Genomic DNA, 56,958 nt, shown 5'->3' on the forward strand with positions numbered 1-56,958 from the left:
ACTCCGGCTCCGGCCCCCAGTAGCTCACATCGCCGATGCCGGTCTTCTTGAGATACGCTTCGGCTTTCTTGGCGATATAGCGGGGATCGCGAGAGTAGGGTTCGTGGGTCAGCGGGTCGTAGATGTCGCAGACGATGCTGAGGGTGGGAGTCTCGCAGACCGGATCCAGCACCGCCGTCGACGGGTCGGGAAACAGGTTCATGTCCGACTCTTGAATCTTCTGGAACCCGCGGATCGAGGAGCCGTCAAAGCCGATGCCATCAACCCAAATGCCTTCCTTCGCGCTCTGGGCCACTTCCTCGACGGGGATGGAGAAGTGCTGCCACAAGCCGGGCAGGTCGTTGAACTTCAGGTCAACCACAGTGATTTTGTTCTGGCGGATGATCTGCCAGACTTTCTTGACTGCGTCTTCCGTAATCGGCGCGGTGAGCTTGGCATTATGATTCGCGCCGACCGTGGCGGCCGCGGCACTTCGGGTGACCCGAACCGCTCGGCGCGCTGCTGCAACTGTTCCTCGTGGCATGAGTCTAGCCTCCTTGTAAGATATGACGTGTGTCCTCTGGCCTCGTACGCGTCCCGGGAAGGACGATGGGTTCAGTCTACCAGGGCGTCTTCCTAAGTCAATCCAATTTATTGTGACCTTAGATGGCGGCCTCGCCGCGCTCCCCGGTGCGGATGCGAATGATGTCCCGAACATCGGTGACGAAGATTTTCCCATCACCCACGCCGCCGGTTCGGGCGGCTTTGATGATGGCTTGGACGGTCGGCTCGACATCCGCGTCCCCCACCACAATCTCCAGCTTCACCTTCGGCAGAAACTCCAGCCGATACGTTTCGCCGCGCCACTGCTGCGTAATCCCCTTCTGCTTGCCGTGGCCTTCGGCTTCGGTGATGGTAATCCCCGGATAGCCGACGGCTTCAATCGCCTTGCGGACGTCGTCCAACTTTTCCGGACGAATGATCGCTTCAATTTTCTTCATGGTGGCACTCCGCGTTTTTCCTTGAGGCGTCGTCTGTGCTGCGACGGTTTCTAACATGGGGGTCAGCTCCTTGCAGGTTCGGCCACTGAGGCAGCCGCGCTGACGGTGACAGGCAAGGTCTTGCGCACGACGAAGTCCGGATAGCACGAGTTGCCGTGCTCGCCGATATCCAGCCCCATGATCTCCTCCTGAACGGAGACGCGCAAGCCCATGATGGCCTTGATCAGCCACCAGGCCGCCAGCGACATGACAAAGACCGTCGCGGCCACGGCCACAACACCTTGCAGCTGGATCCACAGCTGCGTGAATCCGCCGCCGAAGAACAGCCCGTTCGCCTTATTCGGCATCCATTGGGACTCCGCAAACAGGCCCACGCAGAGTGTGCCGAAGACGCCGTTGACCAAGTGCACCGATGTCGCACCGACCGGATCATCGATGTGCGCCTTATCAAACATGATCACGGCCACGACCACCAACACGCCGGCGATGGCGCCGATGATAGCTGAGCTGAGCACGCTGACGAACGCGCAGGGTGCCGTGATGGCGACAAGCCCGGCCAAACACCCGTTGATGGTCATGCCCAGATCCGGCTTGCCTAAGAGCACCGTTGCGGCAATCGTCGAGGTGAGCATGGCAAACGCCGCCGCCGTATTCGTCGTAATGCAGATGCGCGAAATCGCCTCAACATCCGCGGCCATGGTGGATCCCGGGTTAAACCCGAACCAGCCCAGCCAGAGCACGAAACAGCCGATCAGCCCCAAGGCCAGATTGTGGCCTGGAATGGCGTTCGCCGTGCCATCCTTATTATACTTGCCGACCCGCGGACCCAGCACCAGGATGCCGGCGAGCGCGGCCCAGCCGCCGATGGAGTGCACCTGGGTGGAGCCGGCAAAATCGAGGAATCCCTTGGCGGCCAACCAGCCGCCGCCCCAAATCCAGTGGCCGATGACCGGGTAAATCACGGCCGTAATGACCAAACTAAACACGATGAACGAGAAGTACTTGATCCGCTCCGCCACGGCTCCGGAGACGATGGTCGCGGCCGTTCCGGCGAAGACGAGCTGGAAGAAGAACTTCGCCAGCAGCGGCACGCCAGTCCAGTTCAGCGCCGCATAGGCCCCCTGGTACGCTTCCCCGGTGGCCGGGCTGTTGTCAGCGCCGCCTAAGATCCACAACCCGTCCCAGCCCACCAACGGATTGCCGTTGCCGAACATCAGGCCGAATCCTAAGATCCAAAACCCGATCGTCGAACAGGCGAAGACGATGAAGTTCTTGGACAGGATGTTCACCGCATTCTTCGAGCGGCAGAACCCGGTCTCCACACACGCAAAGCCCAGGTTCATGAAAAACACGAGCATTGCGGTCATCAACACCCACAGCGTATCAGCCACCACTTTCGGATCCATGCTTCCTCCTTGTTCTCAGAATGGCGCGATGAACTCAACCGCCAGGGTGTTCTGCGCGTTGTCCAACCCCTGGTGATGGCGGAAGACCTGCTCGTTGGCTTGGTCCACCCGATACTCCAGCCGGGCAATCAGATGCGCGTTGAGTTTATATTCCGTCGTGAACGTCCATTCCATGAGTCGAAGATCGGTGATGGGATCTCCGGTCGGGCTGCTCGCAGCAGAGTTCACGGCCGTCCGCACGCCATCCTGGTCATTGAACACTTCCCATCGGCCGGCCATGGACCATTTGTCCGTGATGTCATATTTCGCGTACAGGGCGACCCCATTCCAAGTCGCATCGCCGCCCCCGGCCTCATCCACGGCGTCTTGCTCAGCGCCATAGTCGAAATTCAGCTTCAACGTCAGCTTATCGATCGGCTGATAGCTAGCGACGAGATCGATGAGGTGGCGCTGATCTCGGCTGTCGCTCGTCTGCTCGGCCCCCAGCATGTAGGTGCTGATGAGCGAAAAACGCTCAAACGGGGTCAGCGTCGCGCTGAACTCCAAGGTCTTGGCCTTGTTGTTGTCATCCACCACATCCCAGCCATTGTTGACGCCGAAGCAGGTGGTCAGCCACTCGGTCCACGGGTAGCTCGCGCGAAGCCCCGTATGGGTAAAGGGAATCGCAAATCCGAAGAGGTAGGAACGCGAAAAGTTCCAGTTATCCTTGGCTTCGATGACTTCCGCGCCATGCAGCGTCACGAACTTGCCGAATTTCAGATCCAGCCCATTGCCGATGGGGGCCAGGTATTCCACATACCCCTGTTGAAGATCAAGCTCATCCGTTTGGGAACCGAGCCCGGTGGTCACCGACCCAACGACTTCGGCGTCCGCCCCGAAATTGAGATCGGTCCGGAATCCAATGGGCGCTTCAGCGGAGACCGGCTTCTCGATGACTAACTCGGCGTTATTGATCATAAAATCCCCTGATCGCGTATCAAAGACGCGAAAGGAATTGGTTCGAGCGGTGGGTTCATTAAAATTATAGGTATAGGAGGTATCGACGAAGCCGCTCATCTGCACGCCGTGGAAGCCGCTGGGCAATTGGACCACGGCGCTGCCAGGCTCAGCGCCCGCTTGCTGCGCGGTCAGCTCGTTTTCCAATTTTGAGAGGCGCTCCTTCAACACTTCAATTTCAGCGCTCAACCCTGCGGTGGCCGGATCAGCGGCGAGCACCACAGCGGAAGCGCTGAAGACCATACTCACCGCGATGATCCCCCCCACGACCAACCGCCAATACCTTGTATTCCCTCGCATCACTTTCCCTCCTTGTTAGGTATCGTTTGCGCAATCTGTGTTACCGTGTTTGCCGAAGTTTGCTTCTTGGCTTGCCGCTTCTTGCGGAAGGGTGGATGGCACTGGTGTGGGGAGAGTTCTGTTGCCCATACGGTCAATGGAGCAGATAGCCCATAGCAGATAGCACATAGAAAAAGCCAGCCGCGAAGATCACGAATCCAGCGTCGATACATGCCCTCCCTCCATTGGTCAGGTGCGCTCATCATGCTGTGTAAGTATGGCTCAGCCACGTGACGCGCAGATTTCCGCCATGTTAAGTTTGTGTTACAAACCGATAGCCCTGATCCCCCACCACGTCAATGCAGTCCCGGCCTTCTCGCTGCAAGACACCCTTCAGGTGGCGCAAATGCTCATCCACCATGCGCAAGCCGCCGGGGTCATGCCGGCCGAGGCCTTCTTCGAGGAGCCGGCGCTTGCTCACCACCTGCCCGGCACGCCCGGCCAAGTACGCCAGCAACGCGTACTCCCGATAGGAGAGGGGCAGCGGCCGGCCTCGCACCAGCACCTGATAGCTGTCGAGGTCGATGACCAGATCGCCGAATGAGAGCGTTTGAGGTATGACCATCTTCAAGCCAGAGCGATATCAGATATCGAATTCGATATCTGATATCGCCGTTGTAGTTGAAGGATGTTACCGGCAGATGACGGCTGGGTTAAATCGAGGTAACTTAGAGGCGCTGCAGCAGGGCGTTTAATTCATTCTGGAGATCAAGGATGGCTTGCTTGCGTTTGAGCCAGAACGGATCTTCAAGAGGAAATTGATCGAGGTAGGTAAGAAACTCCTGTTCCAGGGCCCGCTGCTCTTTGCCGAGGGCCTCCATCAGCCAGGGGAGCGTGTCCTCCCCGTCGTTCGGCGGCTGCCGGGCGAGACGATCGAGATACGTCATGAAGCCGCTGCGATAGCGGACCATGAGAAAATGGGAGAAGGCCCAGCTTTGCGCATACGCATACAGCGCGCTCTGGTTGGCCATGCCCGCAAAGCTGCCCATCCGGAAGGCATGGAGAAATTCGAGGGGAAGGATCTGCCCCGCGCCGCGGGCTTTCTGGGCATCCGGCAGACGCAACACATTGGTGCCGCCAACAGGGCTTGGTTCCATGTACCCGGCCAGCCCTTCGCTGAACCAGGAATTGGCCGCCTGAAGATCGGTGATCTGGTCTTCGTTCTCGGTGGCAAACATGGCTTCAAGCAGCTTCCGTTTCTCCTCCACGGTCCCCGCCTTCAGAAACTCGCGCTTCTGTTGCGCCTTGGCCTGATCCGCCTCCGACATCTTTGACAAGACGATATGCTGGAGCTGCCAATCGTGAAACATGGCGTGGGTCATTTCATGCCGGAGGATTTCATTGCCGAGCTGGCCGTAGGCCTGGCGCACCATGGCGTGGCCGGACTCCAGCTTGCGCAAAAATTCCGACCACAGCCCCTCCAGCGTGTCTTCGTACTGCGAGCCTTTGTACGCCGCCGTGCTGCGATCGCGCGCGCGCCGGAAGCGGCCGAGATAAATCTCGGACAGCAGCTCGGAAAATTGCTCGCCGACCATGTTGTAGCAATACAAGACTTCATCCTCCGGCTGAAAATATCCCACCGCGAACCACCCGGGGACCCCATCCGTCAGCGCGTACTCGATATACGCATCCTGGTTTTCAAAGATCACGATGTACGCTTGGACGGTGGGAGCGCGATCCTTCACTAGGGGAAAGAACGTGAGGTACCAGTCGGTCGCGACCTCCCGGATCACCTGGCGGTACTTCTTGATATCCGGCGGGGCGGAATCGCTGACAATCGTGAAAAGCCCTTCATCGTCCCATGACATCTGGGGAAAAATGGTTTGGAGATTCTTCTTGATCGCCGTTGAGCGCTCATTCTGCGCCGGCCGAAAGAGCAGCGCCTCCACATCCTTCCGGGCGATGGTCTGCTCCATCTGCCCGCCGCCGGGCAGCTCCTGGGCGAGCACGATGTCCGTGTCGGTGACCTGGGTGATCTTGGCGTCGATCACGGTGCCCTTCATCAATTTCACGACCACCTCGTGCTGGTAATCCCAGGGAATGTTCTCGTGTTCGTGCTCCCAGGGCATGAGAATGCCATCGCCGCTCAGACTCGCCGCACCTTTTTCCACGCGCTCAATTTCATCGCGTCTGAAGCCGACATCGCCGTAGTCAAACCGCAGAATCACCTCCTCTGACGTTTCCTTCAGCAGCTCGCCGGTCATGGCCCCGCCATTGGTCAAATACAGCGTCACCTGATTGGTAGTCACGGGCGGGACGAGCGTACTCGATGAGGATGCTGGAGTGGATGCTGGAGGCTGGAAGCTGGACGCTGGAGGCTGCGATGGCGTTGCCAGCTCCGGCGTTGTGGAAAACCGCTGTTGGGTTCTCTGAAGCAAAGCTCGCACCTGATCCGGCAGTTGCACGTGCTGCTGCAACGCATCCAGGGGCGAGTGTTCCGGGTGTGCGCGCAGATACCAGCTAGCACCTCCGGCCGCCAGCATGACCACGGCAAGGAGCAGCAGAAACGTGCGCATAACCAGTAGTATGCCGAATCACGCCGGAGATTGCAAAGGGCGTTACGAGCAGCCGGAGGGAGGGCAATCTTGCAGCGAGGTGAGCGCTGGACGCTGGATCGACATCGGCAGCACGACACTTTGCCCGGTGTTGCCGCCGCCCATCAGACGGATGTCATGATTCAAGGTCAGCCTGCCGTTGACGATCATGCCGTCATCCCGCCCGACGAATGACCCGTTGACCATCAAGTTCGTCGGCACCAGCCCGGTGATCGCATGGTTGGTGTAGAGCACGCCGTCGATCTGCATGGTGCCGGAGGCGGGCACAGCCAGCTTCGATCGGAAGGTGTCATCCGAGAGGGTCGACTCATAGAACTTGCGGTCAGAGCCGTCGAGCTTCGTGCCTTCCGCCAGGCCGTCGTTGTCCCGCTGGTCGTAGTTGCCGTCGAACATCGGGCGGCCCTGCGCATCCGTCATCTGGCCGCCAGCGCCGGTGTGGTAGCCCAAGTCGGCGTCGGTCGGGTCGATGACATAGGGCTGGGTCTTGGATCCGTCTTCGGCTTTGATCAGCGGAAGCGCGTTTTCCTCATACGCCTCGCTGGTGTAGTCGCCGATGACGATGTTGCCCTTTGCCGCAAAGCCGACCAGATCAGTCATCGTGGGATCAGGGATCGCCAGCTTGCCGGCTGCGTCCTTCACCTGCGGAAAACTGTAGTCGGCATCGCCTGGCACCGTGAAGCCATAGCGGTTCCAGGCGCAGGGGACGGCGGGGATCGTGCAGGCATTGCCGCAGATCTTCCCGCGGCCGGGGGTGGGCTGGCCGCAAACGGCCGGCTGAATCGCCAGGCACGTGTTGCCGCTGAGTGTTTTGGTGCACGCGAAGTTGCACGGCGTGGTGGTCCCGTTCGTTGTCAGCGCATCGCAGCTTGGCGCGGGAGCGTTGCAGGTGAGGATGAGCTTCTTGTAACATATGCTGCCGCAGTTATTCGTTCCCGTCGTGTACGTATACGAGGTGCCGGATCTCGGGCTCGCGCACGTCGGCTCCGGCGCGTCGCATTCGGTCGGCGTGCAGGTGCCAGCGCCAAAGGCCGCCGCCTGCCACCAGAGCGCTCCCACAACCACCAAGACACGGCACAGCATCGCGACCGCGCGGTTCATCGCTCAGCATCCCTCCGGCGCCGCCCCGTTCGGCGCCACATAAGTTCCGTCATTGCAGACCTTGCCAAGATTCGACATGATCCCGCTCGTGGTATTGTATTGGCGCACGACATCGGTGGCTTCGTACCGCTCTAGCGACGCCCACCCCGACGGATTCTTGTACACGATGGACCCCACGACATGAAGATTGCGGCCGGTGTAGATCGTCCCGCGGCCGCTCACGTAGCCCCGGATGATCACATCGCCGGGAATCACCACCGGGCCGTCGATCTTGATGGGGTTCGTGGACGTGCCGATGAGCACGATTGGCTGCTTCTCATCCCCTGTCTCGGCGGCGCCATCAGGCCCCTGATACGTCGCCGTGATCGTCTTCCATTGGCTGTTCTCGTAATATTTCAGGGTGGAGCCTGCCCCGTCGTTGTGCGACGCGGCCAGGCTTTTGTAGAGGCTCAGGTTTCCCAGATACGGCATGTCCTGCACCGGCTGCTGGCTGAATCTGACCTGCTCCGGCGCGCTCGCATGCCAGCCATAGCCGGCCCCCAGGGCGGCGGTGGCCCCGCTGATCGCCGGCTGGCCGGCGGCCGTAATCTGCTGGGCCGGGCGGGCTCGCTGGTCCGACCGCTTATAGTCCCAGTAGGCGTTCCACGACGCGGTTTGCGTGGGGTTGCCGGTAATGGTCCCGACGGCCGCAAGGCCGGTCTCCGGATTGATGAGCTCGTCGTTTTCCGACGCATACAGATCGCCGTTGACGTAGATTTTCGTCAGCTGGCCGCCGGAAACCACGTCGCTCGTAAAATCGAGATCGCCGTTGGCGCGCACTTCGCCGTTGACGACCACGGACGCTCCACCGCGGATGTCAAACCACCCGTAGTTGTTGACGAAATAGGCGTAGCGGAAAATATCCGACACCCCCAGGGCGATGTCATACGTCGCCTGCAGCTGCTTCGTGATCCCCCCGACCGTCGCCTGGCCGATCACCGTGATGCGGCGCGGGGAGAGCGTGTCGTCGGGATTCGTGGTCTCAACCGAGCTGATCCAAGCCTCGCCGGTCCCGCTGCTGAAGGCCACGCTTCGCGGCGAGGCTTGCGTGCCAAGGCCGGCCACGTGGTAGGTGTCATCCGCCTCCAGCGCAAACGGCGGGTCGAGGTCTTGCGGCGGCTGCTCATCGAAGGCATCCAGCCACTGCAGGGCAGCCAGCGCATTGCCCTGATAGCGCAGTTGGTAGACATCCGCCGCCAGGAACTGATAGAAATCTTCGCGCAGCTGCTGCAGCGACGCCTGGGCCAGATCGCGGGCTTGCAGCGCATCGCGCAGATGCTCAACGCTCAGCCGCTGGGCCGCCGCCCGCTGGCTCAGCGCACCGCTATAGACGAGGAAGACCGTCAGCACCATGAAGCTGCTGATCAGCACAAACCCCCGCTTTCTCTTTTCCTTAATCACCGTAATCATCTTTACGGATTCTGCACCCACACTTGCGATTCCAGCGTTTGGGCCAGCTCTGACCGCATCCCATTGCCTCGCACGACGAGCTGCACCTTCACGACGTTATCCGCCTGGCAGGTGGGAGTGAAGGCGGTCAGCCCTCCGGCTACCGTCGTCGCCGGGTCGTTGTTGACCTGCTTGGTCAGCAGCGCTCCGGCGCGCGCGTAGGTGATTTGGTCAGCGCCCACCCTCATCTGCAGCGAATCCGCAGCGCAGGCCAACCCTGCGGTCGCGGAAGCTCGCCGCAGATCCTCGACGATGCGGTCCATGGCGATCTGGGCCCCGGTCGTGTTGGCGAGCGAGTCATCCGTGTGCTGCCAGATCCGATTGCCGGTCTGGGTCATGACGAGCAGCGAGCCGCTCATCAGGCTAAAGACCGTCGCCACCACCATGACCTCGACAAAGGTAAACTCCCCTCGGCGATTCCATCGTCTGCGTCTCATCACGAGTCTCTCCGTCCCATGCGGGTGGACACCATCACCGGCGATTGCAGCCATCCGTCCGCGTCTACCTGCTCGCCAACATCGAACTGGCCGTTGCAATTGCGATCGCCGCCGATTTGCCGCCCCCGCTCCCGCCAGCACGCCGCCACATGCAAATCCAGCAGCGACGGATTGCCGGGATTGTGCAGATCTCCGCTTTTAATTTGGATCGTCAAAACACCTTGAGCACCCGCCGGCAGCCCGGTCAGGGGCGCGCTTTGCCCGTTGCCACGAGCGCCTGCATATGCAGGCCCGGTCCAGAGGGTGTCCAGCGGGGTGGCGGAGAGCTGATCTAGCTGGCCCTGCGCGGCGTTGAGCGCGGCCTGCGCATGGCTGAAGTAATCGACCTGGAAGAGCAGCGAGGGCATGCCCATCAGCAAGCCGCCGATGCCGACGACGAGCAAGGCCACACCGACGACCAGCTCAAGCAAGGTCATCCCGGACGCAAAACATCCGACCCGCAGACGCGATGGACCTCGGATCGGATTGTGCATGACAACCCCCTTTGGCAACCCAGCCATCCAGAGCGATATCAGATATCGAATTCGATATCTGATATCGTCTTAGGACCTGTGGCTTTGCGACCCACGCTTACGCGTGGTGTGCCTTTATCAGTAGGGTTTACCTACTTTTTCCTAATTTAAGTATACCTAATGCGCCGAGACACTGACAAACCTACGGGCGCTGCTCTGCCCAGGCCACGAAGTCATAACGGCCGGTGTTCGGAAACGAGGGTGGGGCCAGGCGCAGCAGCCGCGCATCATAGACGTAGTCCTTGTCGAACCCGTCTCCGGCGCCGGTTTTCGCATCGATATTCCATCCCACCAGCCCTCGTTCATCCTGGATAAGCCCCCCAAAAAGATGCAGCCGCCCCTTGTAGCCAATCCTCGCTCGTTCATCGCTGTCGTCCTTCTTATAGGCGCCTTTGACCGTGAACGTCCGCAGCGCCATCACCGAGCCTTGGATCATAATCCCAATAGGCGGTCGCGCAGGGTCCGGCAGGTGGACGCGATCAGGGAATTTGGTTTCATCGGAGGTATCCACGATGATATCTTTCCGTGAGACCAAGCCAAGCAGGTCACGGCTTTCTCCGTTGTCACAGGCAGGGTTGTTCTGCCGATCCTCGTCTGTGACCGGAGTGCCATCGGCGTTGACGCTATCCGGGTTGCAGGCATAGATGATGTGCCCTTGGATCGTCATGTCCTCCTGGCTGGCCAGCGTCACCTGGCCGTGGAGTATGCTATCCTCCACCGTCAACTCCTCCTTCCCAAGTATGACGAGCTTGCCGGCAATCGTGTATCGAACTTCCAGGATGCTAGGATCCGCCGCGTTCGGGGTAGGGGCAAGTTTGTTGCCCTTCAATTTCACCTCGTCCACCCCCTTGCCTGTCACCACGAGTTCGTACCTCTGTGGGCCATCTGGTTGCAGTAGATCAATGGGATGCTGCTCGAATCGGACCACGGCGTCATCGCCAATCACGATGCCGGAAGCCTTGGCCGCCGGCACGAGGTCCTCGTCGAAGCGTTTCTTCGCCTCGGGCATAGGAATCGGCTTCTCGAGTTTTTGAGGCAGCTCCGCATACGTCGGGTTGCACGGAGCGCTCGTGCACACAATCGCCCCGGTGTAGGACACCGGCCCGAGAAACGTCGGGCTCCCCATGATGTACAAATTGTCATTAACGTGCACCGGCCCTCTGAGCACTTCAGCGCCTGTCATGTTGATCGCTTGCCCTTTTTTATACTTATTCCAAAACATCAGATACTTCGAAAAACTCTCTCGTTTGATCGTCATGGCCGCCGTTCGCGTGACGGCAATGCCTGTCGTCGTGCCGCTGGCCGTAATCGTAAAAGCCGCCTGGGCAGGCTCAGCCTCATTCAGGTCATCCGGATCAACCGTCACCGTGAACGACCCTGAGCCAGGGAAGGTTTGAATGATCCCGCCCAGCTCCGGGGTAAAGGCGCTGGTCAGGGACGCGCATTGTTGCCCTTCAACAGCAAACTCGTCGGAGCAGACCGGCCGTTCGTCTTCCGCCAGCAGCCATTGCACCCCCGCATCAAGCCCGGCTTCGGCCAAGGCTAAGGCGCGCTGCTGGGTGGCGGCACGTCGGGCGATGGCGGTATCGTTCATCGTCCGCAGCAGACCCACGGAGAGGAGTGTTGAGATCCCAGCGCTGGTCACCAAGGCCAACAGTAACAGCGAGCCTTGCCGCGGTCGTCTCATGAGCCTCCCCCCTTTCCTCATCATCGCGTCATCCGATCGTGTTGCGCAGCTTCACCTGGGTCACCAATGGCGCGTCTTGAGGGCTCGCCCCCATCTGCCCCCCAGGCAGCTGAGCCGAAAGCTGCTGAACCGCGAGCCGTATGACCACAATGTGCGTTTGCGTGTTGTAGGTAAAGTCGAGAAGCCTCGCGTAGTGCGCCAGCACCCGGCCGCTGCCGTCTTTCAGATTGCCGCCCTCATCCAGAATATCTCGCACGAGCTGAATCGAACCATTCAACCGATAGCGCAGAAACCAGCCCGCCTTATGCGCCCCTTGCTGGTCAGGCGCTCCCCACATCATGTTCCCGGTCCCCGAATCGTACTGGCCCACCTGAAACGTGACCGACTCGCTTTGGTCCGGGACGATTTGGGCGATGATGAGATTCGCTGCGCCCGGCCGCGCTTGCCGCAGCTCGTTGGTCATGTTCGCGAGCGCCTGGCGCGCTTGCTGCTGGACAACCACGTACATCTCCGAAGAGATCGAGGCGCGCTGCGCGGTCATCATGGCGGTCCCCACCGCCCCCACGACCACCGCCATCACCACCGCGACAAAGAGAGTTTCCACCAGCGTCGCCCCGCAAGCGCTTCCCAGACGCGCACGATCATGGTGGATTGTTGTGTCATTCATCGACGGCAACTCACGAGTGTTTGCAGTTGCGCCGGAGAGGTGATGATCCCATCGTTATTGCCGATCGGCGGCGCATCTTCCGGCACCAATTGCGCGCCGTCCCACCGGCATTCCCCGGTCACGCGGCCGCCCTGCCGCCAGCAGACCGCGATCGTCGCCCTCAGCGGATTAAAATCCGTATCCCCCGCCTGGACGTTCCATTCGCCTGCCCCAACTTGAGTCGCCGTCCCGCAGGGCGTGGCGATGTTCCTGCTGTCGCGGCACGTCACAATGATCCGCTCGTTGATGTCCGGCATCGGTTGGATGCTCTTGCCCCCGCCTGCCACCGCCATTCACTCATTCCAACTGGCTCCCCCCGGCGGTTGGACGGTGGGCGTAAGGCATGTATCCGAGGTATTTTGCTGTCGGAGCTGCTCGAAGACGCGGCCGGCGTCGTTCATGGCCCAGGTGAGGTTGCGCGAGGACTCATTCATCGCCGCCTGCTGCACTAGCCACGCCAGCAACCCGGCAATCCCCATCATGAAGATCAGGCTCGCGACGGCCAGCTCGATCATCGTCAACCCGCTGCTGGCTGAGCAGGCAACAAAAAATCCGATCCTGGAACGTCGCGGACGTCGGATCGGATGGAACATCGCAACCCCCTTTGGCAACCCAGCCATCCAGAGCGATATCAGATATCGCATTCGATATCTGATATCGTCTTAGGACCTGTAGCTTTCCGACCCTGGATTACTCCAGGTGTGGCTTTCTCAGTAGGGCCCGCCTACTGCTTCCCGTATCTGCCTAACCTGATAAGTATACCTGGTCTGTTGTAACTCCTTCAAATGGCGATGCGTTATGTTACTGTTGCTCTTCAACTTGCCAACTCGTCATCCGCGGCCGCTTCATAACAATGGGGATGACGGGCTCCGATGCAAACCGCGCTAGCGCGTATCGTCCCAATAGAGGAACTCGTAGCGGCCCGTGGTCGGGAACGACGGCGGGGTCATGCGCAGCAACCGGATGTCATACACGTAGTCCTTGTCGAATCCGTCTGCGCCTGGCTGGTTGATATTCCACCCCACATAACCACGCCTGTCTTGAATGAGCCCTCCAAATAGATGTAACAGGCCTTTATACCCAAGGTTGTCATTTCGCACATCCCCTGGCACGCTGCCGCCTCCCTTGACATAGAAGGTCTTGAGGGCCATCACCGAGCCATGAATGGTTAGACCAATGTCCGCTCCCGGACCCCCTGCGACGGGCACGCCTACATTAGGCAGTGCTGCTGTATCGACAGCGATGTTGTTTCTCGACACCAAGCCCAGGAGATCGAGGCTCTCCCCTTCGTCGCAGTCGGGGTCGTTCTGACGATCTTCGTCTGTGACCGGGGTGCCGTCTGGGTTGACGCTATCAGGGTTGCACGCATAGACGATATTCCCCTTGATGGTCATGTCGTCATGGCTCGCTAACGTAACCTTTCCATGGAGCTCTCCGCCATTGATGATCACCTCATGGTCTCCGACGATAAGCAGGGGTTCGGTTAGATCCACCACGAGGGCGTCTTGGCCCGCCGGCCTTGACACGGTGATCCCCTTGACCTGGATCTGCCCACCATCGGGAACATCGTCAAGCTCGACCCTAGTCCCTTTGACCGCGATCTCGACGTCGTCATCGTCGGCTGCAAATTTCATCTTGTCCCCCAGCATCGTCACGGTGGTGTCATGCTTCAGACGAAGCCCGTCATCACTGGCTCGCTGGACCAGGTTGGGGAAATCTGACAGCCGGTCTGGCAGGGGGACCTCCTCGACCCTTTTCGGCGGGCTATCTTCATAGCGCGGGGCGCAGGCATCACACTGAATAGCCCCGACATACTCGACCGTGGACTTGAATGTTGGGGTCCCCTTCAGATACAGATTGCCCCCTGTGTAAACGGGTCCATCCATGGTTTCATTCGTGGAAAAGTAGATTACCGCATTGTTCGCATATCGTTTGTAATACATGAGAAACTTTGAAAAGCTCTCCCGCTTCAGGGCAACGGTCACCGTCCGCTGAGAAGGAAATGCGCCGACCGTTGTTCCTGTCGCGCGAATGGTAAAGGTGGCGCTGGAGGGATCGGTGCCATTTTCGTCACCCGGATCCACCGTGACCGTGAAATCGCCAACTCCTGGGAGGCTCAGCGGCGTGGCCACGTCGGGAGTAAAATCATCGGTTGTCCCGCCTTGACACTCTTGAGCCACTTGGTTGCCTGGAAGCGTAGGTTGGCTGCACTCAGGCAGCCGGTTCTGGCTCTTCTCGATCACCCACTGGATGCCTGCATCAAGCCCGGCTTCGGCCAGGGCAAAGGCTTGCTGATTGGCGGCTGAACGCTGGGCAATGCTGCTTTCGTTCATCGCCCGGATCTGGCCAATTGACAGCAGTGTGGCTACTAGCGCGGTGAGCATCAGCGCACTCAGCAGTATCGCCCCTCGTCGTGCCTGTCTCATGACGGTCCTCCTTGCGTTGTTCAGAGTCATCCTCCACTGGTATTGCGGAGTTTCACCTGGGTTGTCACGATACCCGGACTGACCGCGGCCGGACCGCCGGCCATTTGACCGGCCGCCTGCCTGATCTGCAAGCGCACCGTGGCCATCCGACTGTCCTGATCGTACGCAAAGTCCAACAGTTGTGCGTCATTGGCAAGCACGCGTCGACCGCCAGGGACGAGGATGCCACCGGGATTCAAGATCTCTCGGACGAGCTGGGTGCCATTCAATCGGTACTGAAGAAACCAGTTCTCTCGGTGATCCCCACTCAGATCCGGCGCCCCCCAAACCATCTCTGTTACCTCGAACCTGCCCACCTGAAATCTGAGTACGTCGTGGGTGTCCGGGTTAATCCCCCCAGTGGTATCCGTAATCTGCATATGGACATTCGGGGGCCTATTCGGCCTGGCCAGCCGCAGTTCCTCCGCCATGGCATCGAGCGCCTGGCGTGCTTGCTGCTGCGCGTGCACGTAGGCGGCTGAGGTCACCGACGAGCGTTGGGATGATAACATGATCGTGGTCACCGAACCTATCACGAGCGTAAAGAGTAATGCAACCACCAGGATTTCGACGAGCGTGGCACCTTTCACTCGTCTCTTCATCGTCGACAACTCATGACGGTTTGCAACTGCGCAGGCGAGTTCACCACGTTGGGGTCTCCACTGGCCCCAGGGTTGTTCTCGATGAGCAAATTGCCATTCCAGGTACAGTCGCCAATGGTCCGGCTGCGATGGCGCCAGCAGACGGCAATGGTAAGATGGATCGGATCATCGCCAGCTCCGCAAAAGCCCGAGTTATCAGCTTTTTGGCAAGTTACCGCAATAAGCTCATTAGAATCAGGCCGGATGCTTTTCCCGCCACCCCCATTGAGATCCGCAAGCCAAGCATCCCAACTCAGATACGCTACAGGGAGTTGCGGGGGTAGCGCGCTTGGTGTTACACACGCATCGGATGTATTTTGCTGCCGGATGCGCTCCAGCACGCGCCTGGAATCGTTCATGGCCAGCGTGAAGTTGCGGGAGTGCTCATTGAGCACCGTTTGCGAGACGATGGCTCTAAAGAATCCGGCGAGACCTATCACGAGGATGAAGACGCCGATCAGCACCTCCATCGCCGTCATGCCTCCCGTGGTTCGATCTGGCATGGGACACCACTCCCTAAAAACAATTTCGCCGGGTTTCCGATTTGGTGCGCTTACGCGCACGCTCTTTCGGCAACCCGGCGATCCTTGTTCTCTTCGGCAGCCTGGCTATCCGTCGAGCAGGACCCGTGGCTTTCCGACCCTGGATTACTCCAGGTGTGGCTTTATCGTGAGGTACTCGCGTACATATTAACTATATCCCACAACGCTGCGAGTGTCAACACAAATCTTAATAAAAGTTATTGCGAGACTACTCCCACAGTCCCCACGTCGTAGGTCTGCCCGGCACTCAGATCAGGCACGTCCACCACACGAGCCCGAAATGTCGTCGCCGACGCACCACTGGGCGCCCCAAATCCGTCAGGATCCTCAAGGATGCGTGTCTCCGGAGGCTCCACCCGAAACTGGTAGCGTCCTGGAGGAATGCCCGGCAGCTCAAAGCGCCCAGCGGCATCCGAGCGGCGCTGGCGATCCACCAACCCGCTAAATCCGGTGAGGACCGTCTTGTTGGTCGCTCGATCGATCACGCGCAGGCTCGCCCCGATCAGCGGTGCATCGCCACGCACCACGCGCCCGGTGAGTGTCGCGGTGGCGCGTTCCAATGGAGCCTCGGCGTTGGGATACAAGACCGCCAGGCCGACGAGGTCATCGTTGCTGAGCACTGGCAAGTGGCTGACCATCGTCATGACACTCGGGGCCACCGAATGGCCCAGCCCAAGACAATGGCCGATCTCGTGCATGATGATGCTCTTGACCTCAGGCAGCGTAAAGGGCGCCCGGGGCTGCACCAGGATATCGCAGTCCGCGGCAAAGACAAATGCGCGGCCGACGACCAACACCCCCTGACGCGCAGCACCTGGGGCCGGCCAAAAAATCACGTTCTGGCCGTCGGGCTGTGCTGAGGTTTTTTCGGGATCGTTGATGATGTCACCGACGCGAAACGACAGCCCGACCGACTCCATCTGCCTCCACACCTTCAGCGCATCCTGCACCATCTGCCGCATCTGCGCCTCGGAGTAGGCGGCCGGCGCATTGGCCATGTTGATGGTGAAGGCGACCGGCTCCCCCTTCGGCCAGCGGGTGCGCTGTGCCCGCAACCCGAAGGCCTCGCCTCGATGCGGTGGCAGCACGAAGAAGACGACTAAGACGGTGGTGACCAAGTGGCTGGGTGGCCGGGTGGCCGGGAAAACTCTTTGGCCACTTGGCCACCTGGCCACTTGGCCACTGCTTAGCGTTTTCGGAGTGCTACTCATGCGGCGCCAGAAACTTATAGCCGACATTGCGGACGGTGTCGATGTAGGCCGCTCCGCGCAGCTCGATTTTGGCGCGCAGCCGGCGGATGTGCACATCGACGGTGCGCGTGCCCCCGTAGTAATCATAGCCCCACACCTTATCGAGGAGGACTTCGCGGGTAAAGACCTTGCCCGGGTGGGTCACGAGAAATTTCAACAGCTCAAACTCTTTGTAGGTCAAATCGGCCGGCTCGCCGTGCACATGCACTTCGTACCGCTCGAAATCGATCACCAGGCCTTGATGGGAGAACCCGTTTTTCACTTCGATGCGGTCCGATTTCCAGAGCAAAAATTTCAGGCGCTGCATGAGGCGAGCCGCGCTCACCGGCAGGGTGAGGTAGTCGTCCATGCCCCACCCCACATCGAGCCGCCCGAGCTGCGCTTCGGTGACCAGTAACATCAGCGGCAGCTCCTTCAGCGGCCGCTCGCGTTTCAGCGCGCGGCAAAGCTTTGACGGTTCGGTGGCACAGCGCTCCAGATCCACGACCACGACATCCAGCGACGACGGCGGAATCCAGCGCTCCTGCAGGAACTCCGAGGAGGCCACCGGGTCGAGGGTAAAGCCCTGCTGGAGCAGCTCGGATTTGAGCGGCTTTTTCGTCTTCCAGTCGTCCGTGATCAAAAGGACACGATACATCGTTAGTGGCCGGGTGGCCGGGTGGCCGGGTGGCCGGAAAAACTCTTTGGCCACTTGGCCACCTGGCCACTTGGCCACTCTTCTTGGTAGCGGTTCGTAATGGGCATGCGCCGATCTTTTCCGAAGGCGCGCGGCGTAATCTTCACCCCGGGCGGCGCTTGGCGCCGCTTGTATTCGGAGCGGTCGACCATCGCCACCACGCGCCGCACCACAGCGGCGGGGGTGTGGGTGCGGCGAACCGTGGCCTCAAGGCTTCGATCCTCCTCGACGTAGGCTTTCAGAATCCGATCGAGCGCAGGATAGGGCGGCAGCGTATCCTGATCAGTCTGATGCGGGGCGAGCTCCGCCGTCGGCGGACGGGTAAAGATGCGCCGCGGGATCGGAGCACCTTGGCGGCGGTTGCGGAACTCCGCCAGCCGGTACACGAGCATCTTCGGCACATCTTTGATCACGGCAAAACCGCCGGCCATGTCGCCGTAAAGCGTGCAGTAGCCCGTGGCCATCTCGCTTTTATTGCCCGTCGTCAGCACGAGCCAACCGAACTTGTTGGAGAGCGCCATCAGCAGATTCCCGCGGATGCGGGCTTGGATATTCTGCTCCGTGACATCAGGGGCGTGCGCGCCAAACACGGGCCGCAACATCTGCAAGTATGCCCGAAACACCGGCTCAATTGACAGATCCATCTGCCGAATGCGCAGGGCCTTCGCCAGAGCCCGCGCGTCGGCTTGGGTGCCGCGCGAGGAAAACCGCGAGGGCATCACGACCCCGACGACGCGATCCGCCCCCAGCGCGTCGACGGCGATGCAAGCGGTGAGGGCGGAGTCAATGCCGCCGGAGAGTCCCAGCGCCAGTGTTGCAAACCGGTTCTTACGCGCATAATCGCGCAGGCCGAGGGTCAGGGCCTCGTAGACCTCCTCGACCGCTCCGAGCGGATGCGGACGCGGCGCCTGCCGCAGGGGACGCTCGCGCCAGCGGTGCGGCAAGCGCACCGCGCTGGCACCTCCCCGCAGAGATCCGACCGCTGCGCTCGGCAGCGGCAGGTCCGCCACGAGAAGCTTCTCCCGGAACTGCGCGCCCCGTGCTAGCAGACGGCCGCGCGCATCGAAGATGAGGCTGCCGCCGTCAAAGACCAATTCGTCCTGGCCGCCGATCAGGTTGCAGTAGGCGACCGCCAGATGATGGCCGGCCGCGCGCTTCGCAAACAGCCACTCGCGCAGCGCTAATTTGTCGGCGTGATAGGGGCTGGCGGAAATATTGATGACCAGCCGGGCCCCGCGATCCGCCAGCACGGCGCACGGCTGCGGCTCCCATAGGTCCTCGCAAATCGTCAGGCCGATCCGCACCCCGCCCAATTCCAGCAGGCCCGGGTCGCTGCCTGGCGTAAAGTAGCGTTTCTCATCAAACACCCCGTAGTTCGGCAGATGCCGCTTGCGATACGTCGCCGCGTGCCGGCCGGAGGCCAGGACGGCCATCGCATTGTACAACCGTCCCTGGCGATCGCGATCCACGAAACCGACCAAGGCGGCCAGCGACGACGGGACGCGGCGGGCCAGCGCGGCCAAGACCCGCTGATTGGCCGTAATGAACTGGGGCTTGAGCAGCAGATCCTCCGGCGGGTAGCCGGTCACGGCCAACTCCGGCACCGCCACGATATCGGCTTGCCAGGCCGCCGCCTGGCGGATGGCATCATCGATCCGGCGCTGGTTGCCCTCAAGGTCGCCGACGGTCAAGTTGAGTTGGGCTAAGGCTAGCCGCAGCGTGGGCATGTTAGGGGACAAACAATCATTATAGCAAATCAAGGCCATATCAGATATGAAATGGCCATTTCATATCTGATATCGCTCGTGATGGGGCCATATCAGATATCAAATGGCCATTTGATATCTGATATCGTAGTTAGGTGGGGAGGGGGAATTCCGCGGATTGGCCGTTATGGAAGGGAGACAGGCCTGATCACTTGCCTGCGCCGATGAGAAGGAAATCCGTGCCCATCGCGACGAAGAATCCGATCAGCAGCCCAATGCCCACCACGGCTTCCTCTTTCAGCTGGCGCCCAAGGTGCAGCAGCTCGCCGATGATATAGAGGATCGTTCCAGACGCGAGGGCAAGGCAGAAGGCTTCAAGAGACTCATTAACCCACCAGCCCCCGATGATCGTCCCGAGGAATGTCGGCCCGCCGGCGATGAGCGCAGTCAGCGACAGAAACCCCCAGCTGACCTGATGGCCGGAGAGCGGGGCGGCAATGCCGAAGCCTTCGGTGGCGTTATGCAGCGCAAAGCCGATCGCCAGCAGCCAAGCCAACTGCATGGCTCCGCCGGCATAGCCTTGGCCGATCGCCAGCCCTTCAGAGAAGTTATGCAGCCCTAAACCGATCGCGATCATCATCGCGATTTGTTTCGCGCGTGTCTTGGAAGCCGCGCCGTTTTTCGCCGCACCCAAAAACCGCCATTCGAAGTAGACCAGCCCCAGCAATCCCAGCGAAAAGCCGACCACGAAGAGTCCGCCGTATTGGACAGCACCCGTCAACGCCGTCCCGTGCTCCACCGCCGCCTCGATCAATTCTTCGATCTCTTCGAGGAGATGCCCGGTGATCTCCACGAGCAAGAAGATGAGCACGCCGGTGGCGATGGCGTTGAGGAACCCTTTGGTCTTCGCTGAGACGTGTCGCAGACGGGCAATCGGCAGCCCCAGCACAATCGTTCCCCCAGCCAACAGACCCAGCAACAGCTGTGTGACGTCCATTACGATCCTCCCGAAATTAGCTGAAAGGTGATCGGAATCTCCACCCAGACGGCCACTGAGCTCATGCCCCGCTTCGCTGGCTTAAACTGCCACTGCCGCACCGCCTTCAGGGCGGCGGCATCGAGGAGGGACGAGCCTGAAGAGGAGAGCACGTCCAGCTGACCGCAACGGCCCGTGGACAGCACCTCCGTCCTCAAGATGACGGTGCCTTCGTCGCCTCGTTGACGCGCCAGCCAGGGATAGACCGGTGCCGGGTTGCGCAGATAGCCTGGCAAGATCTCGCTGAGCGCTCCGTGCGATTCCGGTGTCACAAGACTCTGCGGCGCTGGCTCAGGCGGCGGCATGGCATCCAGCGGCAACTCCGATGGCGGTTCCGTCGCTTGGGGGACGACCACCACCTGAGGAGTGCTCGGTGCCGGCCGTGGCGCCAGTAGGCGAATCTCAAGACTCGTCGGCGCTCGCTCCACATCGAAGGCCACCGGGCTGGTGGTCGGCCATCCGAACAACGCGCCCGCATGGAGCCCCACCGAGAGGCCCAACGCCGTCCTCAGCACGCCGTTCATGATTCATCCTGCGCGATTTGGAACGACACCCGCTGCAAGCCGGCGGTGCGTACGGCATCCAAGACGGCCATCACCGTGCCGTGCGCCACCTGGCGGTCCGCATTGATGGTCACGAGAGGATCAGCCATCTGCTGCGGCCGCTGCCGCAGCGCATCAGGAAGACTCGGCACCGTAACCGGCTCCTGATTCAGAAACACCGCGCCCTCGGCGGTCACGGTGATGGTCAGCGGCTCATCGTTGGGCGCGCTCACCGCCGTCTCCGCCGTGGGCAGAGCCACCAGCAACCCTTGCTGCATCGTCATCGAGAAGACCCCGAAGATGAAAAAGACCAGCAGCAGGAAAAACATGTCGATCAGCGGGATCATCTCGACCCGCGGACGTTTAGACACGAATGGCTTCACCAGCATGTTTCGATCTGCCCTTCTGGTAGAGGATCTGGAAATTCGTCACGTGCGTGGAAATCTGGCTGGCCGCATCTTCCACCTTGGCGCAAAAATAGTTGTATGCAACAACCGTGGGAATCGCGATGGCGAGCCCTACCACGGTCGTGATGACCGCCTGCGCGATGCCTGAGGCGACGATTTTTGGATCCGGGATCCGGCCCTCCAGCGCTCCAAAGGCCACAAGGATGCCGGTGACTGTCCCAAAAATCCCTAACAGCGGGGCCACGGTGATGATCGTATCCAGGACACCTAGATAGCGTTTCATCCGCTTCAGCTCCGCCTGCACCGCCACCTCCAAAGCTCCCTCCAAGGAGAAGTGATGATGGCTCAGTCCGTTGACGAGGATTCGCGCGACCGCATCCTGAGACCCTTGGGCTGCTGCGCTCGCCTCATCAAAAAGTCCCCCTTCGGCGAAATGCAGCAGCTTGTGAATGAGCGCCGTATCTTGCGCTTGGCGCTCCATGACCCAGAAGACCATGCGCTCGATGACCACGCCAAGCGCAATGATGGAACACAAGAGGAGGGGCCACATGACCGGCCCGCCCTTCACGAACCAATGCCACATCGCCTTCTCCTGTTAGAACGCAAAGCCGACCCGCACGCCGCCGTAGATGTTCCGCTCGTAGGCCGGATCAATCCCCCCGCTGGTCACGCGAGCGTAGTACCGCTCATCAAAAAGGTTGTTGATCCCGCCAACAAGGCTCACATATTCTTTGTAGAGCCGGATCTCGCCGGTGAGATCCCACACCTTGTACGAGGGAATGGTTTGGTTGGCGGTGTTGCCGTCATCGCCGAAGTGATCGTCCACAAACGCGCTGCCCAGGCGCGCCTTCACGCGATCCTTGAAGGCGTACTCCACGCCGAAGCGCATCGTGTACTGGGGCGCATACTGCGGCGTCTTCCCCTGTTGCGGCCCCTTGGTGAACTTGGCATCCAGCAGCATGAGGTTGAAGAAGGGGCGCAGCGTGCCATACCAGCCGATGAGATCGGCGTCGACGGCCAACTCCACGCCTTGATGGAGGGCATTCCCGACATTCGCCACCGTGTTGCCGGAGGTGCCAATCTGATCATTGAATCGCAACAGAAAATAGCTCATATCCCAGGTGAGGGCTTGCGCATACCGGCCCCGCATCCCGACATCGAAAGTCCAACTCTTCCCCTCCGCCAGGTCGCCGCTCACCACTTGGGTCGCTCCGGTCGGGACCGCCTGAGTAAAGAGCTTCGGCCGATACCCTTGGGAGAAATTGCTATACAGCCGCGTTTCAGGTGTGAGATCGTAGCCCGCCCCAACGCCAAACAGCGGCACGAAATCAAACTCATCCGCATCGCCCAGCGCCACATGTGTCTTGCTCGTATTCGCCTGCTCTTTCACATGCTGCCAGATATGCTCCAGCCGCACCCCCGGGGTGACCGACAGCGATCCTAGACGGAAGAGGTGCTCGGCAAAGAGCGACAGGTACTGCATCTGCCGATCGCTTTTGTTGGTCAACGCGCCGGTTTCTGCCGCCGGGGTCGCGCCAGTTTGATCTTCGCGTGGCGAGTCAGAAAAATACGACAGCAGCCCCACGGTGAAGGCGTGTCCCAGCTGCCCAAAGGCGTCGTAGCTGTGCCGGAATCGCGGCTCCATGCCAAACGTGTAGAAATCTTGCTCTTGGATGGCGTTGGTGGTCCCTGTCGGCGCCGTGCCAAACCCGCCGCCGTTCTGGCGTTTGCTCCAGCGTCGATAATGCCCGCCGAAGATCCGAAGATCCAGCTCGGTGCGCTCTCCCATCGATCGCTCATAGCGCAAGGTGCCATAGGCGCGTTCAAGACGAAATCGGTCATTGAATCGCGTGGTCCGGTCGCGCCCTTCGCTATCCGCCACGGTTTTCGTCAGCCCCCCCGGCTCGCCATGCTCTTCGCGATACTCGTCAAAAGAGAGGGCGAGCCTGGAGTCCGTCGTCTGTCCGTAGGTCGCCGTCACACCGCCGCCCAAGACCTCCACGTCGCTGTTCGTTTCGCGAAAGCCGTTCGTTTCTCGTTCATGGACATAGCCGCGGAAGCCTAGCGGCTTGACCATGCCGGTCAGCGTGGTGTAGTGCGAAAACAACTCATCGGTCCCAAAGCTGTTTTCGCTGTAGATAGCCAACGGGGTATCGGCCGCCGGCGGCTTGGTGATAAAATTCAGCGCTCCGCCTGGTTGCGGCCCGTACAGCAATGAGGCCCCCCCCTGGATGAACTCGATCCGGTCGATACTCTGAAAAGGCGGGGTGTAATACACTTCAGGGTAGCCGAAGATTTCCGCCTGAATCGGCATCCCGTCTTTGAGTACTTGCATAAACTGCACCCGATCCGGGGCCAGGCCGCGATAGCCGATGCTCAGCAGCGGGGTGGTTTCTTCACTCAGCAGCAATCCAGGCGTTTTCTCCAAGGCCTGCCGGTAGTTGTTGTTGATGATCGTCGGCTGAGCCTTCAAGTCGATCACCGCGGTTTTCTTTCCAGCGTAGAGGGAAGTGCCGGCGACGTCGGGCAAGAAGGGTTGGCTGCTCTGAAGTTCCTCGGCTTGGACTCTCACCTCTTCCAGGCGAGGCGTCTTTTCCGCAGCGGATTCCGACGCCCACCACCAGGGCAATACCAGCGCCAACCAAACAACTCTTCGACATTCCATGGGATTCCTCTCGGCGCTCAGCGGCCGAATGCTGGTCCATGGCTTCCGGTCGTCCGGTCAGCCTGCGACGATGTCTCATGAGAGCCTCCTGCGGGCAGGTCGGCGTGCGGCGAGACGAGTCGAATCTTCTCTGCCTTTTCAATTTGCACCACATGAGAATCGTGAATGGTAATTTGGACACAGCCATACTGAATGCTGCTGATGGCCCGCGCAATCTGTGCTAAGACATCGGGCGAGAGCGCGCGAGGCGAGGCGGTCATTACGCCACCACCTCTTCCACATGCAAGTGCGGCGGATGGAGTCTTGCCAACGAGGCCGGAGCGATCCGCTGGCAGCGTTGGCACAGCCCGTAGAGCTTATGCGTATGGGACAAGAGCTGATACTTGAACCGCTTGACCACCGCGTCTTGCAGATCTTCGATCCGCGGCTCCTGGAATTCGATGATTTCCCCGCACCGCACGCACATCAGATGATCATGGTGCGCTTTGCCGAAGGTGACTTCGTAGTTTGGCGGGCCGTAGCGGAAATCGTGCTTCTCCACCGCCCCCGCCTGATGCAGCAGGGCCAGGGTGCGATAGACCGTCCCTCGCGCCACGGATGCATCGATGCGGCGCACATCGTTGACCAGGCCTTCAGCCGTAAAATGAAGAAATTTGACCGCCCGGCGAGTGATCAGTCGGCGCTCCGCGGTCAACCGTATCCCATGGCCCTTCAGCAGCTGTTCAACCTTCTCGAGTCGTTGGCTCATATTTGAGACTTAGTCTCAACTAGAATACTCAAACATGACACTTGTGTCAACTTTTATTTTAAAAAAATCGCCTGGGGTATTCCCCAGGCGCTGCGTGCCTCAATCACCCAATCACTGAATCACTCAATCACTGATCAATCGCTTCCACCCCCGTAATTTCCGGCACCTCAGCGCGGATCGCGCGCTCGATGCCCATCTTCAAGGTCATCGTCGACGACGGGCAGCCGACGCAGGCCCCGATGAGGCGGACCTTGACCACGCCGTCCACCACGTCGACGAGCTGGATGTCGCCGCCATCCATCTGGACGGCCGGACGAATGCGATTGATCACCTGTTCTACACGGTCTTTCATCCTGGTCTCCTTGATGAACTTCCCGTCGCTGGTTTTAAGCTTAGCACATCTTTGACCGCTTGGCCAATGGCGGCGGGGCTTTCCACGATGGTCACACCGGCGGCGCGCAGCGTGGCCATCTTCTCCACCGCGGTGCCATGAGCTCCAGCGATGATCGCCCCGGCATGGCCCATCCGCTTTTCTTTCGGTGCCATCCGCCCCGCGACAAATGCAAAGACCGGTTTCGTCACGTGGGCTTTGATATAGGCGGCGGCCTCCTCTTCTTCCGTGCCACCGATTTCGCCGATCATGACGATAGCCTCGGTCTGCGGATCCTGTTGCAGCAGCGGCAGCAGATGAACGAAGCTCGTACCTAGCACCGGATCGCCGCCGATCCCAATGCAGGTGGATTGGCCCAAACCGGCTTGTGTGAGTTGATAGACCGCATCGTACGTCAGCGTCCCGCTGCGCGAGAGGACGGCGACTGATCCCGGCCGGTGGATATAGCCTGGCATGATGCCGACCTTGCACGCCCCCGGCGTGATCAACCCTGGGCAATTCGGGCCGATGATGCGAATGGATGTTCCCGCTATTCGGCGACGGATCTTGAGCATGTCGATGGTCGGAATGCCCTCGGTAATAATGACGATGAGTCGAAGCCCGGCTTCGATCGCCTCGACCATGGCGTCATAGGCAAATTTCGCCGGCACAAAAATGACCGAGGTGTTCGCACCGGTAGCTTGCACGGCTTCCTTGACCGTGTTGAACACTGGGACATTGTGGATTTTCTCGCCGCCCTTCTTTGGCGTGACCCCGGCCACGACGGAGCCTGGCGCGTATTCCACCATTTTCTCGGTGTGAAAGGCGCCCGCCTGGCCGGTGATGCCCTGCACGACCACCCGTGTATCCTTACCAACTAAAATGCTCATATCAATTTCGTTCCAGGTTCCAGGTTCCAGGTTTGCCGCCAACGTGAAACTTGAAACCTGAAACGTTATTTGGCAAGTTCCACGACTTTGCGGGCGGCGGCTTCGAGCTCATCGACGCTGATCAGGTTCAACCGTTTGGCCTGGGTGAGCAGGCGGCGGCCTTCCTCAACATTCGTCCCCTGCAAGCGGACAACGATGGGAACTTTCACGTCGAGTTGCTCGGTCGCATTGAGCAGCCCTTGCGCGATCCAGTCGCAGCGCATGATGCCGCCGAAAATGTTCACCAACACGGCTTTCGCCTTCGGATCGGCGAGGATGATCGAAAAGGCGTTGGCCACCTGCTCGACATTCGCTCCGCCGCCCACGTCGAGAAAATTGGCCGGCTCCCCGCCGCAGAGTTTGATGATGTCGTTCGTCGCCATCGCCAATCCGGCCCCGTTGACCAGGCAGCCGATGTTTCCGTCCAGGCCGACATAGGAAATGCCGATCTTCGCGGCGTTCAGCTCCAGCGGATGCTCTTGGCTTTCATCGCGCAGGGCCGCGAGCTGCGGATGGCGAAACAGCGCGTTATCATCGAGGGTGACTTTGGCATCCAGGGCGAGCAACCGCTGATCGCTCGTAATGATCAGCGGGTTGATTTCAATCAAGGAGGTGTCGGCGGAAAGAAACACGTTCCACATGCCGCGGACCACGCTCGCACAGGATTCCGTCAGCGCTCCGGCGCACCCTAACGCTGCCGCGAGGCGATCGACCATGGGGTCCTGCACGCCGCCAATGATATCCACCGGCTCGCGGAGAATCGCCGCAGGCGTCGTCGCCGCGACCTCTTCGATATCCACACCGCCTCGCTGGCTGGCCAGGAACATCGGACGCGCGTTGAAGCGGTCAATGGTCAGGGCCAGGTACAACTCCTTGGCCGGCTCAATGCGCTCATCAATGAGAACGGCGGAAACGGGCAGCCCTTGGGGGCCGGTTTGCTTTGTCACGAGCCGCCGCCCCAGCAAGCCGGCGGATTTCTCAGCGGCTTCTGCCGCGCTGCCGGCCACCAGCACCCCGCCGGCCTTGCCCCGGCCGCCAGCGTGAAGCTGGGCTTTGATGTTCGCGGCGCACGGCGTGGGATGGCCAAGCTCTCGTCGGAGGGTCTCGTACGCGGCGGAGGCTTCTTGAGGGGTCTTGGCGACATGCCCTCGCTGGATGGGAATGCCGGCCGAGGCAAAGAGCTGCTTCGCCTGATACTCGTGGAGCTTCATGCGCGACTCCGGCCACTTGGCCACTTGCCTGCCCGCCGAAGCCTTGGCGGAGGCGGGGCCACTTGGCCACGCGTCGTCATTTGCGTTGAGCGAGGGGTGTCACTTTCAAATCGCGGGGGCCGATGTAGGCGGCGAGCGGGCGGATGAGGCGGTTGTCGGCGGCCTGCTCAATGATGTGCGCGGACCACCCAGCACTCCGCGCGACCGCAAACATGGTCGTAAACAGCTCGGTGGGAATGCCCAGGTAGTGCAGCAGCGAGGCGGAATAAAAATCCACGTTGATATAGAGCCCCTTGGCCTTGAAGACCGCTTCCTGCAGCCGCTCGGAAATCTCATACCACTTCAACTCGTTGGCGGCCTGGCCCAGCGGCCTGGTGAACGCTTTCAAGTGCTTGGCGCGGGGGTCTTCCCCCTTGTAGACGCGGTGGCCGAAGCCCATGAAGCGCTTGTGATCCGCCAGCGTTTTGTGCACGTACGTTTCCACCTGATCCGCGCCGCCGATTTCCAGCAGCATCTCCATCGCCTTGCGGTTCGCCGCGCCATGCAGCGAGCCCTTCAGCGCCCCGATCGCGCCGGCGACGGCGGAATAGTAGTCGGCGCGCGTGGAGACGATGACGCGCGCGGCAAAGGTGGAGGCATTGTAGCTGTGGTCGGCCAAGAGGATGAAATAGGCATCGAGCGCTCGGGCTTGCGGCTCGCTCGGCTCTTCGCCGTGCAGCATATAGAGGAAGTTGGCCGCATGAGCCAGGCCGGATTTTGGGGGCACGAGGGGAGCGCCGCTGCGGATGCGGGCGATGGCGGCGACGAGGCTCGACATCTTGGCGATCGTGCGGACGGCCTGGCGCTGCATCACCTCCGCGGACTCGGCATCGGCTTCCGGATCATCGAGCCCGAGGAATGAGACCGCCGTGCGCAGCAGCCCCATGGGGTCGGCCCGGTACGGCAGGCTCTGCAGGCACGCCAGGACTTGCGGCTCCAGAGCGCGCGAAGAGTCAAGCTGCTTGGTCCAATCGGCCAGCTGGCTGCGTGTCGGCAAGGCGCCAAAGAGGAGCAAATAGCTGACCTCTTCGTATGTGGTCTTGCCGATCAACTCATCGATGTTGTAGCCGCGGTACACCAATTGGCAGCGCTGGCCGTCGACATCGGAAATGGCGGTCTCGCCGGCGACGACGCCTTCAAGGCCTTTGGCGATGATCGGCGCAGCCGTCGGCGCGGGCGCGGGCGCGGCCGCGGGAGCCGCCGGTTTCGCTTGCAGCGCGGCAAGCGCTTGCATCCCCTCGCTGACTTGCCGGGCGGAGGCGGCGAGGGCGGCGTGCTCGGCCTCGCTGAGCGGCAGCTCGACGACGCGCTCAATGCCATGAGCGCCGAGCTGCACCGGCACGCCGATGCACACATCGCGCAATCCGTATTCACCGTGCAGCAGCGCGCAGGCCGGCAGCACCTCATGCGTATCGTTCAGGATCGCCTGCGCCATCAGCACAGCGCTGCTGGCCGGCGCGTAAAAGGCGCTGCCCTGCTTGAGCAGATTGACAATCTCCGCGCCGCCGTTTTTCGTCCGCTCCAGCATCGCGGCGAGCTCCGCCTCCGGCAGGCGCGAATCAATCGGCTGATGATCCACCTGAATAGAGTGCGGCAGCGGGACCATGAGATCGCCGTGCGAGCCGAGGACCATCGCTTCGACACTGCGCGGAGCGACTTGCAGCCGCTCCGCGACAAACGCCCGCAGGCGCGCGCTATCCAAAACCCCGGCCATGCCCATGACGCGCTCGCGGGGAAACTTCGTCTTCTCAATGGCGAGGGCCACCATCATGTCGAGGGGATTCGTCACGACGATGACGACGGCCTCCGGGGCCAGCTGCGCGATGCGCTCCGCGATGGGCCCGACGATATTGGCGTTGGCGAGGAGCAGGTCATCCCGCGACATGCCGGGCTTGCGGGCCAACCCTGCGGTGATGATGGCCAGGCGGCTGCCGGCGAGGGCGGCAAGATCCGTCGTGCCGCGAATCGACACGGAGAACCCCTCGACCGGGGCTGACTCAAACATGTCAAGGGCTTTGCCCTTGGCTAGCCCATCGACGACGTCAATGAGGGTGATATCCGCGAGGCCTTTGAGGGCGAGCAGGTGGGCCGTGGTGGCCCCGACTTGTCCAGCGCCAATCACGGTGACACGAGGAAGCGACATGCGGACTTACAATTTCGTTAGGACGTGAACTCCCAGCCCGATACAGGACATGCCCACGAGGGTCCACCCGAACCATGCGGCGGCGGCCCACAACCATGAGCAGCCCATCGCCAGCTGGGCAAATCCTCCCACAAACCGCGCATCCCAGCCTTCCAGAACACCGGTGGATCTTGAGAGGATCCGCCCATGGACGCGCTGAGCGTCATGCACCATGTGCCGGGCCAGCAGCACCCCAATCCCGACCGACAACACGCCGATCGTCACAATGAGGCCGCTAACCACGTAGGTAGGCATCGCTGAAAGATATTGCCAGTGTAGCAAAGCCGCTTCCAAGCGTCAACCTGTCGTGGACGATAGATGGGCGCTGGTCCTGGACACATGCAGCCTAAGATGTGCAGACTAAGGTAGCGCAGGTTTAAACCTGCGCTACCTTAGCTGCGGTTTTTGCTGACAGCTGATCGCTGAGGGCTAGCTGTCAGTTATTTTTCTTGCCACAACGAGGACAGCTTCTGACGCAGCGTGGCTTTCGCGCCAGCCTGGGCGAGCATCGACTGCCACTGCACCCCCATCGCTTCCAGCACGGCGTCGGCGGCCTTGTCCATCTTGGGTCCCCACGCCTTCTGAAGCTTTTGCTTCAAGATATCAACCTGGACTTCTTTCATCGCGGTGAAAAACGCGCAGGACCACATGCCGGTTGCACAGTCGATCGGATCGCCGCTGCACCCTGGCGTGCCGCAAGGGCAGCCCTTGCCTGATGTTGGGCAGCAATCCTGCGATGAAGTTTCCACGTCACACGACCCTGAGTCACATCGTCCAGACATTGTTTCGCTCCTTTGGCTTCCCGTGGAGACAGTCCCCACGGGGACTGTCTCCATTACGCGCCGATGACGCCATCTCCCATGACACCCACCTCCTTTCTGCGCTGGTTGTAATACCAACTAGTTGGTTTTTAACGAACGATTAAAAAGCCTCCCCTGATTATCGCGGCGTCCTCTCAAACAACGACTGCACATACCGCCGAAGGTGGCCCAAGCTCTGCTCTTCAATAGACGGATCGCGCTTGGCCTTCGCCAAGATCTTCGCCCCTTCCATAATGGCAATAAAGTGGTCGGCCAGGCTTTGCGTATCAATGGCCGCTTTCGGGGCGTGCTTCGCCTTGGCCGCATCCAAATCCTGCTTGAGCCACTGCGCCCAGCGCGCAAACGCTTTCGCGCACTGATCCCGCATGGCCGGGTTCGTTTCCGAGAGCTCCTGCGCAAACGTGCCCAACAAACACCCTTGCTCTGTCCCGCACTGTGCGGCCATCTTGATGCCGAAATCAATGAAGGCGTACACGCGCCGCAGCGGATCGACGTCAACCCCGCCAACCGCCGAGCGCATCTGTTCGCCGGCATGACGGCAGAACCGCTCGAGCAATTCCCTGCCAAGATGCTCCTTGCTCTCAAAATAGTGGAAGAAGCTGCCCTTCGTCAGTTTGGCGGCTTCGCAGATTTCATCCACGGTCGTGGCGGCATAGCCTTGGGCGAGCATCAGCTTCTCGGCGGCCTCGAGGAGGCGATCCTTGGTCGGCGAATCAGTCAGCGCGGCTTTAGCCATGGCACATACCAGTTAGTATGTTTATACGCTATCGGGGCGCGCCCTGTCAAGAGGCGTTTTCCCTGGCCTGCATCAATAGCTGGTCGGTTCCAATCGCACCTTGCCCCGGAAGATCCAGTAAATGCTCACCGTATACGCCAGCACCATCGGCATGCCCAGCAGCGCGATGGCCAGCATGATGCGCAACGTCTTCGGCGAGGAGGCGGCATTATAAATCGTGAGGCTGTGCTCAGGCAACGGGTTGGAGAGCACGATATTCGGATAGATCCCGACCCCGAAGAGGGCCAGCAGCGCGGCGATGGCGGCACAGGAAGACAGAAACGCTCGGAACTCCCTGCCGAAATAGATTTCCCTGGGGATATTGGCGATCGCGAGCATATTCAATACCGGCAGCGCAAACAGCCAGGGGTGTTCCCGGATGTTCACCGGCATATGCGGCATGTAGACCAGTGTGGCCATGGTCGTGGCGGCATAGCAGATGATGAAGAAAATCATCGCGCGCTGCACCCAGCTTTTGGCCCGGCGCTGCAGTTTGCCTTCGGTTTTCATGACGAGATAAATGGCGCCGTGCATCTGAAAAAGTGCGAGGGTCGTGATACCAACCAGCAGCGCGTACGGATTGAGCAAGCCGAGAAATGAGCCGGCGAATTCATGCTCGGCGGTCAGCGGCACACCGCGCGCGATATTCCCCAAGGCGATCCCAATGAGCAGGCTGCACAGGATGCTGCTTGCGCTAAAACTCATATCCCACATCGCGCGCCACCATCGCATGGGCTGCTTGCTGCGAAACTCAATCGCCACCGCGCGGAAGATCAGCGCGGCGAGCAGCAGCATGAGCGCCGTGTAAAATCCTGAGAAGACCGTCGCGTACACCATGGGAAAGGCAGCGAAGAGCGCACCGCCCCCGGTCACGAGCCACACTTCATTGCCGTCCCAGACCGGGCCGATGGCATTGAGCATGAGCCGCCGCTCCTCATCGGTCTTGCTGAACAGATGCAGCGACCCGACCCCCAAATCAAAGCCATCCAGCATGGCATAGCCGGTCAGCAACGCGCCGACGAGCCAGAACCAGAGGGTGGGAAGATCGAAACTAAAAGGCATGGCGGGTGTAGACGCCGGAGGCTTCGTCTTCCGCCGGTCCCCGGCGGATTTTCTGATCCAAGAGAAAAATAAACAGCGCGAAGAGCAGGACGTAGATCACGGTAAACATGATCAGCGACGACAATACCGCCGAGGCGCTCACGACTTTCGAAACCCCCTCGCTCGTGCGCATCAGTCCATAGACGATCCACGGCTGCCGGCCGATTTCCGCCGCGGCCCAGCCGAGCTGATTGGCGATCTGCGGCCCGAGCACCGAGAAGACAAAGCACCATAAGAGCCAGCGTCGATCGAACAGGCTGCCGCGCCACAGATGCCACCATCCTAAGACGCTCAAGCCCAACAAGGCGCCCCCAATGATCACCATCCCGTGAAACGCTTGAAAGGTGACATTCACCGGCGGCCAGTCGCCAGGCGGCGCGGACTCCAGACCGGTGAGAGGATGCGTCGGATCCCCGGAGACGAGCCAGCTCAACAACCCCGGCACCGCTATGCCGTGCACGCGCCGCTGCGTTTCATCCACCCAGCCGATCAAGTGCAGCGGAGCCGGCGCTGAGGCTGAATAATGGCCCTCAAACGCCGCCAACTTCAGCGGTTGATGGCGAGCCACCACCACACCGCTCGCATGCCCGGTCAGCACCTGCAAGATGGAAGCGACGAGTGCCGCGGTCAACCCGATGCGCATTGAGGATTTGGCGAAGGCCAGATGTCGGCGCTTCAACAAATAATACGCGCTGACACTCAGCACGAGAAACGCCCCGGCCTGCCACGCCCCCATCAGCACGTGAGCCAGGCGCTGCATCGATGAAGGATTAAACACCATCGCCCAAAAATCAGTGATCTCTGCTCGGGCCATTCCACCATGGTCCACAATATGAAATCCCGCTGGGGTTTGCATCCAGGAGTTGGCGACGACGATCCACACCGCGCTGAACATCGAGCCGAGGGCGACCATGACGGTGGAGAAAAAATGCATCCGGGGGCTGACGCGATTCCACCCGAAGATCAGCACCGCGAGAAACCCTGACTCGAGAAAAAAGGCGAAAATCCCCTCGGCCGCCAGCGCACTGCCAAACACATCGCCTACGTAGCGCGAATACGTCGCCCAATTGGTGCCGAACTCAAACTCCATCACGATGCCCGTCGCCACCCCCATGGCAAAGGTCAGCGCAAAAATATTCACCCAAAACTTGGCCATCTGATGATAGAGCGGCTTGCGCGTTTTCAGCCACAACCCTTCCATGATCACGAGGATGACGCCGAGGCCGATGGAGAGCGGCGGGTAGAGATAGTGGAAGCCGATCGTCAGCGCAAACTGCAGCCTGGACAGCCACACGACATCCATGGGAGTATCCTAGCAAAAAACAGCCTTCATCTCATCTACAGGCTATGTGCATTGTTCCGGCTGGAATAACTTTTTGTTGACTCCGTCTCAAGAAAATACTATTATCGAAAGTAAATAGAAAACTCTACCGGTAGGGAAACAACCGCAAAATGACGCTCACCAAGAGACAAAAGCAAGTCCTCGATTTCATCAAGAGCTTCATCAAGAAGTACGACTACGCGCCCTCCCTGGAAGAAGTCAAAAAGCATCTGGGGCTTGCCTCTGTCTCGACCGCTCATTTCCACGTTCAAACCCTGCAGCAGAAGGGTTTTCTTCGAAAGGACGACAATCGGCCACGGGCCATTGAAATCAGCAAGAACGGCGGAGCCAACGTCCGAGAAATCCAGTTGGCAGGCACCATCGCGGCCGGCCAGCCCATCGAAGCAATCGAGGGCCACGACACCATTCAGGTTCCCGCGCTCTTGGTGCCAAACAAAGGCCGCAAGTATTTTGCGCTCAAGGTCAAGGGCGACAGCTTGATTGAGGATGGCATTCTGGACGGCGACGTCGTCATCGCGGAGCAAACCAGCACCGCCAAAAATGGCGACCTGGTCGTCGCGCTGACTGAAAATCACGAGGCGACCTTGAAGTATTTCTACAAAGAGAAAAGCCGCATTCGGCTTGAGCCGCGCAACCGCGCCCTCAAGCCGTTGTTTCTAAAAACCTGTATGGTCCGAGGAAGGTTTGTTTCGCTCCTCAGAGGGATATGAAATAGTCTGTGCCCGCTGGTGTTGTCCTTCGGTATGATGGAGTAAGAATTGTATGAGTGTTCCGCACCCAATTCCATATCAAGGTAGCAAACGCGCTCTTGCCGCCGCCATTCTCTCCTACTTTCCACCCAACACAAACAGGCTTGTAGAACCTTTTGCCGGATCAGCTGCCATTTCACTCGCCGCTGCCTATCACAGAAAAGCAAGCCGTTTTCTTCTGAATGATACGAATCCTGCTCTGATGAGTTTGTGGCGAGGAATCATTAACCAGCCGGAGTCAATTGCTCGGGAGTACCGGAAGCTTTGGGAGGCTCAGCTAGGACAAGAGAGAGGGTACTACGACCTGATTAGACAGCGGTTCAATACGATGCAACGGCCAGACCATTTCTTATATTTACTTGCACGGTGCGTCAAGGCTTCGGTTCGCTACAATTCCTATGGGGAGTTCAATCAAAGCCCAGATAATCGCAGGAAGGGCACTAACCCAGTAACGATGCGGGCACACGTCGTAAGGGCATCTCGGCTCCTCGCCGACAAGACACAAATTACGTGCAGGGACTACTTAGATGTACTTCGAGACGTTAAACGGGATGATGTTATCTATATGGATCCTCCATATCAAGGGGTTTGTGGTGAGAGGGATCAGAGATACATTAGCAAAGTTGCGTTTGATTTTTTTGTCAAAGCTCTTCAGAACCTTAACGACAGGAAGATCTTTTATATTTTGAGTTACGATGGACGGACTGGTTCGAAAAAATACGGGCGTCCCCTTCCGAAGAATCTTACTCTAACGCACATCGAAGTCGATGCCGGAAGATCAACTCAATCAACTTTGCTCGGGCGAAACGCAAGAACTTATGAATCCATCTATTTGTCTCCTTCATTGGTCGCCGTGCTTGAGAAGTTAACTCCGACAACTCAGCCTCTTGAGCCTCAAGAACAGCTGATCTTCGCAGAGGCCTTATGAGGAAAGGACAGAAACTTCCTGCGAAATTCTTAGAGGCGCTAAAAGCCGTTACGAACAAGCGCCCAAGAATCGTTATTGAGCATATCCTCAAACATGGCTTTATAACCACAGAAGAGCTTGAGTCAAAATATGGATATAGCCATCCTCCGAGAGCCGCGCGCGACGTACGGGAACAAGGAATTCCGCTTGAGACCGTTCGAGTCAAGAGTAAGGGGGGTCGGAGCATCGCAGCTTACAGGTTTGCCGATTTCAGTAAAGTTCGAGAAGACCGAATAGACGGCAGGCAAGTATTTTCGAAGCTATTTAAGAAAAAGCTGGTCAAGGAATCCAGTTGCCGCTGTTATATCTGTCTGGAGAAGTACGAAGAAAGATACCTCCAGGTAGATCATCGAATTCCGTATGAAGTATCTGGGGATGCGGCATCCGAAATGCGACATCCTCGTGAGTACATGCTGATCTGTGGTTCCTGTAATAGAGCGAAATCGTGGTCGTGTGAGCATTGTTCAAATTGGCTGGAACAAAAATCTCCCCAAGTCTGTCTCTCTTGCTACTGGGCCAGCCCAGAGTCTTATAAACACATAGCCCTGAGACGCATCAGAAGACTTGATGTGATCTGGACTGACCATGAAGTGGAGGTTTACGAGCGCCTTAAGAGGCGCACCGAAATTGTTCAACAACATATGCCAGACTACGTCAAGGCTGTGATCAAGAAACACTTGGACGCATAAGAAGCAGGGTTTGGTTAGGTTAGTAGGCAACCGCTGGATGATTGGGCCCAAGTGATTTTCGAGGAGGTATCGGGAATGAGCGGCGGGCAAATCCGAAATCGATGTCATGCTTGCGGCGGGAGTGGAGTGCTGGCCCCTGCCATGCCCTCGTGTAAGATTCTGGCGCGGAAGGAGCCGTGGATCGTGGTCGAGAAATGCGACGCTTGCGATCGATACGTTGATGATTTGACCGCAGCCTCATCTACCTTTTCTTTGCCTCACAAAAGCCCGTTGCGAAGACCATAGTTGATCATATCTTCCGAAAGTATAAGAACAAGGGAAAGTAATGGCAGAATATTCATCAATTGAATGGACGGATGCGACCTGGAATCCTGTAACCGGTTGCACAAAGGTTAGCCCGGGGTGCAAGCACTGCTATGCGGAGGCATTCGCGGAGCGATGGCGGGGTATCAAGGGGCATCCCTACGAGCAGGGGTTTAATCTAAGACTTTGGCCGGAGAGACTAGAGTTGCCGCTTCGCTGGAAGGAGCGGCGAAAGATTTTCGTCAACTCTATGTCTGATCTGTTTCACAAGGATGTGCCAGACGAGTTTATCGGTAAGGTCTTCGATGTCATGCGACAGGCGAACTGGCACATTTTTCAGCTTTTGACAAAGCGTCCTGAGCGGATGAGAGCGTGGTCAAACACATACTTCTGCTCGAGCGATTATCCCCCGAACGGCAAACACGTCTGGCCGGAGCACGTCTGGGCAGGCGTATCTGTGGAAACGCAGGCCTACGTCTCACGCATTCGTGATCTGCAACACGTTCCGGCGAAGATTCGCTTTCTCTCAATAGAGCCGATGCTTGGGCCAGTGGAGCTCGATAGCTCGCTGCTTGAAGGGATACATTGGGTCATCGTCGGTGGCGAGAGCGGTCCTTCTGCGCGTCCTATGAATCCTGAATGGGTCTACGCAATCCTGAAACAATGCAGACAGCATTGCGTTAAGTTTTTCTTCAAGCAATGGGGTGCCCACACGCCCGACGGACGACGGGTAGGCAAAAAAGCTGCCGGAAGACTCCTCAAGGGACGGACATGGGACGAGATGCCAGTGGAGCTAACGTTAGTGAGCTAATAATCCCACTAAATGAAACCACCTCTGGCGATCTCGGAATGGCGGAAGCAGGAGATGACATGGTCGTTGACCATGCCGGTCGCTTGCATGTGCGCGTAGCAGATGGTCGAGCCGACGAAGCGAAAGCCAAGACGCTTCAATTTCTTGCTCATCGCCTCCGATGCTTTCGTCGTCACTGGCAGATCCTTGATCCGCCGCCAGCGATTGACAATCGGCTTGCCGTCGACGAATTGCCACATGAGACGGCTAAAACTGCCCTGCGCTTCTTGAACCTCGAGGAAGGCGCGGGCATTGGCGATCGCCCCTTCGATCTTCAGCCGGTTGCGGATAATGCCGGCATCGCGCAGGAGTGCCTGGATCTTCGGCCGGCCATAGCGGGCGATCTTCGTCGGGTCAAATTGATCGAAGGCGGCTCGAAACGCTTCGCGCTTTTTCAGGACAGTGACCCAACTTAAACCCGCCTGCATGCCTTCAAGAATCAGGAACTCAAAGAGCTTGCGATCCTCATGCAGCGGCACCCCCCACTCGGTGTCATGATAGCTCATCATGATCTCGGGCTGGCGGCTCCAATCACCCCACTCGCAGCGCTGTCGCACCGCCCTCATCAGCAAATCCTCGGGAGCTGCTCGCCGCTGAACAAATCGAGCATCCGTTGAGAGCCAATGGCGTTGTGAACTGTCACCTGCGATGGGGCGGCATCCGCCACATACCCGATGAGGGTGGCATCGCGCCCCAATGGATGCGAGCGCATCAGCTCCAACGCCCGCGAGGCGTCATCGGCGGCGACAAAGGCCACGCACCGTCCTTCATTCGCCACATACAGCGGATCCAGCCCTAACAACTCGCACGCGCCGCGGACTTCTTCTTGGATCGGCAGCACGGTTTCATCGATGTCGATAGAGACCTTGGCAGCGTGCGCGATTTCAATCAGGCCGCTGGCCAGCCCGCCGCGCGTCAAATCGCGCAGGCAATGCACCTGCATCTTCGCCGCCAGCAGCCGTGCGACCAGATCGGCCAGGGGTGCTGTGTCGCTTTCGATGGTCGTCTCGAAATTCAATCCCTCGCGCACCGCCATGATCGCAATCCCATGACGCCCCAGATCACCCGAGAGCAGCACTGCATCCCCTGCCCGCACTTGACTCGGAGCAATCACCACACCGGCAGGCACGACTCCGACACCTGAGGTGTTAATGAACAACCCGTCGCCCTTGCCCTTCTCGACCACTTTGGTGTCACCGGTGACGACCGAGACGTTGGCCGACTTCGCCGCGTGCTGAATCGACTGAATCACGCGCCAGAGGGTCTCCATCGGCAGCCCTTCTTCTAGAATAAACCCAAGACTCAGCCAGAGTGGGCAAGCCCCGCACATCGCCAAATCATTCACCGTGCCGTTGACCGCAAGCCGGCCAATGTCGCCACCGGGAAAGATCAACGGCTGGACGACGTACGAGTCGGTGGTGAAGGCCAGCCGAACCCCCTGAAGATCCATCACGGCTCCATCATGCCGCATCCCAAGCCAGGGATTATTGAACGCAGGCAGCATGAGGCGCTCAATCAATTGTTGCGTGAGCTTGCCGCCGCCGCCATGGCCCAAGAGCACAGTTGGGTAGTCTGTCAGCGGAATGGGGCAGGCCAGCGGAAATCCTGTCGTGAGGCTCATGCGACGGCTTCCGATGGTGCGGCGGCCGGCCGCCGATACCGATAGTACGCCGCGCAGGCTCCCTCCGATGAGACCATGGTGGCTCCCAGGGGACGCTCCGGCGTGCATCGTGTTCCGAACGCCGGACATTCGATCGGCTTCTTGATGCCTTGCAGGATCAGGCCGCTGATGCACTCAGAGGATTCCTCCGCGCTCAGCGTTGCGACGTCGAACCGCAGCGCCGCATCAAACGCGTCGTAGGGCGCTCGCAATCCGAGCCCGCTGCGGGCAATCGGGCCGATGCCTCGCCATTTGCGCGGCACGATCTCGAAGACTTCGCGGATCGCCCACATCGCCTGCGCATTGCCCTCGCGCCGCACCGCGCGCGTGTATTGGTTTTCGACCTCGGCCCGGCCCTCTTCAAGCTGCGCAACACACATCAGCACGCCGTGCAGGATATCCAACGGCTCAAACCCGGTGACGACGATTGGCACGCGATACCTGGCGGCGATCGGCTCATACTCGGTGTACCCCATGATGGCGCAGACATGGCCGGCCGCCAGAAATCCTTGGACGGTGTTGTGAGGCGAGGAGAGCACGGCCTCCATCGCCGGTGGAACCAGCACATGCGAAACGAGCATCGAAAAATTCGTCAGATGCTGCTGCGAAGCCAACACCACCGCCATCGCGGTTGAGGGCGCGGTGGTTTCAAATCCCACGGCGAAAAAGACCACTTCGCGATCCGGATGCTCTCGGGCAAGGGCGACCGCATCCACCGGGGAATAGACGATGCGCACCTCCGCCCCGGCAGCTTTCGCCGCAAACAGATCCTGGGACGTGCCCGGCACGCGCAGCATGTCGCCGAAGCTGCAGAAGATCACCTCGGGCCGCTGCGCAATGGCGATGGCTTGATCGACGAGCTCAACCGACGTCACGCACACCGGGCAGCCCGGCCCGTGCACCAATGTGATGAGCTTCGGCAGCAACTCATCGATACCGAAGCGCACGATGGCATGGGTCTGGCCGCCGCAGACTTCCATGAGCGTCCAAGGGCGTTTGGTGATCTTCGTAATCGCCGAAGCGATGCCACGGATGGCTTTCGCATCGCGATACTCGTCAAGAAATCGCATCGCGCGGTGCGAGCTCCTTCAGTTCATCGATCTGCTGCAAATAGTCAAATACGCGGGTGGCTTCTGCCTCATTCACCTTGCTGATGGCGAATCCCACATGCACGATGACAAAGTCGCCCACGTGGGCGTCTGGCACAAACGACAGGTTCACCTGTTTCGTGATCCCGCCGAAACTCACGACACCGGCGCGAGCCACCCCTGCTGATTCCGTAATCTGAAGAATTTTCCCAGGAACGCCAAGGCACATCACGACACCGATCGGCTTCGTGCGACCGCGGCCAACTGCCCAAGCGCAATACCACCATCGTTGGGAGGTACCTGACGGTGCCAAAATGGTTCAAGGTCTTCGCGGCGCAAGCGAAGAATGGCGCGCTCAGTCAGCACGCGATTTTGGAAACAGCCGCCGCTGAGCACAACGCGCGGCAATCCAAGATGATGCGCGACCGTGACGATCGTTTCTGCCAACGCATTGTGGAACTTCGCGGCGATGATGGCGGGCGGCACAAGCATTTTAAGATCCGAAAGAATCCCTCTGACCAGCGGCTCCCAATCCAGCTGCTGATGGAAATTCGCCTCGTGGAATATCGTGCAAGGGATCAATGGCATGGAATAGCTGTCGTCTGTCTCAGCGCGCTCGGCGGCATGCTCAAGCGCCATCGCGGCTTGGCCTTCGAATTGACGTCCGTGGTGCAGATTGAGCAGCGACGCGACCGCGTCAAACAGGCGGCCGATGCTCGTGGTCCACGGCGATTGCACACCGCGCGAAAGCATGGCGGCCAGTACCGCGCGCTCGCGATCGGTAAGGCTTGCGATGGGTGCCAGCCGCGGGAATAGCGTTAGCGTATCAGGCTCCATCGCGATGAGCAATCCTAACGCGCTGCGGCGCGGCTCGCGGATCGCCTGCTCCCCGCCCGGCAGCCGAAACGGCCGAAGGTGCGCTACCCGCTCAACTTTCCTGTCATCGACGGCAAAATATTCTCCGCCCCAGATCATGCCGTCAGAACCCAATCCTGTGCCGTCCCAAGCTACGCCAAGCACAGCGTCGGAGAGCTCATTATCCGCCATGCACGAGAGCACATGCGCCACGTGATGCTGGATCGGCACAACCGGCCGCGCCTGCCGCTTCGCCCACCGGCTGGACTCGTAGTCTGGATGCAGATCACACGCGATCATCGTTGGCATCGTGGCATAAAAGGTTTGCAACGATTCGATGGCGCGCGTGAAGCCGTCAATCGCCTGCGGCGTTTCCAAATCCCCAAGATGCTGGCTCAGCACCGCCTGGTCTCCGACGGCGATGGCCACGGTATTTTTCAGATGCGCGCCGACCGCAAGACATGGTGGTGGCTCACCAGCAAGATTCACCGGCAGCGGCGCGTAGCCGCGCGCTCGGCGCAACAGCAGCGGCCGATTGGCCACGATACGCACCACCGAATCATCCACATGGCGCGCAATCGGCCGGTCATGCACCAGCCAGACATCCGCCACCGAGGCTAATCGCTGCAAGGCCTCGCGCTCATCGGTGCAGATCGGCTCTTCCGACAGATTGCCGCTAGTCGCCACGACTGCGAATTCTAGCTCGCGCAGCAGCAGATGATGGAGTGCTGTCATCGGCAGCATCACGCCAAGCCATGGATTCTTGGGTGCTACCGCCTCAGCGATCTGGATGTGTTCTCTTCGGCGACGGACCAAGACGATCGGAGCCACGGTCGACTGGAGCACGTACCGTTCATCTTTTGTGACCTCGGCATGCGCTTCAATCATCTCCATTGACGGATACATGAGCGCAAACGGCTTGGCCTCCCGGCCTTTGCGCAAGCGCAACCGCTGCACCGCCTTTTCATTTCGCGCATCCGCCATCAGATGAAAACCGCCAAGCCCTTTGACCGCCACGATGCGGCCGTCGCGAATCGCCTGCGCTGCGCGGATGAGCGCCTCATCGCGCGATGCGATCACTCCGCCGGCCGCATCCCAAAGCTGAAGCTGCGGGCCGCATGCCGGGCACGCATTCGGCTCGGCATGGAACCGGCGATTCATCGGATCGTCGTATTCCGCGCGGCAATCATTGCACATGGCAAACCGCCGCATGGTGGTCTTCGCCCGGTCATACGGCAATTGCTCAATGATCGAAAAGCGCGGCCCGCAATGCGTGCAGTTAATGAACGGATAGCGAAACCGGCGATTGGACGGATCACAACATTCGACGAGGCACGCCTCGCACGTCGCCAGATCCGGCAGCACGACCGCTGTCGGTGCGCCTTGGTCATCGCTTGGCCGAATAACAAACTGCGCCCCGCCCTCTGCGCCAATGGATTGCGCCTCGATGGTCTCAATCGCCGCCGGGGCTGGCAGCTCAGCGCCTAGCCGCTGTTGAAATGTTTCCAACTGCTCAGGCGAGCCTTCAATTTCAAGCGATATGCCGTGGCGGGTATTGACGACCCATCCGGAGAGCCGCAACTGCGTCGCTAACGTGTAGACAAACGGACGGAATCCCACCCCCTGCACCGCACCGGTAATGGTCAGTCGCCGGCGCTGGAGCCCCACGTGCTTGCCCGTGGGGCGGAACCGCTCCGAAGCCTCCGGCGAAGGAGGGTGAATCGCAGGCTGTGTCAACGTGGTTGAAGTCATGAGCCTACCTCCGAAGAAGCCTGCGCGCCAGTTCGTGGACTTCCTCATTGGCGAGTGCTTTCAGGCGCTTGCTGACCGTTCTGTAGAAATACGTTTTCTCCGTATTGGTCATCTCTGCGCCCTCCGCTCGCTTTCGTAACAACTCTTTTTGACGAGGCGTGAAGAGCTCGGAGAGCAAGAGTTCAAATTCCAAGGCATGCGTCTTCTCCCTGTCCTCCACTCCCTCCCGCGCGTTAACATAATACGTCCGGAAGGTATTTTTCAGTCGTTCCGTGGACAGCTCAAAACCGTTCATGGCCAGCGGCTCTGATTTCAGGAAGTGTGATTCGACATTCCGAAGGGTGTCCTCTCCATTCTTGCACTTGAAGAGCAGCGTCCGCGCACGCTCTTGCAAACTCTTCTCCAGGCCAAACAACCGAAAGAGGACGTAACTGAGCGCTAATAAACGGGCGAGACGCTGTGACCTCATCACCCCCAGCGCTTTCTCTGGGTTCCAATTGGGTGACTCCCATCGCAGATTCGTCTTTTCACGCAGGGCGTTCAGGAGAACGACTGCGAAGCCCTCTACGATGCGGCTTTCCCGCTGTCGCAACAGGCGTTCGAGCACCGTTTCAGGATCGCTGCGACGCACGGGCCTCATGAGGGGGTAACCATACGCAGCCAATTGTTCTACGAGCGCGTGTGTATCATGCGGCGTCATTTCGAAACACCCCTCGCCTTGGTCAGGAAGTGCTTGAGATTCTTGATGACACGCTCCTCGCTGACCTCATAGCGTGCGGTTTCTCGATATCGTTCCTCGAGCGCTCGAAGACTGACAGCTTCGTGCTCGAGCAATGTAAGACACGGGCATGTATATTTTTTGGCACTCATCTGTTCGCTCGACGTGCAATGACCTCCAGATGTTGCTGTGGTGTCTGGTAGTCCAGCGATTCATGGATACGCTCAGTTTTTGGAAAATCCTGGACGGTGCTCATGTTACAGATAGCTCAGGCGGAGTCAGGAGTTTCAAGGCGGCGGTCACTACTTTTCTCCGCCAGAGCCGAGAAGCGTGCCCTGCGCGAGCGGGGCTTCGAGAAACTGCTGCACGCTCAACGCTGAGCCGCCGACCGTGATGGTCTTGGCGACGGGGTAGCGCTTGATGAACGCCGTCAGGCCTGGGTGCGCCATCCGTCGCGATCCGCTTTTGACCTCAATCGCCGTCACACCAGCACCCTTGCGCGCCACGAAATCCACCTCCTCGTTCCCTTCCCGCCAATAAAACACCTCGACCCCTTCGCTCGCACCGCGATTGACCAGATGCGCGCCGACCGTCACTTCGACCAACCGTCCCCATCGCTGCGGATCCGCCCGCCACTCTGCAAAGGATTGGTTGCTCAGGGCGGTCATCAATCCCGTGCTCAGCGGCAGCCATTTCGGGCTTGAGCCTCGTCGGCGGACAGCAGACCCCGACCACTTGGGCAGACCGCGCAGCAGGAACGCCGATTCCAACAGGCGCTGATACGACGCCAATGTTTCGGTATGCCCGGCATCAGCCAATTGGCCCAGGATTTTTTGATACGACAGGACTTGCCCGCCGTACTCGCAGGCGAGCACGAAGAGCTGGCGCAGCAGGGCAGGTTTGTCGACGCGGTTGAGCAGCAGGATGTCTTTCGAGATGGCGGTCTCGATCAGCGAATCCTGCACATACTGGCGCCACCGCAGCTCATCAGCGATCAGCGCGGCAGCGCCCGGGTAGCCGCCGAAGTACACGTACTGATCCAGGGACCAGCCGAAGGCGTCACGGCATTCGGTCCAGGACCACTGAGGGCACCGGATGACCTCGAAGCGTCCGGCCAGACTTTCCTCCAACCCGCGCTGGACCAACAACGACGAGGAGCCAAGAATCACGACGTGTAATTGACGCTTCAGACGCGCATCTTCATCCCAGAGCCGCTTGACCTCGATCGACCAGTGGGATACGCGCTGCACCTCATCGAGCACCAAGACCGCCGGGGCTCCGGCGTGGCATTGCATCCGCGCGCGGTCCCACTGTTGCGCAATCCATTCAGTCGCGGGCGGAGCCGGCAGATCGGCGGCGGCATAATGCGACGGCATCGTAAGCTCACTGAGCACCTGCTGGATGGCAGTCGTCTTGCCCACCTGGCGCGGCCCGGTGATCACCTGCACAAAACGCCGCGGTTCACCCAACCGATGGCTGATGATCTTTGTAATATCTCGTTTATACATAGATAGTTAGCTCTATGAGTAATTTTACTCAATTGTGTGAGAAATATCAAGCTGCTACAGGACTTCGCGCGCGATCGATGTGACGACGCGGTCAATGGCCTGGGTAACCGATGGGCTGATGGTCGTACCGGCGTCGAACCGTTCGCCTTCGATGCCGTAGACAATCAGCTCGGCCGGCAGCCGGCCCATCGCCCGCGCCAGCTCCACCGCCTCAGCCACTCCAATGGCATGTGTCGACGAGGACCCGAAGACCTGAACCGGCAGCGGCTGATCATGCGCGGTAAAGCGATGCACGGTGCCGGCGGCCGAGCCTGATCGCACCGCGTCAATCAGAATGACGCGCGCTGTCTTGGGCCACTGCGCCATGAGGCTGATCCCTTCGCCGCCGGCTTCCTGAATGATGGCCGCTTTCCCCACCAGCGGCTGCAGCCGCCGCGCAGCCAGCAGACCTGCGGCGTCATCGCCGGCATACGCGTTGCCGATCCCAATAATGACCGTGTGTTTAGCGTTCAACGGTGAGTTTCAGGAAATGGGTCGCGCAGGAAATGCACGGATCATAGTTGCGGATCGCCTGCTCGCACTGCCACTGCAGCTGATCGTCGGGAAGGTCAATGCGCGGGGGGATGAATGTTCGCAAATCTTCTTCAATCATGCGCTGATTCTGCGAGGTGGGCGGCACGATCTTCGCCTCCACGATGTGCCCCTCGGCATCCAATTGATACCGATGGTACAGGATGCCGCGCGGAGCTTCGCTGCAGCCGAATCCTGTCGCTGCGCGGGGTTCAACCGGCACGAATGGCTTCGGCGGCGGCTCATACGCATCGATGATCCGCAGCGCTTCATCGCAGGCATACAGGACTTCCACCGCCCGGACGATGATGCTTTGAAATGGATTATTGCATGTCAGACCAAGCCCAGCACTCCGCGCCGCCTCCTGGGCGATCGGGGACAGCTTATCAAAGTTGAGACTGTAGCGGGCCATCGGACCCACATGATACGACCCCCGGGCTTGTAATTTCGCATGCAGCGCATTCGAGTGCGGTACCTGCTCTTCGACGACATGCTGCTCAAAGTCGCTGACAGCAATATCCAGTCCTTTGTTCGAGACGAGGCGGCCCTCGTTGAACGGATACTCATCGGGATGCCTCAGGGCGACGTATTCATACGGCTGGGAAAATTCTGGAAACGAAAGCTTCGCGACCCATGCCACCGTCTCGCGGGCGGCATCGCGAGCCCATTTCAGCTCCTCGGCCAGCGGGCCGAGCTCCGCTTGTGTCGGCACCCGGTAAAATCCTCCGACGCGAACGTTGATGGGATGGATTTCCCGGCCGCCGATGAGCGACATGATCGCGTTACCGGCCTTTTTCAAACGGAGGGCTCGCTCCACGATCTGCGGATGCGCCTTCGCCATCTGAATGGCATCCTCGCACCCTAGAAAATCCGGGGCGTGCAAAAAAAAGATGTGCAGCGCGTGGCTTTCGATCCACTCGCCGCAGTAGATCAGCCGCCGGAGCGCTCGCAATTGTCCATCCACCGTCACCCCGCAGGCATCCTCCATCGCATGCGTAGCACTCATCTGATACGCGATCGGACAAATGCCGCAGATGCGCGCGGTGATGTCCGGGGCCTCGGTAAAATCCCGGCCGCGCAGAAACGCCTCAAAGAACCGCGGCGGCTCATAGATCTTCAATTGCACGTCGGTGACCGCGCGGTCTTTGATTTTGATCAGCAAAGCCCCTTCGCCCTCGACCCTGGCTAAGGCCCCCACCGAAATTGTCTTATGCATGGGCGCTTTCGGTTCGAAACGGCTCGGCGTTGGCGTTAAAGGTCCGATACAGGCGCTGCCGTTGCTCCTCGCTCACACCGAGCACCGTCAACTGGCGGCTGAGCGAGGCGGTGTTCGCGGCCTCTTTCGGTCCGAAGCATCCGTAGCAGCCGCGATGGTACGCGGGACAGATCGCCCCGCAGCCGGCATGCGTCACCGGCCCAAGGCACGGAATGCCCTGGGCCACCATCACGCAGACGGTGCCGCGCCGCTTGCATTCGATGCACACGCTGGCCGACGACACATTTGGTTTGCGCCCTTTCAAGAATGCGCTGAGCACTTCCACGAGCTGCTGCTTGTTGATCGGGCAGCCGCGCAGCTCAAAGTCCACCTTCACATGTTCGGCGATCGCCGTCGATGTCGCCAGCGTTTCGATGTATTCCGGCTTGGCATAGACGACCGAGAGAAACTCGCGCACGTGGCCGAAGTTGCGCAGCGCTTGGATCCCGCCGGCGGTGGCACACGCCCCGATCGTCACCAGGAATTTGGACGCCTTGCGCACCTGCGTGATGCGCTGGGCGTCATGCGGAGTCGTAATCGAGCCTTCCACCAAGGACAGGTCATACGGCCCTTTGACCACCGCGCGCGAGGCTTCAAGAAAATTGGCGATCTCGACTTTTCCAGCGATGGCGAGCAGCTCATCTTCGCAATCGAGCAGGCTGAGCTGGCAGCCGTCGCATGAGGCGAATTTCCAGACGGCCAGTTTCGGCCGTTTCGGCGTACGCGCGCGCATATTAAATTTCCCGCCATTCAATCCACGAATGCAACGCCGAATACGGCAGCACCGGGCCGTTTTTGCAGATGAACATCGGGCCGAATTGGCAATGGCCGCACGTGCCGATGGCGCATTTCATGTTCCGCTCCATCGAGGCGAAGATGCGATCAACCGTCGCTCCCCGCTTGATCAGTTCGCGGGCGGAGAAACGCATCATGACTTCCGGCCCGCACATCATCGCCATGGTGTTGGACGGGTCGAACGTGGCGCGATGGAACAGCGCGGTCACCACGCCCACATGCCCGCGCCACTCGGCCGTGGCCCGATCCACGGTGACATGCACCTCCAGATCGAATCGCCCGCGCCACCGTTCCAGCTCTTTGCGGAAGAGCATGTCCTCGGGGCTGCGCGTGCCGTAGAGCAGCGCAATGCGCCCATAGCGATCGCGATGGGCCATCAGCTCCAGCACCGCCGGCCGCAGCGGGGCCAGCCCGATGCCGCCGGCGACGATCACGACATCATGGCCTTCGGCTTCGCGCAGCGGCCACGCGCTGCCGAAGGGCCCGCGCACGCCGACCGCGGCCCCTCGCTTTAACCCGCACAACGCCTTCGTCACCGCCCCCACGACCCGGGTCGTATGGATGAAATGCTGCGGCTGCCGAGGGCTGCCGCTGATCGAAATCGGGATCTCCCCCACGCCGAAGACGTACACCATGTTGAACTGCCCCGGCGAAAACGCGCAGGAAGCGGCGCCATCAGACGGCCCCGGCCCGACCCGTGCCGCCCGCCCCGACACGTGGCGGGCCGGGGGGACGGGCTGCAACGCCAGTGTTGAGGTATCAGCGGTTTCCCGGCGTACCGACTGGACCTTGAACACGCGCGGCACCATCGGATCCTCGCGCGTTGCGATCGTGGGATTAGGCGCTACTTGTGTAGACATCCAAGAGTTGCAACCTCGTGGCTTGCAAACGCTGGCCAAGGAGCTGGGTGAAGCGTTTCATCAACTCAAAGCCGAGTTTGGGATCGTGCTCGCATTTGCCGCGCAGACAGGTGGCGTCGAAGGCCAGCGCTCGCGTCAACTCAACTGCCCGGGCGTCAAACTGCTTGGTGTGCGGCGGGACGATCCACGACCAGCCAAGGACATCACCATCATCCAACGTTTCGATGGTAATCGCGACGCGGCCAGGCACGGCGATCTCAAGCGCAACCTTCCCTTGGCGAATCGCGAAGAATCGATTCGCTTGATCGCCTTCGCGAAACAGGTATTGTCCCGGCTGAAACACGACGTTCGACGCGCAGCCGGCCAGCAAATGCAGATACGCCTGGTCCAACTCTTTGAAAAACGGATGTGCGGCGAGAAAGGCGTCAAGCGGTTGTTCCTGCATGGCCGGTGTCCTCCTGTGAATTGGCGCGAAGCGCTTTGACTTCTTCGGTCAGGTCGATGCCCACCGGGCACCAGGTGATGCACCGGCCGCAGCCGACACAGCCTGACGTGCCGAACTGATCGATCCACGTCGCGAGCTTATGCGTCAGCCATTGGCGGTAGCGGGAGCGGATCGATGAGCGCACGCTGCCGCCGTGGAGATAGGAAAAATCCGCGGTGAAGCACGAATCCCACTTGCGCACGCGCTCGGCCTGCTTGCCGGAGAGATCCGAGACATCCTCCACCGTCGTGCAAAAGCAGGTCGGGCAGACCATCGTGCAGTTCGCGCAAGCCAGGCAGCGCGAGGCGACATCATCCCATCGCGGGTGCTCATAATTTTTATAGAAGAGCTCTTTCATGCCGGTGGTATCCATCTGCCGCCCCATCTGCTTGGCGGCCTGCTCAGAGCCGCGCTGAGCCTGGGCCAGGTCCTCGGCGCTGGCGGCTGGGAGGGCGAGCTCGCGCACCAACTCTTCTCCGCGCGGACTGCCGACCTCGAGTACAAAATAGTGCTGGTCTGTGGTGAGAATTTCCGTCAGGGCGAGATCAAAGCCTGTGGTGGCTTTGGGGCCGGTCTTCATTGAGACGCAAAAACACGTCCCGCCGGCCTGGGTGCAGTTGACGGCGATGATGAAGAGCTGCTCGCGGCGCGCGGCATAGACCGGATCGACCGCCGGCCCTTGGAGAAACACCCGATCCTGCACCGCAATGGCTGCGATTTCGCAGGCGCGCACGCCGAGGAGCGCTTGGCGCGGAGCCTCCGGGGGTTCAGGAATCACGCGAAAGCCGTCAGGCTCGCTCACTGCGCTCCAGAGCCGATGGACCGGCGGCAGCAAAAATTTCTTCCAGCTCTGCGGCCCGACGACAAAACCGAACACCGCCTGGTCATGGCGGCGTTTGAGGCGATACGTCCCGGCCTCCTGCTCTTCGGTCCAGCCGATGGGCAGCTCATCCACCGAGGAGAGCCGGTCATAGACGATGGCGCTCTCGCGCACGGTGGGGCCGATAATCTGGTAGCCGCGGCGCGTTAAGGCATCGAATAATCGCGGCAGGTCGGTCCGACTGAGGGCTGCCGTAGCGGGTTGAGAAGGCATGGGGGTTCGCCTGTTCGCGCTCGACTCACCTCAGCTGCCGAACGTAAAATCCGCGGTAGACGACTGGCCGGCCTGCACCGTGATCGGTGCCTGCCGAGTGCCGAGCTTCTCGTGCCAGGCTTCGAGCGTGTAGGTGCCTGGCGGCAGATCCTTGATGGTGAATGCGCCGTCATCGCCGGTGACGGCGAAGAACGGATGGGCAAGCACGTGCAGGTAGGCGACCATCCAATAGTGCACGTCGCATTTCAGCGGAATGCCGATTTCTTGCTGCTGCATCACCTTCGTGGTCTTCATGCCCTTCGTCGGCTGGGCGATGTTGAACCGCTGGCCGAGCTTGGATTGCGCGCGCACGTTGTGCAGCACATCGTCGTTGTTGATCACTTCGATCGGCTGGCCGGCCATGGCGGCCGCCACGTGCGGGAGGAACACGCAGCCAGTCTGCGCATAGGTCACCGGGGTCGCCGGCGGCGCGTACGTGCCGGGCACGGTGCTAGTGACGTAGACCAACACGTTCTTCAAGGTGCCGTTGCCATTGACGACGATTTCTTCGCCCATCGGCATCTGGTCTCCATGCGCGATCGCGCACTGCTTTTCCGCGCCGAAGTTCAGCGGCTTACGGGTCGGCGGCGTCCCCGCAAACGCCACGTTGCCGCTGACCGTGGCCCCGTCAGCCGCCCAGACCATCGGTCCTCGAGCCCCTGCCAGCAGCGCGGTGATGAGCATGATCATCCACCATCGTCCCTGCGTGCGTGTCATCGCTTCTCCTCCTTGTGTGCGTTGAGCAGCTCCTGAAAGGTCCGGACGCGTCCATGGGTGGCCGAGGCGAGTTGTTGCGCCTCCTCGAGGGTCGAGAGCGCGACGATCCCTCCACCCATGGGTGTCGCCATCTCTCGACTCTCGACGAAGACCGCGGCGTGCGCCGGCAGCCACTGCTGCGCCTGATACGCATGCACCCAGATGCGCATCGGGATCTGCTGACGCTGCGGCAGGCCGCGCGTCAGGCAGCCGATGTCGTCAAAGTGCGCTCTGGTCCCGTCAGCCAGCGTCACTGAGGCTGAAAACCTCGCTTCGCTGATGATCATGTGGCATGTGGCGCACGCATCCTCTCCAATACGAATGCGCGGGGGCGCATCGAGCGCGGGGCCCCCGCAGCCGAGTACCATGACGCTCAGCCCCGCAGCAATCGACCGCGCCGCAGCGCCGCTCATAAGGCGCCTCGACGCTGAAAGCCTGCCCATGCCAGGCCGACGGTCAACGCCATCCACCCGCAAAGCAGACTGATGAGCAGCGGCAGCAGCCATCCCCCCAGCACCGAGGCGGCGTAGAGCCCTGAGGATCCTAATCCCTCCAGATGGCCTTGCAGCGCTTGCGTCGCCGCCAGCTTGAAGACCTGTGCTGGGTTGCCGAGTGAGAGCCATAAGAGTTGCCCGGCACTCAGGCGCAGCACGATCGCCGTGCCCATCATCCCAAGATCGCTCAGCAGCACAACGCCCAGCCACACCACGATCGCCAGGCTCATCGCCGTGTTGGTGCGCCCGGTGAGCACGGAGATCAGCAGACCTAACCCAAGGTGAACGCACCCCAACAGCAGGGTCAGGCTGATCACGGCCAGATACGCGCCCATCTCGCTAAGGCCCGCGGCACGCGCGATCAACACCCCGCTCACACTGCATCCGAGCAGCACCACCGCGCCGAGGGCTGCGGCCGCACCAAAAAATTTTCCCAGCAGCACCTCGCCGATCGTCACCGGCTGGGCTAGCAGCGTCAACAAGGTGCCGCGCTCGCGCTCACCGGCCACGCTGACGGCGCCGATCAGTAGCCCCATCAGCGGCACAATCAGCACGATCAGATTGACCAGGCTCGCCGCCGTGCGGCCGAACCCGGCGATGCCTAACCCGCCCAGCCCGGAAAGGCCCAACCCGCTGAGGCCCAACGAGAGGACGGTAAACAACGCCGTAAACAGCGCAAACCACCGATGCCGGCGCGCTTCCCGCAGCTCCTTGCGCATGATGATGAACACCGTCGATGCATCCATGACCACATCCTTGAATTAGCTTCGCTGGGCTTGGCCGGATTCGATCTCAATATCCAGCACGTGGACATCAAGACCCTGGCGCTTCAGCGCGTCGACCGCTGCGGCGTGTTGCTCAGGCGGCACCATGATGCCCAGCAGCGCTTCGCGGTTGATGGCGCCGCGCACTTCCTCCGGTGTGCCGCAGCGCACCGCCCGCCCGCGCTCCAGCACGATCACGCGGTCTGCCAGCTTCATCGCTTCGCTCATGCGATGGGAGCACAGCACTAAGGTTTTGCCTTCGCCCTGCAAGCGCTTTAGCAGCGCGGTGAACTCTCCGCGGCTGCGCACATCCAGGTGGCTCGTCGGCTCATCCAGCAGCAAGATCGGCGGATCAGACAACAGCGCGATCGCCACGGCGAGCTTCTGCTTCATCCCGCCTGAGAGCGTGCGCACGAGCTGCCGTGCTGCGCCGCCCAACTGCCACGCGTGCAGCACATCCGTCGCGCGCGAGGCGGGCACTCGGCGCAGCTGCGCATACAGCATCGCGGCTTCCCAGACGGTGGCATCCCCTGGCAGCCCGAGCTCCTGCGGCACGTAGCCCAGCATCCATCGCACGGCCTTGCCCTCGCGCGCCGCGTCATGGCCGAAGACGCGAATCGATCCCTCAAACGGCAGCACGCCCAGCACGCAGCGCAGCACGGTGGTCTTGCCCGCCCCGTTGGCGCCCCAAAGCACGACAGTCTCGCCGCGCGCCACCTCGAAACTGAGCTGATCCACCGCCGGCTGCGCGCCGAACCGTTTCGTCAATCGCTCAACACGGATGGCGGCCGCCGGTGCTGCGGCGGGTGAGTCGGTAGTGCTCATGGGGCGGGCGCCGCCGGCATCGGGCGCATGCGCGGATGCAGGTCGGCCAGCATCGGGCGCGGCGCAAAAATCGGAAACAGAGCCGCGGCCGCGTCGATCGCGGTCGCCGCCGGGCTGCCGGCATAGAGCCGCAAGGCCGGGTGCGCATCGGCCAGCCGCTCAAAGAGCCGCAGATGACGGTACGGCACGTCGCCGATCCCGTCGCCGTCGGCATCAAAGCCGCGGTAATCGCTCCAGAAATTTCCGTCCCAGCGATTCAGCGCTGCGTCGGATTCCCCGTCGACCGAGACCTGCTCGCCGTTGTCCATGAAGCTGTTGCCGGAAAATCCGCTGGCGACCCCGGAGGGAACCAGCCGCAGGCCGATGTCGTTCGCCCCGATCACATTACGCGTAAACTGTACAGCGGCATGCTCCAGAAACACCCCGACGCGGTTGTCGGCGATGAGATTGCGGTCGATCCGCGTGTCCTCCATGTCTTTCAGGCCGAGCCCGAATCCTGAGGGGCCGCGGTTGCGCGTGATCCGATTATCGGACAGCCGCAGCCCGCGGCTGTACATCAGATAGACGCCGACCGAGTTGTCTTCCAAGCGATTCTGCCGCACGTCGGCGTCGTTGCAATACATGAAATGCAAGCCGTAGCGGCCGCGGCGCACGTTGTTGCGCAGCACTCGAATCCGCCGGGAATACCACAGCACCAAATCCCGCCCGCCGTCAATGCGATTGTCGGCGATGGTCACGTCATCGCTGTACCAGGTCTTGATGAGATCCCCGCGCCGTGCCACCGCCAGCCGATGGCTGCGCAGCTGGTTGCGGCGGATGACCGCGCCGGGCGCTCGGCGCAGCGAAATGCCGAAGAGCACGTCATCGAGCTGATTGTCTTCCACCACCGCCTCCGGCGCCCTCACCAGGATGCCGGTATCGCCCTGTGCGAGCAGATCGCCGCTGCGGCGGATGGTAAATCCGCTGAGGCGGATCTTGGGAGCGGCCAACTCCACCACCGTGCCAGCGCCACCGCCGTCGATCACCGGCTGGTGACGGCCGATCAACGTCACCGAACGCTGCACGATCACCGGGCCGGCGTGCACGCCGCCCTCGACCACAATCGTGTCGCCATCCTCGGCAGCGTCCAGCGCTGCCGCAAGTGTTGGCGCGCTGGAAGCCGACACCGTCAGCGTCTTGGCCCAGGCCTCGGAGCCGCCCAGGATCAGGGCAAGACTTACGCCGGCGGAGATCATCGTGCGCCGCGAGCTCCCGCCGCGCGCCCAGGTCAGCCACAACGCCGCCAGGACCAACCCGGCAGCGCCCGCGGCCAGCCAAAACCCGAGGTCGAACCCGGCGGATGAGTGGAATTGCGCGATCGTGCCTTCACCGACGATCTTCGGGACGAACGGCTTGACGGCGCGGTTCAGCGGCGCTTTCGGATCAAGATTCAATCCGTAGTCGCGCATCCAGAGGAGCAAATCCGCCGCGAAGACCGGGGGCAGCAGCAGGGTGGGCAGCGCGCCAAGCCTTCCCCACCGGCGGCGAACGGCGGCCGCCAGCAGCAGCCCGAGCACCGCAAGGATCAGCCCTGGGATGGCGATGGCTCGCTCCACTTTCGCGCCATGGGCGAGCGCTCGCATGCCGATATAGTGGTTAAGCGAATCGATTTCCCGGACATCGCCTTCGAGCCGATTGACATAGATAATGAGATGGAGGCCTTTGGGATACTGGGGGGCGGACACGCGCATCCGCCAGTAGGGATGAAAGGCGGAGGCGATGAGCAGCGCTGCAGCGAGCAGAAACACACCGCGACCCCATCCCCCAGCGCGCGGGATGGGGCGCTGATCAATCGGCATGGCGCCTCACGCGAACCGGATGGCGAGTATCAGGAACTTGGCGCGGCGGAGGACTCGGCGGCAACCTCGGCCTCTGGGGGTTTCACGAGGAAGTAGCCGGCCATTTCCAGGTGAAGCGCCGAGCAGAACTCCAAGCAGTAAAAAGGAAAGACCCCTTCTTTGGCGGCGATGAACTCCACCGTCGCGGTCTCGCCAGGCTCGATGCTGGCCGCGATATTATACCCCGGCACCGTGAAGCCGTGCGTGGCATCGCGCGTCCGCTCCAAATTCGTGATATGCCAAATCACGTGCTGGCCCTTGGTCACCTCGACATGCTCCGGATCAAAATGGCTGCGGATCGAGGCGGTGTAGACCTCGACGGTGTCGCCGTGGCGCTCGATCTTGCCTTCCAGCGACGCGTCCGCGCTCTTGGCCTGCTCCAGCGGATTCCAGCCGACCTCAGGATACACCTCCCAGGCTTTCAGCTTATCCGCCTTGATGATCTGGGCATAGTGCGGCTCGCCCATCCCGATGGGCATGTCATACAGCACCTGCATAGTATCGCCGGACTTCGACACATCGACGAGCTGCAGGTTTTGGGGCAGCAGCGGCCCCACGTTGAGAAATCGGTCGACCGACCATTTGTTCAGCGAGACGAGATACTTGCCGTCCGGACTGACCGTGTCGCCCTCGGCCGCGGCGATGTGCCCCACGTTAAAGTGCACCGGGACTTTGCTCACCAGGCTCCACGGTTTCTCCGGCGCTGTGTACTTGCAGTCGCCCATGGTCCAACGAGCCACGGCGCTCTCCAGAAAGAGGCTCGTGTACGCATAGCCCTGGTTGTCGAACTGCGTGTGCAAGGGCCCCAAGCCCAGCTCCACCTGGGCTTCCTTCACCGAATCGAATCGGATGATCGGCACCCCGTAGGAGTCTTTGCCTTCGAAATCTTGCTTGGCGATGGCGTCTTGAATCTTGTTGAAGTTGTAGATCGTCACGTGCGGATCGAGCTTGCCGGCGACGACGATGTGCGTCCCCTCAGGGCAGATATCGACCCCGTGAGGGCTTTTCGGCTCGGGGATGAAATACAGCAGCCCTTCCGCAATCGCCACCGGCAGGCGGATCACCTTGAAGCCGTTGATCATGTCGACCTTGCCCGCGGCGACGACCTGTGCGGCTTTCTTCCAATTGATCACGTGCATGTAGTCCATGTCGCGCTCGGAGGCCCCGGCTTCAAACGGCGGATTGCCGCTTTCCACACCGCCGGTCGCCATCTCGGTGTTGAACGAGTTGAAAAACACCCAGCCGTCGCTGACCAGCTTGCCGGCATCGGCCAGATCCTGCCAATACGGCGGCAGCTCGATAGCGAAGGATTCATCGACCATGATGCGCCCTTTGTCGCGGTTGAATTTCCAGAAGGCGGCGAAGCCGCGGTACTCCTGCTGGTATTGGCTGATCGGCGCGTACTTGCCGCCGAGGGGGGCAGCGTATTGGGAGGATTCGAACACGTAGTCGGTGTTGGGGGTCACGAACGCGGCGCCATGGTTGTTGACGAACACGGGGTTGGCGACGATTTGCTTCGTCTCGAAATCGCGCAGGTCGATCACCCCCATGCGGCCGTTGGCCTTATCTCCGATAAAGAGGTACTGGCCGTCATACTCGCCGTTGGTTTCGCTCAAGCCCGGATGATGCGTATCGGCCCATCGCAGCGGCGGAAGCCCGGCGCGGCTGTCATCGGCCCCATGGCCCATCGGGCTTTCTTTGACCCCATAGCCATAGCCCTGCCACGGCTCCGGCGTAAAGACGGCGATGGTGCGCAACAGCCGCATCGAGGGCAGCCCGATCGCGAACATCTGGCCGCTGTGGCCGCCGGAGGCGAACATCACATACTCATCTAGCTTGCCCGTCGGCATGAACGTGGCGACCGCGGCGGAGACATCGGCCGGGCTTAAGCCCCGCTCCTTGACGATGTCCATCGCGTCCTGCGGCAATCGGGCTGCCTGGATGGACGGCTGGCCGCCGCCGCCAGGAGCCGATGTCGTGGATTGGAGCGTCGCCTTGTGGTTGGCCGAGCCCTGCCATAACCCGATCACAAGACCAACCGCAAGACCAGCGCTTAAGATAATCCACAGCCGAGACGAACGCATCCTATTCTCCCTCGGTTAAGCGTACGAGCCTGCCTGTCCGTTAAGCTGGCGGAGACGTTACCAACGGCGCGACTTCTTCTTGTCCTTCACCTTGGCAGGCTGGGTGGCAACCGGCTGCTGCTCGCTTGCCGCGGCAGGCGGCGCTTCGATCGCCGGCGCTTCGATGATCGCCGGCGCTTCGGGCTCTGTTGCCGCAACCGGGGCAGGTTCA

The 56,958-nt window shown here is 60.6% G+C and carries 59 protein-coding genes and 3 riboswitches (1 of these 62 only partly in view); of the genes, 3 read left to right on the forward strand and 56 right to left on the reverse strand.

Annotated features, from left to right (window positions below; all coding sequences use genetic code 11):
- From HY737_04205 to HY737_04380, 36 genes are all read right to left on the reverse strand, one after another.
- Positions 1–523: glutamine synthetase beta-grasp domain-containing protein (locus HY737_04205; protein ID MBI4597588.1), on the reverse strand; the 523-nt coding region annotated here is incomplete at its 3' end.
- 118 nt (positions 524–641) lie between these two features.
- Positions 642–980 carry a P-II family nitrogen regulator gene (locus tag HY737_04210; GenBank protein MBI4597589.1) on the reverse strand — a complete coding sequence of 113 codons (339 nt, stop codon included), beginning with the start codon at positions 978–980 and terminating at the stop codon, positions 642–644.
- 62 nt (positions 981–1,042) lie between these two features.
- Complete coding sequence (gene amt, locus HY737_04215; GenBank protein MBI4597590.1) at positions 1,043–2,386, reverse strand: ammonium transporter; 1,344 nt, start codon at positions 2,384–2,386, stop codon at positions 1,043–1,045.
- Between the two features lie 15 nt (positions 2,387–2,401).
- Positions 2,402–3,682 (reverse strand): porin, encoded by a 1,281-nt coding sequence (locus HY737_04220; protein MBI4597591.1) that lies wholly within the window; start codon positions 3,680–3,682, stop codon positions 2,402–2,404.
- A gap of 292 nt (positions 3,683–3,974) precedes the next feature.
- On the reverse strand, positions 3,975–4,286 hold the full coding sequence (locus HY737_04225; GenBank protein ID MBI4597592.1) for a winged helix-turn-helix transcriptional regulator: 312 nt from the start codon (positions 4,284–4,286) through the stop codon (positions 3,975–3,977).
- A 103-nt stretch (positions 4,287–4,389) separates the two neighbouring features.
- Positions 4,390–6,237: a DUF1570 domain-containing protein gene (locus HY737_04230; protein MBI4597593.1), complete on the reverse strand. Its 1,848-nt coding sequence runs from the start codon at positions 6,235–6,237 to the stop codon at positions 4,390–4,392.
- Positions 6,238–6,279: 42 nt separating this feature from the next.
- Positions 6,280–7,374, reverse strand: coding sequence for a hypothetical protein (locus tag HY737_04235; GenBank protein MBI4597594.1), 1,095 nt, complete (start codon positions 7,372–7,374; stop codon positions 6,280–6,282).
- 3 nt (positions 7,375–7,377) lie between these two features.
- Complete coding sequence (locus tag HY737_04240) at positions 7,378–8,823, reverse strand: hypothetical protein (GenBank protein MBI4597595.1); 1,446 nt, start codon at positions 8,821–8,823, stop codon at positions 7,378–7,380.
- 2 nt (positions 8,824–8,825) lie between these two features.
- Entirely contained in the window at positions 8,826–9,299 is a 474-nt protein-coding gene (locus HY737_04245) for a hypothetical protein (GenBank protein MBI4597596.1), read from the reverse strand.
- Entirely contained in the window at positions 9,299–9,832 is a 534-nt protein-coding gene (locus tag HY737_04250; protein MBI4597597.1) for a hypothetical protein, read from the reverse strand. The genes HY737_04245 and HY737_04250 overlap by 1 nt, the downstream gene beginning before the upstream one ends.
- A 10-nt stretch (positions 9,833–9,842) precedes the next feature.
- Positions 9,843–9,955, reverse strand: a riboswitch (cyclic di-GMP riboswitch).
- Positions 9,956–10,013: 58 nt separating this feature from the next.
- Entirely contained in the window at positions 10,014–11,558 is a 1,545-nt protein-coding gene (locus tag HY737_04255; GenBank protein MBI4597598.1) for a DUF4900 domain-containing protein, read from the reverse strand.
- Positions 11,559–11,586: 28 nt separating this feature from the next.
- Complete coding sequence (locus tag HY737_04260; GenBank protein MBI4597599.1) at positions 11,587–12,225, reverse strand: hypothetical protein; 639 nt, start codon at positions 12,223–12,225, stop codon at positions 11,587–11,589.
- A complete protein-coding gene (locus tag HY737_04265) occupies positions 12,222–12,557 on the reverse strand; it encodes a hypothetical protein (GenBank protein MBI4597600.1) in 336 nt (111 codons plus the stop codon). Before HY737_04265 ends, HY737_04260 begins: the two co-directional genes overlap by 4 nt.
- The gene (locus HY737_04270) at positions 12,558–12,857 is read right to left on the reverse strand and encodes a hypothetical protein (GenBank protein MBI4597601.1); all 300 of its coding nucleotides are present in this window, start codon (positions 12,855–12,857) and stop codon (positions 12,558–12,560) included.
- A gap of 10 nt (positions 12,858–12,867) precedes the next feature.
- Positions 12,868–12,980: riboswitch (cyclic di-GMP riboswitch) on the reverse strand.
- A 168-nt stretch (positions 12,981–13,148) separates the two neighbouring features.
- Complete coding sequence (locus HY737_04275) at positions 13,149–14,690, reverse strand: DUF4900 domain-containing protein (protein ID MBI4597602.1); 1,542 nt, start codon at positions 14,688–14,690, stop codon at positions 13,149–13,151.
- Positions 14,691–14,716: 26 nt separating this feature from the next.
- Positions 14,717–15,331, reverse strand: coding sequence for a hypothetical protein (locus HY737_04280; protein MBI4597603.1), 615 nt, complete (start codon positions 15,329–15,331; stop codon positions 14,717–14,719).
- A complete protein-coding gene (locus HY737_04285) occupies positions 15,328–15,849 on the reverse strand; it encodes a hypothetical protein (GenBank protein ID MBI4597604.1) in 522 nt (173 codons plus the stop codon). The genes HY737_04280 and HY737_04285 overlap by 4 nt, the downstream gene beginning before the upstream one ends.
- Positions 15,850–15,938: 89 nt before the next feature.
- Positions 15,939–16,043: riboswitch (cyclic di-GMP riboswitch) on the reverse strand.
- 66 nt (positions 16,044–16,109) lie between these two features.
- Entirely contained in the window at positions 16,110–17,030 is a 921-nt protein-coding gene (locus tag HY737_04290; protein ID MBI4597605.1) for a matrixin family metalloprotease, read from the reverse strand.
- Between the two features lie 85 nt (positions 17,031–17,115).
- A complete protein-coding gene (locus HY737_04295) occupies positions 17,116–17,799 on the reverse strand; it encodes a response regulator transcription factor (protein MBI4597606.1) in 684 nt (227 codons plus the stop codon).
- 2 nt (positions 17,800–17,801) lie between these two features.
- The gene (locus HY737_04300; GenBank protein ID MBI4597607.1) at positions 17,802–19,565 is read right to left on the reverse strand and encodes an NAD+ synthase; all 1,764 of its coding nucleotides are present in this window, start codon (positions 19,563–19,565) and stop codon (positions 17,802–17,804) included.
- 187 nt (positions 19,566–19,752) lie between these two features.
- The gene (locus HY737_04305) at positions 19,753–20,541 is read right to left on the reverse strand and encodes a ZIP family metal transporter (protein ID MBI4597608.1); all 789 of its coding nucleotides are present in this window, start codon (positions 20,539–20,541) and stop codon (positions 19,753–19,755) included.
- A complete protein-coding gene (locus tag HY737_04310) occupies positions 20,541–21,104 on the reverse strand; it encodes an energy transducer TonB (protein ID MBI4597609.1) in 564 nt (187 codons plus the stop codon). Before HY737_04310 ends, HY737_04305 begins: the two co-directional genes overlap by 1 nt.
- Positions 21,101–21,493 carry a biopolymer transporter ExbD gene (locus HY737_04315; protein ID MBI4597610.1) on the reverse strand — a complete coding sequence of 131 codons (393 nt, stop codon included), beginning with the start codon at positions 21,491–21,493 and terminating at the stop codon, positions 21,101–21,103. The genes HY737_04310 and HY737_04315 overlap by 4 nt, the downstream gene beginning before the upstream one ends.
- On the reverse strand, positions 21,486–22,112 hold the full coding sequence (locus tag HY737_04320; GenBank protein ID MBI4597611.1) for a MotA/TolQ/ExbB proton channel family protein: 627 nt from the start codon (positions 22,110–22,112) through the stop codon (positions 21,486–21,488). The genes HY737_04315 and HY737_04320 overlap by 8 nt, the downstream gene beginning before the upstream one ends.
- A gap of 12 nt (positions 22,113–22,124) precedes the next feature.
- The gene (locus HY737_04325; GenBank protein ID MBI4597612.1) at positions 22,125–24,170 is read right to left on the reverse strand and encodes a TonB-dependent receptor; all 2,046 of its coding nucleotides are present in this window, start codon (positions 24,168–24,170) and stop codon (positions 22,125–22,127) included.
- Positions 24,171–24,211: 41 nt separating this feature from the next.
- Positions 24,212–24,454 (reverse strand): YezD family protein, encoded by a 243-nt coding sequence (locus HY737_04330; GenBank protein MBI4597613.1) that lies wholly within the window; start codon positions 24,452–24,454, stop codon positions 24,212–24,214.
- Complete coding sequence (locus tag HY737_04335) at positions 24,454–24,942, reverse strand: transcriptional repressor (protein ID MBI4597614.1); 489 nt, start codon at positions 24,940–24,942, stop codon at positions 24,454–24,456. Before HY737_04335 ends, HY737_04330 begins: the two co-directional genes overlap by 1 nt.
- Positions 24,943–25,069: 127 nt before the next feature.
- Positions 25,070–25,294, reverse strand: a complete 225-nt coding sequence (locus HY737_04340; GenBank protein ID MBI4597615.1) for a NifU family protein — start codon at positions 25,292–25,294, stop codon at positions 25,070–25,072.
- The gene (gene sucD, locus HY737_04345; GenBank protein ID MBI4597616.1) at positions 25,291–26,202 is read right to left on the reverse strand and encodes a succinate--CoA ligase subunit alpha; all 912 of its coding nucleotides are present in this window, start codon (positions 26,200–26,202) and stop codon (positions 25,291–25,293) included. The genes HY737_04340 and sucD overlap by 4 nt, the downstream gene beginning before the upstream one ends.
- Positions 26,203–26,267: 65 nt before the next feature.
- On the reverse strand, positions 26,268–27,452 hold the full coding sequence (gene sucC, locus HY737_04350; GenBank protein ID MBI4597617.1) for an ADP-forming succinate--CoA ligase subunit beta: 1,185 nt from the start codon (positions 27,450–27,452) through the stop codon (positions 26,268–26,270).
- 76 nt (positions 27,453–27,528) lie between these two features.
- Positions 27,529–29,634 carry a malate dehydrogenase gene (gene mdh, locus HY737_04355; GenBank protein MBI4597618.1) on the reverse strand — a complete coding sequence of 702 codons (2,106 nt, stop codon included), beginning with the start codon at positions 29,632–29,634 and terminating at the stop codon, positions 27,529–27,531.
- 6 nt (positions 29,635–29,640) lie between these two features.
- Positions 29,641–29,928 carry a hypothetical protein gene (locus tag HY737_04360; protein MBI4597619.1) on the reverse strand — a complete coding sequence of 96 codons (288 nt, stop codon included), beginning with the start codon at positions 29,926–29,928 and terminating at the stop codon, positions 29,641–29,643.
- Positions 29,929–30,113: 185 nt separating this feature from the next.
- Complete coding sequence (locus HY737_04365) at positions 30,114–30,323, reverse strand: hypothetical protein (GenBank protein ID MBI4597620.1); 210 nt, start codon at positions 30,321–30,323, stop codon at positions 30,114–30,116.
- Positions 30,324–30,612: 289 nt separating this feature from the next.
- Positions 30,613–31,230, reverse strand: a complete 618-nt coding sequence (locus tag HY737_04370; GenBank protein ID MBI4597621.1) for a TetR/AcrR family transcriptional regulator — start codon at positions 31,228–31,230, stop codon at positions 30,613–30,615.
- Positions 31,231–31,302: 72 nt separating this feature from the next.
- Entirely contained in the window at positions 31,303–32,331 is a 1,029-nt protein-coding gene (gene cydB, locus HY737_04375; GenBank protein MBI4597622.1) for a cytochrome d ubiquinol oxidase subunit II, read from the reverse strand.
- Positions 32,321–33,673 carry a cytochrome ubiquinol oxidase subunit I gene (locus HY737_04380; protein MBI4597623.1) on the reverse strand — a complete coding sequence of 451 codons (1,353 nt, stop codon included), beginning with the start codon at positions 33,671–33,673 and terminating at the stop codon, positions 32,321–32,323. The genes cydB and HY737_04380 overlap by 11 nt, the downstream gene beginning before the upstream one ends.
- A gap of 149 nt (positions 33,674–33,822) precedes the next feature.
- Here HY737_04380 and lexA point away from each other — a divergent pair, with 149 nt between their 5' ends.
- The 3 genes from lexA (at position 33,823) to HY737_04395 (ending at position 37,231) form a co-directional block, all read left to right on the forward strand.
- Positions 33,823–34,422 (forward strand): transcriptional repressor LexA, encoded by a 600-nt coding sequence (lexA, locus tag HY737_04385; protein ID MBI4597624.1) that lies wholly within the window; start codon positions 33,823–33,825, stop codon positions 34,420–34,422.
- A gap of 52 nt (positions 34,423–34,474) precedes the next feature.
- The gene (locus tag HY737_04390) at positions 34,475–35,389 is read left to right on the forward strand and encodes a DNA adenine methylase (GenBank protein MBI4597625.1); all 915 of its coding nucleotides are present in this window, start codon (positions 34,475–34,477) and stop codon (positions 35,387–35,389) included.
- Positions 35,390–36,442: 1,053 nt separating this feature from the next.
- On the forward strand, positions 36,443–37,231 hold the full coding sequence (locus tag HY737_04395; GenBank protein ID MBI4597626.1) for a phage Gp37/Gp68 family protein: 789 nt from the start codon (positions 36,443–36,445) through the stop codon (positions 37,229–37,231).
- Between the two features lie 8 nt (positions 37,232–37,239).
- Here HY737_04395 and HY737_04400 read toward each other — a convergent pair whose 3' ends face one another.
- From HY737_04400 to HY737_04495, 20 genes are all read right to left on the reverse strand, one after another.
- Positions 37,240–37,836 carry a DNA-3-methyladenine glycosylase I gene (locus HY737_04400; GenBank protein ID MBI4597627.1) on the reverse strand — a complete coding sequence of 199 codons (597 nt, stop codon included), beginning with the start codon at positions 37,834–37,836 and terminating at the stop codon, positions 37,240–37,242.
- Positions 37,836–38,891 (reverse strand): hydrogenase expression/formation protein HypE, encoded by a 1,056-nt coding sequence (gene hypE / locus HY737_04405; GenBank protein MBI4597628.1) that lies wholly within the window; start codon positions 38,889–38,891, stop codon positions 37,836–37,838. The genes HY737_04400 and hypE overlap by 1 nt, the downstream gene beginning before the upstream one ends.
- Positions 38,888–40,000, reverse strand: a complete 1,113-nt coding sequence (gene hypD / locus HY737_04410; GenBank protein MBI4597629.1) for a hydrogenase formation protein HypD — start codon at positions 39,998–40,000, stop codon at positions 38,888–38,890. Before hypD ends, hypE begins: the two co-directional genes overlap by 4 nt.
- The gene (locus tag HY737_04415) at positions 39,987–40,247 is read right to left on the reverse strand and encodes a HypC/HybG/HupF family hydrogenase formation chaperone (GenBank protein MBI4597630.1); all 261 of its coding nucleotides are present in this window, start codon (positions 40,245–40,247) and stop codon (positions 39,987–39,989) included. Before HY737_04415 ends, hypD begins: the two co-directional genes overlap by 14 nt.
- A complete protein-coding gene (gene hypF, locus HY737_04420; protein ID MBI4597631.1) occupies positions 40,247–42,625 on the reverse strand; it encodes a carbamoyltransferase HypF in 2,379 nt (792 codons plus the stop codon). The genes HY737_04415 and hypF overlap by 1 nt, the downstream gene beginning before the upstream one ends.
- Positions 42,626–42,629: 4 nt before the next feature.
- Positions 42,630–43,325, reverse strand: coding sequence for a hypothetical protein (locus tag HY737_04425; GenBank protein ID MBI4597632.1), 696 nt, complete (start codon positions 43,323–43,325; stop codon positions 42,630–42,632).
- 320 nt (positions 43,326–43,645) lie between these two features.
- Positions 43,646–44,851, reverse strand: coding sequence for an ATP-binding protein (locus tag HY737_04430; GenBank protein MBI4597633.1), 1,206 nt, complete (start codon positions 44,849–44,851; stop codon positions 43,646–43,648).
- 54 nt (positions 44,852–44,905) lie between these two features.
- On the reverse strand, positions 44,906–45,364 hold the full coding sequence (locus HY737_04435) for a hydrogenase maturation protease (protein ID MBI4597634.1): 459 nt from the start codon (positions 45,362–45,364) through the stop codon (positions 44,906–44,908).
- Positions 45,354–46,637, reverse strand: coding sequence for a Ni/Fe hydrogenase subunit alpha (locus tag HY737_04440; GenBank protein ID MBI4597635.1), 1,284 nt, complete (start codon positions 46,635–46,637; stop codon positions 45,354–45,356). The genes HY737_04435 and HY737_04440 overlap by 11 nt, the downstream gene beginning before the upstream one ends.
- Entirely contained in the window at positions 46,630–47,409 is a 780-nt protein-coding gene (locus HY737_04445; protein MBI4597636.1) for an oxidoreductase, read from the reverse strand. The genes HY737_04440 and HY737_04445 overlap by 8 nt, the downstream gene beginning before the upstream one ends.
- Before the next feature lies 1 nt (position 47,410).
- On the reverse strand, positions 47,411–48,331 hold the full coding sequence (locus tag HY737_04450; protein MBI4597637.1) for an FAD/NAD(P)-binding protein: 921 nt from the start codon (positions 48,329–48,331) through the stop codon (positions 47,411–47,413).
- Positions 48,309–48,776 carry a cyclic nucleotide-binding domain-containing protein gene (locus HY737_04455; protein ID MBI4597638.1) on the reverse strand — a complete coding sequence of 156 codons (468 nt, stop codon included), beginning with the start codon at positions 48,774–48,776 and terminating at the stop codon, positions 48,309–48,311. Before HY737_04455 ends, HY737_04450 begins: the two co-directional genes overlap by 23 nt.
- On the reverse strand, positions 48,757–49,908 hold the full coding sequence (locus tag HY737_04460; GenBank protein ID MBI4597639.1) for a 4Fe-4S dicluster domain-containing protein: 1,152 nt from the start codon (positions 49,906–49,908) through the stop codon (positions 48,757–48,759). Before HY737_04460 ends, HY737_04455 begins: the two co-directional genes overlap by 20 nt.
- Before the next feature lie 30 nt (positions 49,909–49,938).
- Positions 49,939–50,664 carry a carboxypeptidase regulatory-like domain-containing protein gene (locus HY737_04465; protein MBI4597640.1) on the reverse strand — a complete coding sequence of 242 codons (726 nt, stop codon included), beginning with the start codon at positions 50,662–50,664 and terminating at the stop codon, positions 49,939–49,941.
- Positions 50,661–51,116, reverse strand: a complete 456-nt coding sequence (locus tag HY737_04470; GenBank protein MBI4597641.1) for a nitrous oxide reductase accessory protein NosL — start codon at positions 51,114–51,116, stop codon at positions 50,661–50,663. The genes HY737_04465 and HY737_04470 overlap by 4 nt, the downstream gene beginning before the upstream one ends.
- A complete protein-coding gene (locus HY737_04475) occupies positions 51,113–51,943 on the reverse strand; it encodes an ABC transporter permease (GenBank protein MBI4597642.1) in 831 nt (276 codons plus the stop codon). The genes HY737_04470 and HY737_04475 overlap by 4 nt, the downstream gene beginning before the upstream one ends.
- Positions 51,944–51,958: 15 nt before the next feature.
- Complete coding sequence (locus tag HY737_04480; GenBank protein ID MBI4597643.1) at positions 51,959–52,786, reverse strand: ABC transporter ATP-binding protein; 828 nt, start codon at positions 52,784–52,786, stop codon at positions 51,959–51,961.
- Positions 52,783–54,624, reverse strand: coding sequence for a nitrous oxide reductase family maturation protein NosD (nosD, locus tag HY737_04485; GenBank protein MBI4597644.1), 1,842 nt, complete (start codon positions 54,622–54,624; stop codon positions 52,783–52,785). The genes HY737_04480 and nosD overlap by 4 nt, the downstream gene beginning before the upstream one ends.
- Before the next feature lie 29 nt (positions 54,625–54,653).
- Complete coding sequence (nosZ, locus tag HY737_04490) at positions 54,654–56,747, reverse strand: Sec-dependent nitrous-oxide reductase (protein ID MBI4597645.1); 2,094 nt, start codon at positions 56,745–56,747, stop codon at positions 54,654–54,656.
- 57 nt (positions 56,748–56,804) lie between these two features.
- A protein-coding gene (locus HY737_04495) for a hypothetical protein (protein ID MBI4597646.1) crosses the window boundary here: on the reverse strand, positions 56,805–56,958 show its 3' portion. 449 nt of this gene lie beyond the right edge of the window; the window shows 154 of its 603 coding nt (coding positions 450–603); its start codon lies off the right edge, out of view — the gene reads right to left on this strand; the stop codon is at positions 56,805–56,807.

This window comes from Candidatus Omnitrophota bacterium, from assembly GCA_016209275.1.
Lineage (GTDB): Bacteria > Omnitrophota > Gorgyraeia > Aquiviventales > Aquiviventaceae > JACQWM01.

Bases quoted from the DNA above. Each gene is read 5' to 3' on its own strand.
- HY737_04210 (MBI4597589.1), bottom strand. From the start codon at position 980: ATGAAGAAAATTGAAGCGATCATTCGTCCGGAAAAGTTGGACGACGTC.
- amt (MBI4597590.1), bottom strand. From the start codon at position 2,386: ATGGATCCGAAAGTGGTGGCTGATACGCTGTGGGTGTTGATGACCGCA.
- HY737_04220 (MBI4597591.1), bottom strand. From the start codon at position 3,682: ATGCGAGGGAATACAAGGTATTGGCGGTTGGTCGTGGGGGGGATCATC.
- HY737_04225 (MBI4597592.1), bottom strand. From the start codon at position 4,286: ATGGTCATACCTCAAACGCTCTCATTCGGCGATCTGGTCATCGACCTC.
- HY737_04230 (MBI4597593.1), bottom strand. From the start codon at position 6,237: ATGCGCACGTTTCTGCTGCTCCTTGCCGTGGTCATGCTGGCGGCCGGA.
- HY737_04235 (MBI4597594.1), bottom strand. From the start codon at position 7,374: ATGAACCGCGCGGTCGCGATGCTGTGCCGTGTCTTGGTGGTTGTGGGA.
- HY737_04240 (MBI4597595.1), bottom strand. From the start codon at position 8,823: ATGATTACGGTGATTAAGGAAAAGAGAAAGCGGGGGTTTGTGCTGATC.
- HY737_04245 (MBI4597596.1), bottom strand. From the start codon at position 9,299: ATGAGACGCAGACGATGGAATCGCCGAGGGGAGTTTACCTTTGTCGAG.
- HY737_04250 (MBI4597597.1), bottom strand. From the start codon at position 9,832: ATGCACAATCCGATCCGAGGTCCATCGCGTCTGCGGGTCGGATGTTTT.
- HY737_04255 (MBI4597598.1), bottom strand. From the start codon at position 11,558: ATGAGACGACCGCGGCAAGGCTCGCTGTTACTGTTGGCCTTGGTGACC.
- HY737_04260 (MBI4597599.1), bottom strand. From the start codon at position 12,225: ATGAATGACACAACAATCCACCATGATCGTGCGCGTCTGGGAAGCGCT.
- HY737_04265 (MBI4597600.1), bottom strand. From the start codon at position 12,557: ATGGCGGTGGCAGGCGGGGGCAAGAGCATCCAACCGATGCCGGACATC.
- HY737_04270 (MBI4597601.1), bottom strand. From the start codon at position 12,857: ATGTTCCATCCGATCCGACGTCCGCGACGTTCCAGGATCGGATTTTTT.
- HY737_04275 (MBI4597602.1), bottom strand. From the start codon at position 14,690: ATGAGACAGGCACGACGAGGGGCGATACTGCTGAGTGCGCTGATGCTC.
- HY737_04280 (MBI4597603.1), bottom strand. From the start codon at position 15,331: ATGAAGAGACGAGTGAAAGGTGCCACGCTCGTCGAAATCCTGGTGGTT.
- HY737_04285 (MBI4597604.1), bottom strand. From the start codon at position 15,849: ATGACGGCGATGGAGGTGCTGATCGGCGTCTTCATCCTCGTGATAGGT.
- HY737_04295 (MBI4597606.1), bottom strand. From the start codon at position 17,799: ATGTATCGTGTCCTTTTGATCACGGACGACTGGAAGACGAAAAAGCCG.
- HY737_04300 (MBI4597607.1), bottom strand. From the start codon at position 19,565: ATGCCCACGCTGCGGCTAGCCTTAGCCCAACTCAACTTGACCGTCGGC.
- HY737_04305 (MBI4597608.1), bottom strand. From the start codon at position 20,541: ATGGACGTCACACAGCTGTTGCTGGGTCTGTTGGCTGGGGGAACGATT.
- HY737_04310 (MBI4597609.1), bottom strand. From the start codon at position 21,104: ATGAACGGCGTGCTGAGGACGGCGTTGGGCCTCTCGGTGGGGCTCCAT.
- HY737_04320 (MBI4597611.1), bottom strand. From the start codon at position 22,112: ATGTGGCATTGGTTCGTGAAGGGCGGGCCGGTCATGTGGCCCCTCCTC.
- HY737_04330 (MBI4597613.1), bottom strand. From the start codon at position 24,454: ATGACCGCCTCGCCTCGCGCGCTCTCGCCCGATGTCTTAGCACAGATT.
- HY737_04335 (MBI4597614.1), bottom strand. From the start codon at position 24,942: ATGAGCCAACGACTCGAGAAGGTTGAACAGCTGCTGAAGGGCCATGGG.
- HY737_04340 (MBI4597615.1), bottom strand. From the start codon at position 25,294: ATGAAAGACCGTGTAGAACAGGTGATCAATCGCATTCGTCCGGCCGTC.
- sucD (MBI4597616.1), bottom strand. From the start codon at position 26,202: ATGAGCATTTTAGTTGGTAAGGATACACGGGTGGTCGTGCAGGGCATC.
- sucC (MBI4597617.1), bottom strand. From the start codon at position 27,452: ATGAAGCTCCACGAGTATCAGGCGAAGCAGCTCTTTGCCTCGGCCGGC.
- mdh (MBI4597618.1), bottom strand. From the start codon at position 29,634: ATGTCGCTTCCTCGTGTCACCGTGATTGGCGCTGGACAAGTCGGGGCC.
- HY737_04360 (MBI4597619.1), bottom strand. From the start codon at position 29,928: ATGCCTACCTACGTGGTTAGCGGCCTCATTGTGACGATCGGCGTGTTG.
- HY737_04365 (MBI4597620.1), bottom strand. From the start codon at position 30,323: ATGTGGTCCTGCGCGTTTTTCACCGCGATGAAAGAAGTCCAGGTTGAT.
- HY737_04370 (MBI4597621.1), bottom strand. From the start codon at position 31,230: ATGGCTAAAGCCGCGCTGACTGATTCGCCGACCAAGGATCGCCTCCTC.
- cydB (MBI4597622.1), bottom strand. From the start codon at position 32,331: ATGCCTTTTAGTTTCGATCTTCCCACCCTCTGGTTCTGGCTCGTCGGC.
- HY737_04380 (MBI4597623.1), bottom strand. From the start codon at position 33,673: ATGGATGTCGTGTGGCTGTCCAGGCTGCAGTTTGCGCTGACGATCGGC.
- lexA (MBI4597624.1), top strand. From the start codon at position 33,823: ATGACGCTCACCAAGAGACAAAAGCAAGTCCTCGATTTCATCAAGAGC.
- HY737_04390 (MBI4597625.1), top strand. From the start codon at position 34,475: ATGAGTGTTCCGCACCCAATTCCATATCAAGGTAGCAAACGCGCTCTT.
- HY737_04395 (MBI4597626.1), top strand. From the start codon at position 36,443: ATGGCAGAATATTCATCAATTGAATGGACGGATGCGACCTGGAATCCT.
- HY737_04400 (MBI4597627.1), bottom strand. From the start codon at position 37,836: ATGAGGGCGGTGCGACAGCGCTGCGAGTGGGGTGATTGGAGCCGCCAG.
- hypE (MBI4597628.1), bottom strand. From the start codon at position 38,891: ATGAGCCTCACGACAGGATTTCCGCTGGCCTGCCCCATTCCGCTGACA.
- hypD (MBI4597629.1), bottom strand. From the start codon at position 40,000: ATGCGATTTCTTGACGAGTATCGCGATGCGAAAGCCATCCGTGGCATC.
- HY737_04415 (MBI4597630.1), bottom strand. From the start codon at position 40,247: ATGTGCCTTGGCGTTCCTGGGAAAATTCTTCAGATTACGGAATCAGCA.
- hypF (MBI4597631.1), bottom strand. From the start codon at position 42,625: ATGACTTCAACCACGTTGACACAGCCTGCGATTCACCCTCCTTCGCCG.
- HY737_04425 (MBI4597632.1), bottom strand. From the start codon at position 43,325: ATGACGCCGCATGATACACACGCGCTCGTAGAACAATTGGCTGCGTAT.
- HY737_04430 (MBI4597633.1), bottom strand. From the start codon at position 44,851: ATGTATAAACGAGATATTACAAAGATCATCAGCCATCGGTTGGGTGAA.
- HY737_04440 (MBI4597635.1), bottom strand. From the start codon at position 46,637: ATGCATAAGACAATTTCGGTGGGGGCCTTAGCCAGGGTCGAGGGCGAA.
- HY737_04445 (MBI4597636.1), bottom strand. From the start codon at position 47,409: ATGCGCGCGCGTACGCCGAAACGGCCGAAACTGGCCGTCTGGAAATTC.
- HY737_04450 (MBI4597637.1), bottom strand. From the start codon at position 48,331: ATGTCTACACAAGTAGCGCCTAATCCCACGATCGCAACGCGCGAGGAT.
- HY737_04455 (MBI4597638.1), bottom strand. From the start codon at position 48,776: ATGCAGGAACAACCGCTTGACGCCTTTCTCGCCGCACATCCGTTTTTC.
- HY737_04460 (MBI4597639.1), bottom strand. From the start codon at position 49,908: ATGCCTTCTCAACCCGCTACGGCAGCCCTCAGTCGGACCGACCTGCCG.
- HY737_04465 (MBI4597640.1), bottom strand. From the start codon at position 50,664: ATGACACGCACGCAGGGACGATGGTGGATGATCATGCTCATCACCGCG.
- HY737_04470 (MBI4597641.1), bottom strand. From the start codon at position 51,116: ATGAGCGGCGCTGCGGCGCGGTCGATTGCTGCGGGGCTGAGCGTCATG.
- HY737_04475 (MBI4597642.1), bottom strand. From the start codon at position 51,943: ATGGATGCATCGACGGTGTTCATCATCATGCGCAAGGAGCTGCGGGAA.
- HY737_04480 (MBI4597643.1), bottom strand. From the start codon at position 52,786: ATGAGCACTACCGACTCACCCGCCGCAGCACCGGCGGCCGCCATCCGT.
- nosD (MBI4597644.1), bottom strand. From the start codon at position 54,624: ATGCCGATTGATCAGCGCCCCATCCCGCGCGCTGGGGGATGGGGTCGC.
- nosZ (MBI4597645.1), bottom strand. From the start codon at position 56,747: ATGCGTTCGTCTCGGCTGTGGATTATCTTAAGCGCTGGTCTTGCGGTT.